The organism is Persicobacter diffluens, from assembly GCF_036244895.1.
Taxonomy (GTDB): Bacteria; Bacteroidota; Bacteroidia; order Cytophagales; family Cyclobacteriaceae; genus Persicobacter; species Persicobacter diffluens.
In genome coordinates this window covers 288,356-346,026 of sequence record NZ_BQKE01000004.1, presented here as the reverse complement: position 1 = coordinate 346,026, position 57,671 = coordinate 288,356, and the positions used below count along the sequence as shown (strand labels likewise).

Below are 57,671 nucleotides of genomic sequence, written 5' to 3'. Positions count from 1 at the left end.
CACCACCAATATCAAAACAGCAAAGGTGACCTGGGAAACCATCTTCACCTTTTCCAAAAATGTCAACAGTATTGAATCTATCTACGGGCAGTCAGAAGAAGTTGATATAGGAAACGGCTGGTTCATCGGACAACCGATAGATGTCCATTACAATTATCAGTTTGATGGGGTATGGCATGCCCATGAAAAAGACCAGGCAGAATCCTATAATCAAACTGAAGGAGAAGCACGGGTAAAAGATATCAATAATGATGGGGCAATTTCTCCTGACGATGACCGGGTATTCCTGGGAAGCTCTAATCCGGACTGGACTGGCGGTATCATCTCACGATTAAATGTAGGCAATTGGGATATGGGTCTTACGATTTCCACCCAGCAGGGCGTATTGGCCTATAGCCCCTTTCATGAGAATTTTAATAATGTAAGAGACCGTGGTCGTCAAAAACTTGATTGGGGAGAATGGTACGTACCAGAAAACAATGTGGGTGTTCGGGCACAAAACTCCAATGTTTTGCCTCAGCCACGAAACGAAGGTACTTATTGGAGAAACGATGGTGTAGGGTATTATCATGATGCTTCTTTCGTAAAAATCAATAACATTTCCATTGGTTACACCTTCCCGGCAAGTACTTTAGAAAAAGTAAAACTTTCCAATCTCAGAGTTTACGCCAATGTATTAAATCCCTTCGTATTCTCGGCTTACGATGGTTGGGATCCGGAATGGGCAGAAGCTGATTTGGGGGTGGGCCGCGTAAGTACGGTTGTTTATCAAATGGGCCTAAATGTTAAATTCTAGAAATCATGAAAAAAAATCTGATATATCTATTTATTGTTTTATTTAGTTTTTCCGCTTGTGAAAACTTTTTAGAAGAGGAAATAAAATCCAATGTAGTAGCGGAAGACTATTATGCCACTTCTGCAGGCTACCAATCCTTGGTCCATGCCACCTATTCTTCTTTAAGAGAATATTTAGGACAGCATCCCTGGTTGTTTATCTCCGGCACCGATCTCTATACGGAGGGAAGAGATCCCGCACCCATAGGCCTTTCCAGATATACTAATTTAAATTCAAACTCAGAAGGAGTTGATTTTCTATACATTAATTGCTACAAAAGTATACAATTGGCCAATAATGCGGTCTACTATGGCGATATTACCGAACAAACAGCAGATGTAGATCGATTAGTGGGCGAGGCAAAATTTATCCGCGCACTCTCCTATTTTTATCTGGTGCAAACTTATGGCGGAGTTAGCTTAATCGATATGCCGGTAACAGAGGCCATCACGAAAATAGACAGAAACACTGAGGAAGAAATATATGCTTTTATCATTCAGGATCTGGAAGACGCCAGAAACCGGGTGAAAAATGGCGCCTTTGAGGGAATGGTTACCCGCAGAGCTGTGGTAGACCTTTTGGCCAAAGTGCATTTAACCAGAGGATATCAAAGCTATGGCGCATCTGATGATTTTCAAAAGGCAGCACAGTACGCCGATGAGGCAATTGAAGGGCAAGGATTAAACTTATCCTTTGCCGAGCTCTGGACGCCTGGTAATGAGATGAATGAGGAAGTACTATTTTCTGTACAGTTTTCTCAAGCCTCCATTAGTACTAACCCTTCTGAATTAGGAAATCGGATGCAAAACTTCTTTGGCCCCTACCTTGGGGGTTCTGAAGTAGCGGGAGACAACCCTTATAAAATGGCCTCTACCTCGCCTTCTCTATATGCGATGGAATTATTCGAAGAAGGAGATAGTCGTTATGAAGTCACCTTTATGACTAAGATTTATGATCGCTATTATGACTTTTATGATGTAGATGTAGCGGATCACCCTACACTTGATGTTAGCCATTTTTATGCACCAAAGTGGTTTACACCTGCTGATAGTACCGCCTTTAGAGCTGCACATCCGGAGGCCTTCTACCATAGCTTTTATGATTCCAACCCGGATACGGGAGACTCCAATCTGGATTTCTCCACTATTTCCATTAAAAAGTTTGATGATCCAAAATCACTCTATGCGGCAGGAAATAGCCGAACCAGTAGTCGAGACGTAATAATATCCCGCCTGGCGGAAACTTATTTAATTGCTGCGGAAGCCTATTTACAGGCAGGACAGGCCCAAACGGGTTTAGACCGATTGAATACTGTCAGGAAGCGGGCAGGAGCAGTCGAAGCTAGCTTGGCCGAATTTGATATTAATTACATACTGGATGAAAGAGGTCGTGAATTATTGGGAGAATACAAACGGTGGTTCGATTTAAAAAGAACTGGAACCCTCGTGAAAAGGGCTTCCCAATACAACCGATTAGTGGAGGAAAGTAATTTTGTTGGAAACGGTGGGGAATTAAAAATATTAAGACCCATCCCACAAGCAGCACTTGACTTAAACCAAAGTGATCAATTTAAACAAAATCCTGCTTATCAGTAGGATGCATTAATAAACAGTAAATTTGAAAGAGGCTAGCTCAATAACATTATGGAGTGGCCTCTTTTTTTTTAAAGCTGAATTATTAACTGTTAGATTTATAGAAACAAGTCAAAGCGCTTAATTGCATTACAGGCATATGCTTTGATAATTAATAGCCCCAATGTGGGTTTTGCCTGCTTTCTCCTCAATCATCCGCTTTGTTGGAAAAAACTAGAGATAGGAAGCGATTCCTTCATTTTCCCTACCTTCTGAATAAAAGAAGATTTAAGCATGAATCATCCGGTTTAATAAGCCGAATATACGGTCGGATGATATGAAAAATTTTGAGACGTCAAGCTTCTCATTTACATGCTATAAAAATATACAAGTACAAAATATAATTTATTTACCCATACCACCCTATCCTTATCTTGAGTATTTGCATTACTTTTGTGTTATACTCTAAATTATTAGTGATATTTTAATTATTGAACTGACATAAATTTTACTCACTCCCATTTTAAAAGTCAAACGCAAATGGGAAGTGCGTTCCTGATTGAACAATATAAAATATGAAAGAGAAAATCATTGGAATACTTTCCATTGCTAATCTTAGCTTCTTCTTGTATACCATTTATACCTACCTACCCTATGATCAACCACTCTTGAAAAAGGAATCTATAACTTTTGAGATTTTCACAAAAGAGTCTTATCTGTTTGAAGAATATGGATTTACGAGTTATATATTTGCAATATTATTATGTGCACTTTCCCTGGTTTTTATGCCTAGAACCAAAAAGGTATTATGGGCTCTTATTTCGCTGCTTCCAATAGTTTTTTTGGCGGTAATTCTCAAATTAGTTTAGTCACAGGAGCATACGGAATAACAGGTTCCCAAAACAAAAATCAACTTGAAAAAAAATTAAAGCACAACCAATCCAAAAGAAAAACCAAAATTCAAAAAAAAATTGACCATCCTGATTTACAGGCCAATAAAAAAGAAACCACTTCTAATAATCGCCACAGCCATTTTTACACCAATTAGTCGACAGGAACTAGTTGTACCGGATCAAAAAAGGTTGAATTATAATGCTTTTGATTGATTATGCATTTAGAGGGAGGGTCATTGGAAACCTTAAAACAAATGCTTCACCACTTACCTGGTTTTACGCTAATCCCGGAATTAGCCTATAAAGCCGAGCAAGATCAATCCAATACCAGAAGATTTAACCAGCCAGAGCCCTCCAGAGAAATCAGCCTCGTAACGCACAAAAATTTTACGAAGGAGTTAATATTGGATGAGTTAAGAAAAAGTATTTTAGCGCATATTCCCAGTCATTTCAAGAAAAATGAACGCTTTTTTCGGGTACAGTGGCGTTAAACCAAAAAAATCCCCGGACAAAATTATTTCGCCGGGGATGAAATACCACTTGCTAATAGTAGACCCTATTTACCCTAAAATACGCTATCCAAAAGTCAATTATTTAGTATTATAATATTGTTGCAATTGATAAAATGCCTTTTTCTTTTGTCCCTTTTCGGAAATCAGGCCCTTTCTATTCCAACCGTCCTGCACCTCAGGCAATTGCCTTAATGGTGATTTAAAATCCACTAATATCCAGGGAGTCATGCCCACCAAACCATCAATTTGATCAAACATTTCAATGCTCTCCTTATACAGATACTCCTGAAATTCTTCGCTCCATCGCGTCAGGCTATCCCCATGAAAACCCTGCATGGCACCCCCTCCAAATTCACTGACAATAACCGGTTTTTCCTTCCCCATTTTAAAAGTTTTTTTTCGGCACTCTTCGGGAAGCCCTCCATACCAACCCAAATATTCATTAAGGCTGATAATATCCAATTTGTCCATAATCGGATCATTATACGTGTAGACGGCATCAGGATGCCCATCCAGTTCCTGATCTTTTTTACAGGCTGCAGAAATCAGACGACTGTCATCTACCGACCGGATATAATCGGCCAATTCTGACAAGAATTGATTACGAGCAGGAATGGGGGCCGTTTCATTGGCAATAGACCAGATAATCGTACTGGCACGATTATAATCCCGGTTAATCAGTTCGGTATATTGTTGCTTGGCCTTTTCTAGCACCTGAGGATTGTCCCATTGGATACCCCAATAAAGCGGTAATTCCTCCCATAGCAGGATGCCCCGCTGATCAGCCATTCTCACCAACTTTTCCTGATGCGGATAATGGGCAAGCCGTATAAAATTACAACCCAATTCCTGTGCCCAATTCAAAACTAAAGCTGCATCTTCCTCCACATTAGCCCGATCTTCCCGTAAGGGGTTTTCATCATGTAAACAAATGCCTTTTAAGAAAACAGGTTTTCCGTTAAGTAAGATTTCTTTTCCTTTGGTCTCTACCGTTCTAAAACCTATTAGGTCTTCCATCCTATCCTTTCCGGCTTCCAGAATTACCTTATACAACTTTGGATTTTCCGGAGACCATAATTTCAAATTTTTTACATCAAAAGAAAATGCTACCTCTTTATTATTATTCAGTTTGATTTTATAATCCATATTTAATTCAGGAATACTGATATGAGCAAATTCCGGCAATTCGCTGCCAGACAGCTGAAGCTTTCCTTGAATCTGTTTTCTTTTCAAGCCGAGGGAAGATTTCTCCAATTTCAGAAAATAATTATTGATAAAAGTCTCTGGCACCTCTAAAACTTTTACCTCTCTGATAATACCCCCATGATTGAACCAATCTGTTACTTTGGAGGGAATATTATCATCGGCCCGGCTATTATTAACGCCAACAATTAACTGATTATCTTTTTCCTTCAGATGAGAAGTTAACTCAAAACAAATGGGGGTAAATCCACCTTCATGCTGGCCAATTTCTTTCCCATTAATAGAGACCGTGGTTTTATAATTAGCCGCGCCCAAATATATAAAATAACGTTTATCCTCCTTCATTTGGGACATGTCAAAAGACCTTCTATACCAAAGGCTGCCCTCATAATAGGTCAATTCCGGATGCTGCATATTCCAACTGCCCGGTACCCAAAGGGTTTTCCCGCTGGCAAAACCGTATTCCACCCGATCGGACTTGTCTTTGGGAATATAATTTTCAATTATAGCACGACCTCCCATCCCACCGGTTTCATATGGATCCAGGATATAATTCCACTTACCGTTTAGGCTTTGATAATTACGATTCATCGTATTGGATATGGAAATCCCTTGCCCGTAAACAACTGAGGCAGAAAGGAAAAAAATACCGAAGAAATAAAATAAAATTTTTTTTGATATCATTATTCACTAATTAAAAAAGTAGAATTTTTTATTTAAAAATAAATATTAGGCAGAGTGGGTCTATTTGAAAACCAAAAAAATATTTCGTTAATCAACGCCGCCACCACCTGATAGACCTTAATCTGCAGGCTGCAATAAAGTGAGTTCCTCCGAATAGAAGAACCCACTTTTTACTGATATGCTAAGCCTAATAATGTAAGGCAAGATTCAACAACTCCAGCCAAGCAACTCATTTTCGGCTTATAGTAAAAGATACTATTGTATTACTAATTTTCGATGGAAAGATGCAGCTTTAGTCTGTAAAATTAGCGTATAAACCCCCGGCTTGGCATTAGGATTAATGGTCATATTCTCCTGATAGGCAAATTGATCCTGATATACTACCTTACCATCTGTCGCAACCAATTTCATGCTGACTGGCGCCCCCATGTCCACAGTATTGCCCAAACTCAAATGGAACTGCCCACGTGCCGGATTTGGCCATATCAAAATTCCTTCCTGCCCCATTGAATCCTCAGACAACTCATCATCAACTTCCTGTACCACCTGGCTACGCGTATTGGAGGAATGCATCACCATACCGAACATTTGATTGGTATTTCCGGCCAAACAAGGCCACTGAATGATATTGGCCCCGTCTTCCTGAGCAGCATCCAAAACATCCAAACACTGACCACTATTTTTATTGATCAAACGCCAGCGACCACTACCTGCATTTTGTATTTTAAACAATTGTCCGTCACCAGCCCAGTATTCCCAAATTTGAATATTGGCACCTGCAGTAGTAGAGATTTCATTTACATCTAAAGACTTATCCTGCGCAATATAAGGAGTAATTCTGTGCCAATCATTATATTCATTGGTAACAATAAATTTCTGCGCATCGCCACCCCAATAAGACCACTGGGCAATATTGGTACCATTGGCCGTGCCGAAATTATAGACATCCATTGCTTTGCCACTATGTGCGGCGGTGAAAGAATAGGTGCCATTGAAGTGTCCCAAATTATCCGTTGCCCCGGCCACAGGCCAGCCATTGGAATAGCCCATGGTGGTGACCATCAACTTGGCCGCGCCATTATCATTCCCATCGTAGTAATGGTAAGTCAACCGACCGTAGCTGTAGCCAACATGGCCAGGACCAATAATATTTCCATTTTTATTAGGTAAGAAAACACGTTCATCCGTGTACGGACCCGTAACACTCGTTGATCTGGCCACTACGTTGTAATAAGAGCTATTCACGCCATTACAGCAAAGTCCACGCTGATAGAACAAATAATAATAACCATCCCGTTTCAAAATAGAAGGACCTTCAACTTCTCCACTTACCAGATGATACGTATTGCCATCCGCTCGATAACCGGTATTGGGATCCAATCGCAGGATATCAATCCCACTTTGCCAGTTCCCCCAGGTCATCCATACACTGCCATCATCATCCTGCAAAATGGCCGGATCAATAGCATTATTACCTGCTACAATCAACCCTCTGTCTGTCCAGGGGCCACTTAAGTCGGACGCTGTGGCAAATCCAATAGCGGCAGGAGCACCTGTACCCGCACAAGAATAATATAGATAATACTGTCCATTTCTCTTAAACACTTCCGGCGCCCAAAAGAATCCCCCAAAATCCTGTACATAATTATCAATCCAGGAAGGGTATGTTCCAATAGGAAAAACCGTATTTTCTACACGCCAATCCGTGAAATCGGGATTAGAAGAAGACATCGCCCAGATGCCATCCCCGGTGGTAAAAATCCAGTAGCGGCCATCATTATTCCGAATCATGGTGGAGGGATCATGGCTGGGAGCCTGAGCCCTTGCATTCAGAAATGCCAGGGAAAATAATCCCCATAACACCAAAAATGAGTGACTGCGCAACTTAAAAAAATTAAATAACGTCATGTGGTTAAAATTTAAATGAAAAATAATATAAATAGAGGCTATTGAGCCTCAGAAAAAACTAAAACAGGAAGCAGCCTGTCAAACCCTTTGCCAAACACAAAGGGCCACTCCCGCGCAAAAAAATGATCATAATCTCCTCAGCCATTTTCGGATTTTTATTATAAAATTGACCAAGCAAATCTATTGCTCAACTTCCTACTCCCTCTGCCCCGCCACTGGTCAAAAAAATAATCCACTATTCTACTCCCTTCCTGCACACAGCCCCGATAAAATATCTAACAAGGCTACTATCGAAAACAAAAAAAGCCACTGACAAATTGCAGTGGCCACTTTTAGTAATTAGCATATAATAAATGAAGAAACTTCAATTGCATACTAAGTCGCAAAATCGCTAGATAATGCCGAATCAGTTAATCTTTTAAATATTCACTTTAATGTAAATTAAACTTCCCTCTCCCACCCCATTATTTATTTGATCTGATTAACTTAATCGGCAATTTGCCCTCCCATTTATACCTCATCTCCCATTACAAAAAACTTACTATTTAAATGTCAGCTCTTTGCGCGTGGTAAGTATCAGGTTAATGCTTTCCCATCGTTACACTTTATAGTAGTTAAACGATGGGAAAAGCATGAAAAATGGAAATGAATTCCTATAAAACAATTTTGCGTTTATGCAAAACCTAACGGCTTTGTACATTAACGGACTGCAAATCCAATTTGAAGATCGATAAAGATTGTGCGGGCAAATGCAAGGTCATTTTCTTGCTGGAAGCCTCAATCGTTTTATGCTGTGGCGCTATATGCTCCGGAGCGCTAAAACCATTCTCCGCTTTCAAATCTTTGCTCTGCAAAATAATTTGCTCAGCTTTTGTATTAATTTTAATATCTGAACCCAACTTGATGAGTTTATCCTGATCCTTATCAGAAGCATTTACCACCTTCAAAATCAACTGATTATTGGCCTCATCCAAAACCGCAGAAGCGTATAATTGATCTGCACCAGTGGCTGGCTGTTTACCATACTTCAAATCCAACACTTTATTACCAGCATGATTGGAAAACAATTGCTGCACATAATAATTAGGAGTAGCATAAGACTCCAGATTATTGAACCAAATCATGTCAGGCGTCCATTGCCATGCTTCTGCATGTGCTAAAAGCGGTGCATAGGAGGTCATGTGTACGATATCCGCATTACGCTCAAGACCGGTCATAAAAGCGGCCTCGGATAAAGCACATTGCCAGTTGTTTTTATTGTCCGGACTCGCAATGGCCACACTTTGAGCAGCATACTCTCCCGCAAAAATCTTCGGTCCATTTCGGTCATAAGCATCATATCGATTAGCATTACTTAAAAACCACTCCGGGGTGTTATAGTAGTGTTCATCCACTAATTCAGCATTTAATTTCTTCAATTCCTTAGCAGCATAATCGAAATCCTCACCATCAGGGAATGGACCCGTTCCTGAGACAATAATCATATCCGGATATTTTGCCTTAATCGCTTTTTCAAAAACAATATAACGCTCAATATACTGTGGTCCCCACTGCTCATTACCCACACCGATATACTTCAAATTAAATGGCTCAGGATGCCCCATATCAGCTCTAAGCTTACCCCAGGCCGTAGTAGTGGCACCATTGGCAAATTCAATCAGGTCCAAAGCATCCTGCACATAAGGATCTAAATGATCCATTGGCACTAATTCTCCAGTATTAAACTGGCAAGCAATACCACAACTTAAAATAGGCAATGCCTCAGCCCCCAAATCTTCCGACAAAAGGAAATATTCATAAAAACCTAAACCAAATGTCTGGAAATAATCCGGCGTAAGTCGATGGTCAAATTCTGTATTCCAACGATTAACCAATCCAGTGCGCTGATCAATGGCACCTACGGTTTTTTTCCACTGATAACGTTCCGCCAATACGCGGCCTTCCACTATACAACCACCAGGAAAACGAAGGAAGCCGGGTTGTAAAGCCTCCAGTTTTTCTACGATATCTTTACGTAATCCACCAGGACGCTGCTTCCAGGTATCCTGAGGAAAGAGCGAAATCATGTCCATATCCAATTCCCCCTCCCCTTCAAAAGTAAGACGCAATTTGGCTTTTTCTTCTGTTGCTTTGGCCGTAAAAGAAGCCTTCATCGTGCTCCAGGCAGTATTTTCCACCATCAATTCGGCTGCTCCAATTTCCTCATTGGCAGCATTGACCAATGCGATTTTCATGCGCATCGGCGCTGCTCCTTTTTGTAATTTCGTTTGAATGGAAAAATTATACAAATCCCCATTCTTTACCCCCATTCCACGAAAACCTTCATTGAGCAAAGTATAGTTTCCTTTTAATTTCAATCTGGCGAAACGCGGATTTTCAGGTTTAAGGTCCTCTAAATTAATAATCACTAATTCAGAAGGATTACTTTCCTCATTGGCTTCCTGCCAGGACATCATCGGCGTATCAAACTCGAAACTTCGGTTCTTCACCATTTCGGCATACAAGCCACCATCAGCAGCAAAATTGATATCTTCAAAAAAGATGCCCCACATGGTAGGCTGGATATCAATGGCAGATTTCAGATTTTTCAACTGAAATTGTTCACCACTTTGTGCCTGAAGGTTTGAAGAGAAAGCCAACATAACCAACAACACCACCCAAGATATATTTCTTTTCATTTGTAAGCAGTTTAATAATTATAAAGAATGGAATAATAATCGACCGAAGACATGGAAATGACCTACCTTCACTGGCAAAACATGCAAAGCGAATATCAGTCAATGAAAGAAAGAAATAGAGGATCATTCACCTCTATTTCTTTAGCGTGTTTTGAAGCGCGCTGCCTCCGACTGCAAATTAGGTAAATGGAAGCGATTCTAGATAATTCTCAACAATAGGGAGGCTATTCTCTCAATTTAATCGGCTATCGCTTCTACAAGAATCAAATTTTTGTCACGAATTTTAGCCTCAACACACTCTATACCAAATATTTATTTGCTCTGTGTATTATTTCTTTTTCAACCAAATTGCCAATCCACCACCGTTGAATCCGGTCATTACAATAGTAGAGGCTACTTTATTTTCCCAGTCTCTCTCTCTGGACACGATGAAAGAATCAACAAATTCTCCTCCCCACACTAACTCTAAATTGGGCGCATCATAGGTCCAGGTATTGTTAGGATCTCCGTTAATGGTACCATCAGCATGAAGCACCGTTTCAAAGGAATAGTAGATATTTGGATTGGCCTGTTCGTCGGCATAGCCCGGAACGGTTTCATAAACATGCAATACCTGATCATAGGTACCAATCAATTCATCAGCCGTAATAGGCGTTTGTTCCACATTGGCGTAGCGCTCCGGAGAAATCATGGGCCAACCATTCTCTGACCAGAACAACCTGCGCAGGTGCATATTCATGAAAAACCGATCAATTGCCGGACGCGCCTGCGTCATGATATAATAATGACCATCTGTAGCCTTGAAAACAGAGGGGTGAGATACGCCCTGATATCCATAATGATCACCAAAAGCATAAGGGCCCATCAGCATCGGCGGATAATCATCATTTGGATTTGCCGCATCCACTCCATTCCAATCCAAAAAAGGACCTGTTGGAGCATCTGAACGATACACACGTACATTGTATTTGGTATCAATCCAATCCCATGCTACGAATAAATAATATTTCTGCTCCTCTTCATTATAAATAATCTCCGGACCTTCCAAGTTACCATTATAGATACCATTAGTCATTCCTCGTTTAACGATCAGTGTACCTCTATCGCCAGGACTCATGGCCAAACCAGTTGCTGGATCTAACTGAACGATGAATAATCCGTCCCAGGCCGAGCCGTAATACATATAATGTTCCCCTGAAGGCGTCACGACTACTGTGGGATCAATGGCATTGGTGCCGGGACCATTTTCAACAGAACTAACTGCCAGGCCTGCTTCCGTCCAAGGCCCTTCCGGAGAATTTGAAGTCAATAAACCAATGGTACTAATTCTAAAACCATCTGAGGCTAATGAATAATAAAGGCGGTACTGACTCCCCACCTTCATGATATAAGGTGCCCAAATACCGTCATTAGGATTAGCACCCTGTCCTTCAATATAGCTCACGGCCTCAGCTGGTAAACCATCCAGGGCCCAACCCACGTATTCCCAATCTACCAAATCACGGGATCTACGCACCATAATACCCGCCCGAAGGGTCTGCCCATAGGCCACATCAGTGCTATAGCAATAGTACCAACCATCACCTGTATCAATTACTGATGGATCATGCAAATTATAAGGCCCCCACAGGTGGGAATTTTCATAAGCTGCAATATCCGCATAAGTATCGGAGATGTTATCCAAATCTGTAGGTCCCTGAGGGCTCTCCTCTTCTTCCTCCTCCGGATATTCGGTCTCCGTAAAGACCTCATCAAAGGTTTGAATACAGGAAGATACCAAAAACGCACTGAATATGAATGCGATATATGAAAGTAAAAAAGTCTTTTTCATGGAAAAAATCATTTAATCCGGGTGGGCTAAATGCCACCCGGATAGTATTGGATCTTATTAATTACCTGAAGCGCGATTGGCATCATTAGGCGAAAGGTTCGGGTTATTATCCAATTCTGTTCTAGGAATTGGTAGATATTCCCGTCCTGGTACCCAGGTTTCGAAATCATCATCGCGGGCTTTTAATTCCTCTAACATGGAGGAATCATATAACCAACCCCATCGGATAATATCAAAAATACGCTGTCCTTCAATCGCAAACTCCAAGGCACGCTCATGATAAAGCTGCTCACGCATCTGATCCTGACTTAAGCCTGGCATGGTGGTCGCCAGGTCAGCAAGTCCTGCACGGGTTCTCACTCGTTGAATATAAGGGTAGGCGTCAGCGGTTTGTCCCAATTCATTCAGGGTTTCTGCATAAAGCAATAAGATATCGGCAAAACGCAAAACACGGTAATTAATTCCACCGGAAATATCCAGTGTCCAGTCATCCGAATAACCTATCCGGTTACCGGTCCACTTGCTACAGTAAACGGCATCCTGATCATGAAACCATGGATTGCCATAGGCCAGGTTCCAATCATCTTCTCCTTCAGCTTCATAAGATGCTAAAGTTATTTTTAATCGTGGATCAAGCTTTCCATCGGCAGTACGCTCCTTTTTATATTCCTGATGAATCCAAGTAGTAGGAGTATAATCGGACCAACCACGATCCGGCATAGCATAGCTCACCGCTAAACCTGAAAGCGCCTTCCAGTTGGCATTCGGATCTCCTGCCCAGTTATGGTCGGTACCGCCCACTGTAGTAAACTGCACTTCAAAAAGTGATTCTACATTATTTTCATGTGCCTCATCAAAATTGTGCGCATATTCAGGAGCCAAATCATAGATATCCTTGTAGGCGCCGGTAAAGAATTTTTCAAACTGTCCCTTTGCCTCCGTCCACATTTGGCGGTAAACATATACTTTACCTAACAAGCCTGCTGCTGCGCCAGCCGTTGCACGTCCAATATGTCCGTTGTCCGGTCCGCTGACGCTTAAATAATCCAGCGGCAAAAGAGATTCCGCCATTTGCAGGTCACTGATAATCTGTGCCCAGATCTCATCCTGTGTCGCTGTCTCCGGATAATAATCTGCCTCCGTCTGAGGCAAAGCCGTGATTAAAGGCACCACCTGAAAATTATTAGCCAAATTAAAATAAGCCAAAGCACGCATAAAGTAAGCCTGCCCCAAAATCCTATTTTTCTGTGCTGGCTCCAATATCCGCTGCTCTCCTTCTGCAGACATTCCTTCTACATAGGTCAACACCTGATTGGCACGGAAATTCAGGATGTACATATCTCTCCAGATCCAGGACAACATGTCCTGATCTGACTGGGCAATAAATTTTCCAATCTGCACAATACGAACATCCGGGCTATCCCCTTTAAAATCATCTCCGCGACTATCAGCCGCTCCGACTAAAGTTCTCATATAAGCCCCATCAGTGATAAGCGCATTATATAAGGCAGTAGCACCCGCAAAAGCTTGATCAGCATTATTCCAATGGTCATCAACTGTAGGTAAGTTTGGATTGACCTGATCCAGTAAATGATCGCAGGAAAAAAGTATACTTGCTGATAGAAACAGTATAAATATATTTAACTTTTTCATATCATTTCATTAAAAAAAATTAAAAACCTAATTCAATACCTAACATGAAAGTTCTTGGCTTTGGATAAGAACCTCCATCAAATCCCGGACTCCATACATTGGAAGTGAAATCTGGATTATATCCTTCATAACCGGTGAAAGTATATAGGTTCTGTGCTGTCGCATATACTCTGGCATGGCGCATTCCCTTTACCAAATCTTTCGGCAGTGTATACCCAAAAGAAACCGTGTTAATTCTTAAATAAGTACCATTTTGCAACCAGCCCGGACGATCAGAATCTCGACCATTTTGGTTAGGATCTTCCCACACCAAACGAGGAATATTGGTTGAGGTATTGGTGGGCGTCCAGCGGTCTACCATGTCCAGGTGATAGTTATTATCGCCACCGGAATGCATTAAATTTCTATATAGAGAATTATTAATCAGATAACCTCCCGCCCCATTGGCAAAGATAGTAAAATCAAAATTCTTATAAGAAGCAGAGAAGGTTAAGCCATAGTTATACTTCGGCATGGCGCTTCCCAGATCCACACGATCGTGCTCATCGATGACACCATCCGGTACACCATCAGGACCACTTACATCGCGGAAGCGAATATCTCCGGCAGCAGTACCGGCCGATTGGAAGGCGTGATCATCCACTTCTTGTTGGCTCTGAAAAATACCATCATAAACATAGCCATAGTGGCGCCCAATCTCATGTCCCACACGGGTAATGGATCCTGCTCCCAGGATTTCATCATTATTGGTTCCCAGGTTAATAACTTTATTGTGATTGGTAGAGAAGTTGGCCGTAAGGTCGAAGTTAAAATCTCCGGTGGACTTACGATAAGTCGCCTGAAATTCCAAACCGCGGTTTCTTAAAGTACCGGCATTCACCATGGGGCTGGCATTGATAGAACCGACCGACAACGGAATAGGTACATTTACCAAAATGTCTTCACTTAAACTGTTATAGTATTCTGCAGAGAACAAAATTTTACTGTGGAAAAAGTCAAAATCAAATCCAACATTGGAGGTTGTTTTTTCTTCCCATTTCAAATTAGGGTATACCACACTGGTTTGTGCGGCACCAGTAGTACGCACCACATTACCATTGGCATCGGTAAAACTATATACAATATTCGGATTAATGGCAGCCGAATAGGCATAGTTTCCAATATTCTCATTTCCCAGGCGACCCCAGCTGGCTCTGAATTTTAAGTCAGAAAGCAAGTCCTTGGAAACCGGGAACCAATCTTCATTGGTCAATCTCCAACCTAAAGCCACCGATGGGAACACCCCGAAGCGATACTTAGGCGAGAATTTTGAAGAGCCATCACGACGCACAGTAGCGGTTATCAAATAACGATCATCGTAATTATAATTTGCTCTTCCCAGATAAGAGGCCAACACACTCTTGTCGTGATAGGCGGCAGAACTTTTGGTTTCTCCATTAGACAGCGTAGGGTAATACGGCATGCTGAAACCAGTGGCTCCGGCATAACGATTATCTGTTTCATAGGACTGGAACATCTGTCCGGCCAAAAGATTAACCGAATGCTTACCGGTTTTGAAATCGTAAGTCAATGTGTTTTCCACTAGCGTGGAAGTATATTCCCGCGTATCGTCATTAAGTCTGGCGATATTGTTGGTGAAGAAATAACCGAGATTAAACTCCGGGGTAAATCTCCAGTCCCGGGCGATTACTTTATCATAACTGGTATTAAGCTTATATCTTAATTTATGCTTTTCCTTATCAATAAAAGTTAACTGTCCGTACCAACTTCCAAAAACCCTGTTCACAAAGGTCTTACCCTCCATTAAACTGTTGGCTCCGATTCCATTCAAAGAGATCGCATCCTCTCTGTCCTGAAGCGTACCACCGAAACCACCCAAATTATTAGGATCATATACCCGCATGGTTGGAATCGCCAAAACCAAATCATTGATTAGTGGTGGACGTCCACCCGCTAAAGTACCATCGGTCGCCAAAAGGTGATCCTCATTGGAATTTGCATAAAACAGGGAGGTTCCCATTTTTAAGATACCGCGCTCAGTCATATTATTCACACGTGCGGTATACCGTTCATAATTAGGACCATTTCCTACATAGGTTCCCTGGCTGCTAAAATAATCCAGAGATACATTATACGTAGAATATTTACTACCACCCGAAAGATTAATGTTATGGTTCTGACGAGAACCATTTTTTAATCCTTCATTTTGCCAATCCGTATCCACATCGGTAATATAAGCGTCGTCAAAAGGATTATTCGCAGGAGCAAGCGCCTTTCCGGAATTAATTCTGGCCTCATTATTCAGCGTTTGGTAATTTCTGCGACTGGTTACCGGCATGCGCTGCCAAACATAATCCACGCCATAATATCCTTTATAGTCCAATGAAAGGGGGGATTCTTTCTTACCCTGCTTGGTGGTAATGATGATTACCCCGTTGGCTGCACGAGAACCATAAATAGCACCGGCAGAGGCATCCTTAAGAATCTGCATGCTTTCGATATCATTGGGGTTGAAATCCCTGGGTACCCCATTAATCGGTACTCCGTCAATCACATACAAGGGATCGGCATTATTAAAAGTACCCACCCCGCGAATCCGTACCTGTGGCAAGGCTCCAGGTTGTCCATCACTGTTCACCTGAACCCCCGGAGTACGTCCCTGCAGCATTTCTCCCAAATCACTGGCAGACTGCGTCTTCATATCCTCCACATTCATGACTGCAACTGCTCCGGTGATATCCGCTTTACGCTGAACACCGTAACCAACCACCACCACTTCTTCCAGCTCCTGTACATTGAGCTGCAAAACAACATCAACCGTGGTGCGGCCGCCAACGGCAACTTCTTCGGAAGTGTAACCAATAGCGGAGAAAACCAATATGGCATTCGCCTCATCAATTTCTAGATCATAGTTTCCCTCAAAGTCCGTGATCGTACCACGACTGGTGCCTTTGATGGCCACATTCACTCCAGGCAAACCGCTGCTGTCATCACTGCCGGCAACTTTACCTTTAATTTTTATTTTATCCTGGTTCTCCTGATTCAAACTGGTCAATGCTAAATCAGAAGCGGTAGCATGGGAAACGGCCAAAAACGGATGTGTTATGGTTAAAAAACACAAAATGGCCATCAACTTAAAAAATTTACACCCACGTACTCTTTGTATAAATACATGCATAGTACAATAATTTATTACGGGTTTAAAAAATTATTTAATATAAACAGGTACCTGTAAACGTTAGTCTATATTGTTAATTAAAAAGACTCAAAAGTTATTCACCAAAAAATGGAGGTACCCCCGTACTGTTACTGCCAAAGGTAACCATTTATTGATTAAGGTTATACAAAAAAATAAAGCAAAAGCCGTATTTTTTCGTCAGACAGCGGCCTATTGCAGCCAGCCGTTCAAATTTGGAGTGTCCTGTTGCACCATTCTGCAATCATACAGACCACCCGCTATGCCATTGTTCAATGCCTGAAACTTCACTTTTACCGAATCTCCGATAATGATAGCAGGAGGAATGGCATAGAGTTCATAAAAATATTCGCCCGGCTTTTCCGCCTGCAAGGCTTTGGTATGGATAATTTGATCATTCACCAAAATCTGGAATTCGCGATTTCCGCTATCTCCTCCCCAGTACTGGCACATAAGGGCAAGTCCTTCGTTTTTTCCTGCGGTGGCCAGATCAAAACTGAACCATCCGCCATCTCGTGCATGTCGCCATTTGTTGGCCAGACCACCTGCTTCGGTTTGGTGTCCCTCAAAGTGATGGTCTCGCTCCGGCTGCATTTCTCCTAATCGAATCTGATCTATAGTGGCTTCTTCCATCGCGATTAATCGGGCGCGCTCGGCGGCTTTTTCAGTCTGATAACTATCCCATTCCGAATCGGATAAGATGGGATTGTAAATCGCATAATTTTCATCGTTCAGCGCGTAATAGGGGCTAAATGTCCAATCGGAACCGTTTTGTACTACTTCAAATGCAAGCGAGTCCGCGGCTTTCCTTGAGAAAATACTGATATCATCTGCTGTACCCATTCTGAAAACAGGCAAGTCGAAGGAAGAAATTTCCTGCGTCCCAAAATTAGCCGCCAGCAGTGTCGGGCCATAAAATACCGCCTTCAAATTATCATCTCCTGCTAATGCTTCATAACGCAGTTCCATGGGGAAATAAAGTTGGACTTTATCGCCATTTTCCCAGGTTCTGGAAATTTCCAAAAAGCCGTCTTTATCTATGTGTTGTACAATTTTTTGTCCATTGATTTTCACCTCCGGTTGGGTGGGATACCAGGTTGGAATTCGGATTTTCATAGTAAAATCCTGACGAATAGCTGACGAATACTGGAGTTCTACCCCACCCTTTTCCGGGTAGGAAGTTAGCATTTTCAAGCGAGCATTTTTAGCCTCCCAGTGCAACTCACTGGCTATAAACAAATTCACATATAACGTTTCGGATCTATGATAATATATACCAGCTCCATATTTCATATGATTCTCTAAACCAGAACCTACACAACACCAAAAATCATTGTCCAAACTGGAAAAGTGTTTATGCTCCCCGGCCTTATGCGTCATATAATAACATACCATGCCGGTTTCTGAATTTTGGGAGGCCAGAATATGATTGTACAAAGCCCGCTCATAATAATCTCCTAAAGCAGCAGAGGGTTCCCACTGAAACATCATATCGGTCAACTTCAACATGTTGTAGGTATTACAAGTCTCAGAACTATAAGGAGAAAGCTGTCCTTTCAAAGTGCCCGCCGGACCAAAATGCTCATGATCACTATTCCCACCATTGGCATAAGAATGCTGGTGAACCACCGCATCCCAGAAGAAGGTGGCTCCTTTTTTATATTTTTCTTCACCAGTAATATCATATTGCTTGGCAAGGCCCAACACCTTTGGAATTTGTGTATTGGCATGAAGTCCCAATAACTGGTCGTGCTCCTGCATCATAGGCTCCAACACCCGGTGATGGTTGAATTTCAATGATAAATCTAAAAATCTTTCATCCTGAGTAATTTCGTAAAGGAAAGCCATTTCCTCATTCATCCCACCATACTCACAATCCAGCATTTTCTGAAAATCCTCTTCACTCAAATGCCCCACTGTATTATAGCACCAGTCCGCCAAACGCAACAAGACTGCTTTAGCTTGCTCATTGCCCGTATACTCATAGGCATGGCGCAAGCCGGCAAATAACTTATGCATGGTATACCAAGGCACCCATGCGCCATTCAGATCAAAACCTCCGGAATAAATATTTCCGGCTTTGATTTCTGAAAATAATTTATCCTGATCCGGAATTCCTCCCACATAGCCATCACCGTAAGCCTGTTGGCAAGCGGCCAACTCCGTCACAATATATTGGCTTCTCTTTAAGAATTCCTCTTCTCCGCTAGCGGCATAACCCATAGACAGCGCGGACAAATAATGCCCTAAAGTATGTCCGGAAATACCGCGACTTTCCCAGCCACCATAAACTTCTGCTTTAGGCGCTAAACCTGCATACAGCCGGAATCGATGCAGTAATCTATCTGGAGACAGTGCAAAAAGCCACTGCTGGTCTTTTTCGAAAGCATTTAAAAAAGGCGACTCCAAAAGCTGAACATCCTGCAATCCAAAGGCTTCAACACGCCCCTCTGACATAGCATCAAGCTCGGTAACGGGCTTATTACAAGAAAGGAGAGCCAAGAAAATTAAAGAAAAGGTAAAAATTCTCATGCGAAAAAAATAAATAGCTGGAAAGTAGATTTGCTTTCTATAATAAAAGAGACCACAGGTAGACAAATGCCCTCACCATATCAGAAAAAAAATTCAAAAAAAGTGGTGAATTATCAGGGCAATTTTAAACCAAGAATAGAAAACGTGCTTTTCTTTAACAAATAAGAAATTTGCACCCCTTTACGCTAAAATATTCAAACTACATCCACCTAATTTTTTCCATAATTTCAATTCTCCTTATTTCATTAACATCAGGAAAGAAACGTTTTTAAAAAAAATAAAAAACGATATAAAAAAAAGCCCTCAAAGATGGAGGGCTTTTTCTGAAATAGAAACTCGTTTCCTTGATACTAAGCTGAATTAGGCCTATTTAAAGCGCAGCTTCCTTTGCTTCTACCTTAAGCACAAATCCACCATAGGGCAAAACTTTGACCTGCTGTGCCGCTGAGCAATTTATCACTTCCTGCACAAAGCTGCGGTTATGCTCGCCATCGATAATAAGCTGTCCTTTTTCCGCTACCTCAAAAGGCAAACTAATGGACATGGTTTTCTCTTGATTTTCTCCATTTATGCCGGCAATGAACCAGTCATTTCCCTTTCTTCGGGCCAGGACCACCTCCAGCCCCGGTGTTCCACTGATATAGCGGGTTTCATCCCAAATCACCGGTACTTCCTGCATAAACGCCTTCACATAATCCGGCACAGCAGCCATGCCTTCGGGAATTTCCGCCCAATGCTGAATTCCGGACTGAAATAATACCGTAAGCGCCAGCTCGTAAGCGTTGGAGGTTTTTCTTTCGATGTCCGGAATTTCAGAGAATGCGGTGGGAGTGAAGTCCATCGGATCAAAAACATTTCGGGTAAAAGGAATAACGGTACAATGATCCATCACCAAATCCGCCCCTTCCTGATTAAAGGTGGTAAACTCCATTCCCTTGATCGCCTCTGCTGTCATTAAATGCGGGTAAGTGCGGTGCCAACCACGTGGGAGTGTACAACCGTGGAAGTTAACCAACAATTTAGCGGCGGCGGCATCCTCCAGAATATCGATATAATAATTGATGACCGACTGGCCGTCGCCCCCAAAAAAGTCCACCTTTACGCCTTTCACCCCAATAGCGGCAATTTCACTAAACACCGCTTTCCGCTGCTCCTGTGTTAGCAAGGCGCCTTTTGGCGTCATGTCGGTAGTGTTCCAGTCCCCGGAAGAATTATACCAAAGAAGAATCCCCACTCCCTTTTGGGCACCATATTCCACCAATTCTTTAATACGCTCCAGGCCTATTTGAGTATCCCAACCGGAATCAATCAGACAATATTCCCATTTCATTTCCGCAGCATAGTCAATGAATTGCTTCTGCACATCATAAACGGTATAATCATCTTTCAGCAAAACCCAGCTCCAGGAAGAACGGCCGGGCTTGATCCAGCTGACATCCTCTATGGTACTTTTGGCCGCCACGTCCGTCACCAAAGTACTTTCCACTATAGTGGCCAAATCACCAACTGCCATTACACGCCATGGGGTTTGGTAAGGAGTGGTAAAGACCGGAACAATGCCTCCACTGAAAATCTGCTCCTCCGGCTGGGGAAATGCCAATTGAAAATTATTAGCTTCCTGACTGTTGTTCAGTTTCGTAGCGCAATACCGGCGATCCAAAGCCGATTCGCTGATCAATACCCACTGATCATTGGTTTTAAAAAGGGCAGGATAAACCCAGCCCTGATGGTAAGGACTTAAGCCCTCTGCCTCTTGAAGGGAAACGTCCATCAGATAATTTTCTTCATAGGAAGGATTGGTATCCCCAAAGGAAGTTTTGGCTGTGGCGATTGGCTGTATCCAGGCCCGGGTATTGTCCCCAAAGCGGAAACTGGACAACTCATTTTCTACCCGAATTTCTTGCTCGGAAACATTGGGGAAATGATAAGCATAGGCCAAACCATCATTGGACAGTTGAAAAATCACTGCCATTGGCATTTCATTTTCGCTTTGCACCCTCACCTCCTGACGGTTCGCTGTATAACGGTAGTCCCTTTTCTTTCCCTGTACCAATTGGTACTGATCCTCCACCGGCATTACCGGCGTTGTTCCAAACCATTTCAGGTTTTGGGAGAAATCTCCGGCGCTGGTCACCAGCCCTAAGTCCGATGGCTTTAAAACCTCCACTCCATTGCGGTATAGTTGATATTTAAGGCTTCCATCGGCCTCCGCCAACCATACCTTCAGTTCCAATTCCCCATTAGGGCTTTGCATTTCTGTTATCCTCTCCCCCGAATCATGACCACAACTCCAGGCGAATATCGCCAGGACAAATAAATTAACGATCCTGTTCATTTTAAAAAAAATTAGATTTACATACTGTTAGGTGCTTTTTTGCCGTTGATGTTGCTCTTGATAGGCCTTGGGAGAAGCACCCATAAATTTGCGGAAACATCTGCTATAATACTTAGGGTCACTATAACCGACCATGGCCGCTACTGCGCTGACCATCATTTCGGGCTGCAACAGCAACTCACAAGATTTCCGAACCCGGATTTTATTCACAAAATCACTAGGCGTATTCCCGGAAATGGCCTTAATCTTTTTATACAATAAGCTTTTGCAAATGCCCATTTCCCGTGCAAAAAAGTCCTGGTTAAAGGTCTCCTGATCCAGATAAGTCAACACCACGTCCTCGGCCTTTTGTAAAAATTCCCGGTCCAGGTCCTGAGGTAAGTCTGCTTTAATTTCAACTACCTCCTTTTGCTGAAAAGTACGTTGCAGCCTTTCCCGCTGGGCAATAAGATTGCTCACCCGGGCCTGCAATAATTCCGGTACAAAGGGCTTGGTCACAAAATCGTCCACTCCAATTTTCATGGCTTCCAGCTGGGTAATATCGGAAGACTTGGCCGTGAGCAAAATCACCGGAATATGGCAGGTTTCAATCTTCTCTTTCAACTCACGCGCCATTTCAATCCCGTCTTTTACCGGCATCATAATGTCAGAGATGATCAGATCCGGCACAAAATTAATCGCTCGCTCTAATCCGGAGGCCCCATCAGCCGCCTCCAGCACCTGATATTCATCCGAGAGAATACCCACAATATATTTGCGAACTTCCGCATTATCTTCTACTACCAGCACCGTTTTTTGGCTTTTTGCCTGCTCAGCAAAAGGAACACTTGCTTCCGTAGTGGAATGGGATGTTGGCAATACGGGTAAGTGCTTTTTTACAAAAGAAAAGGCTTCCAAAACCGCTCCGCTGGCTGCTTTTTTAGGAAGTTCCACCACGAAAGAGGTGCCCTCGTGCTCACGGCTGTTTACATAGATTTCTCCCTGGTGCAGCTCTACAATTTTCTTGGATAGATTTAATCCAATGCCGGCTCCGTAACCTTTGCCCGTCTTCCTATTCCCATAATCCTTGGTGTAATAGCGGGTAAAAACATGTGGCAACTGCGTTGGGGCAATCCCCGGTCCATCATCGGAAAAGGTGAATTTAATACGGTCTTCTTCCTCCATCACCACCAATTCCACCTTCTTTTTTGCAAAACGAAAAGCATTGGAAAGCAGATTGTAGACCACTTTTTCGAAGTATCCCGGATCCAGCTGCACCTGATCCTGCTGCTTAAATCCGAAATACTCCACCTTGAAAGTCAATCCTTTCTCCCGGGTGAGGGCATGAAAACCTCCTACCAGGCTTTCCAGGTATTCCTTCAGGGAGAGTTGACTATAATGCAATTTAAATTTACCCTTTTCGAATTTTCGGAAATCCAGAATCTGATCCGTCAGATGGAGCAAATAATTACTATTTTTTTCTAATATGCCTATCCGCTCACTGATTTCCGGATGCTGGTGACTCCTTTTGGAAAGCTCCGCTATAGGCCCCAAAATAAGCGTCAGTGGTGTTCGAAATTCATGGGCAATGTCCATAAAGAAATCGATTTTACCTTCATGCACTTCTTTCAGATCATTATTCAGCTGGATGAGCTGATCACGCTGCTCCTCAATTTGTATTTTCTGTTTTTCAATATACTGGGTGCGCTCGGAAATGATTTTCTCCAGCTGTTTTCGTTTGTTTTTTTCCTGCTGCATCCGCACATAAAAATACAAATACACCAACAAGCCCACCAAAAACAGCATACTGATCCAAAACCAATAAGTCTGATAATAAGCCGGAAGAACCTGAATCACTAACTCCTTCGCCTCGCTGAATTGCTGGCCGCCCTCAATACCGGCCTCCACCCGCATGCGGTAAGTCCCGGGGGAAAGTTTGGTGTAAGTATAGGTTCGGCCGTCCGGATTGGCTTCATACCACTGATCATCGACGCCCTGTAACTGATAGCGAAAGACCGTCTTTTGAGGCCGGCTAAAATTCAGGCCGGTAAACTGGAGAAAGAAGGTATTTTCCTGCGGCTTGAGTTGCACCTCCTGCTCATACTGCAATCGCTTTTGGTGCATGGGGATGCTGTAGATGGAATCATTGTAAATGACCAGATCCGAAATGTAAAGAGGAAATTTATGATGATCCAGCTCTACCTGCTCAGTATCAAAAGTGACCAGTCCTTCCGTGGTACCAAAATAGATTTGCTGATCATGAAGATAGCAGGCATTCCAGTAAAACTGATTGGAAGGCAATCCGTCAGATTTATCCAAAAAATACTGGATCCCTGCATCAGGCATATAGGCATTCAGTCCATAGTCGGTGCCAATCCAGATCCGCCCCAAATGATCGCTTTGCATTAAGTAAATGGCATTGCTACTAAGCCCATTTTTATCATCCAGAATGATTTCCCACTCATTCAAAAGGCTCACCTTCCCTACTCCTTTATCGATGGTACCGAAGTAAATGCCATTGCCTTCTTTGGCCGTGACCAGCGAGGAAATATATTCGGAATTCACCTGAATGAGTTGCTGTTTATGACTATTCCAGCGAAACAAACCGCTGGTGGTGCCCACCCAAAGGTTATTCTGCGCATCTTCCATTACTATCCCGACATTTTTTATGGTAGCCGTCGGTGGGTAAATGCGAATTTGCCCTCCCTGTGAGGACGGCCGTTCCAGCTCAAAAATTCCCACCGGAGAGGATAAAAGAATCTTCCCATCCGCACAGCGATTCAGATAAGAAATATAAGGAGAAGCCTTTTCAAAACCGGCAATGGCCTTAAACCGGCCGCTTTTGGTATTGTAAATCCAGGCACCCAGTCCCCAGGTACCAATGAGGAAATCCCCATTCCCCAGGTTCAATAAGGAGGAAATAAAGTTACCTATAGGGGAATTTACCGCATCCAAAATAGCGATCAGGTGGTGATTCTGGGCGTTAAAAACATGTAAACCACCACCGGAAGTCCCCACTAATATATGATCACCATCCTCGCAAATCGCATTGACCAGCCCATTATTTAAACTTCCCGGACCCGCCTTTATCGTCTGAATAGCCGAAGGGCTCAGGTTGGCAAAATCTGCCCCGGCCTGATCAAAACCTATCCACAACATTTCGGAATCACTGATACATAAAGTACTGACAAAATCAGAGGCCAGCCGATTAGAACTTTGGCTCATTTGGGCGGTATTCGAAAAAGTCTGATGACTCACATCAAAATAAGAAAGGCCGCCCAGGGTCCCAATCCAAATATTTTGATTTTTATCAAACTTTAAATCTTTAACGATATTATGCGGCAGGCTATTGGGTTCCCCAATAACACTATACCAACGCTGCAATAATTTCCCCTCCTCATTTAGCAGATATAAACCATAAAGGGAGGAGATAAAAATTTGCCCCTGATCATTAGAAAGAATGGCGGTAATACTGGTTTCGGCAAAAATTTCAGAAGCCGGCGCCAGATGCTCAAAATTATTCCTCCCGACTTTTCTGACATAAGCCCCTGAAGTGGTGCCTACCCATAAATTGCCCTTATGATCGAGATTCAGGGCGGTAATTTCATTATTATTCAGGCCACTATTGTCCCGATGGAAGTGCTTAATGGAAGAAAGGCTACTGTTTCTAAGGAAACTAATCTGATAAAGCCCTTCATTGGTGCCCACCCATAGGCTTCGGGCATCTGCCCCTACACTGATGACATTTATTTGTCCTTTGATCTGGGGAATAATAGGTTCAATCTCGTGGGTAAGCTTATCCAGAATGTGAAGCCCTCCGGATCGCGTTCCCACATAGATCATATTATTCTCGGGATCTTCTTTCAGGCAATTAATAACATCATCCTTAAGGCCGGAATTTTGGGTACTAAAAGTTTTAATGCGCCGACTGTCAAACTGCGCAATGCCATTCCAGGTGGCCAGCCAAATATAGCCTTCCTGGTCCTCAATGATTTGGCGAACGGTATTACTGGGAAGACCAGATTCAATATTGAGGTGTTTAAAATTGTATTGTCCCCAGGCTTGGCTGAAGAGAAAAATAAACGTGAGCAGACAAAAAATATTCTTCATTATCATTCCGTAAAAAATGGCAGGCTACGATTGCAGCTGTTTAACTCCTAAGCGATGATCAATCCTAAAGAAAATGAAAAAATGAGCGGACTATCAAAGGCAGGTTAAAAAGCCCTCTTTCCACTGCCCCCATCAGCATTAAAATCCTTCACCAGCTTAAAAAATCTGTTTTGTAATTTAGAACAATTACAGATTACATCCTAAGAGGAAAGTCAGCATCTGAAGCCTCAAAGATCAAAAAATGGCGATTTTTGAATTAAATAAGCGGTTTTTGCCGGTCCCAACCTGAACCAGAACAAAAAATCAGCTTTATATACGGGGACATTGAAATAAAATGATGGGGAAACATCTTTGCCTAAACGGAAAAGAAACGAAACATTATGTTAAATATAAATATACCCTAAAGCGATCCTTTTTGATATTTCCCCCAAAAAAGTCCAATAATAGCGTTTTTAAAAGCCAAAATTCGCAGCGCAAATTTGAAGTATTGCAGAAGCGATAGCCGATTATTTGGAGCGCATTGTAGCGCTATTGTTAATCCATTATCCAAAATCGCTTCCACTAATTCCAATTTACAGCCCGGATGACGGGCTTTTAAACATACTCTAAGCCGAATTATTTAGCGCTAAATTCATTAACAAAGCGCAAATAATTTATTTTCAGTTCATTACCCCTTTGATTTATAATAGCTCAAATTCGGGCAAGCTTGCTTGCTCCTCATCTATCTGATTCGTTGGAAAAAACTCGAAATAGAAAATTATTCCTTCATTTTTTCCGCCTAACAGCTAAACGAGTATTTAGGCATGAAAAATCCGGACTAAAGGAAAGCGCCTTGCCGGCCGTGAAAGTACCGACAAAGCTAGCTTTTAAACTTAATATTCTTTTCTGATCTTATAGTAAAGATCATTGTTTCTCAATTCCTCTTTGAACTTACGGATGTTCGTGTTTTCATCTATTACCGCGATTTCGATATCGAACATTTCCGCGAAATCCTCCATATAGTCAGTACCAATAGCCTGGCTAAAGATGGTATGGTGAGCGCCACCTGCCAAAATCCAGGCCTGCAGACCATGTTCCATATTCGGTTTCGTTCTCCAGAAAGTACGCGCTACCGGAAGTTTTGGAAGATCAGCTGGTGCTTCCACCACTTCTACTTCATTGACCAAAAGACGGAAACGATCACCCAAAGTAATCAGGGAAGCATTGATTCCCTCCCCGGCAGGCGTATTGAACACCAAACGAGCCGGATCTTCCTTACCTCCTATACCCAATGGGTGCACTTCACAACGAGGCTTACCATCTGCAATAGAAGGACAAATTTCCAACATGTGTGAACCTAGTACCAATTCATTTCCTGGCTCAAAGTGGTAAGTATAATCTTCCATAAAAGACGTTCCGCCTTTAAGTCCTTGGGCCATCACTTTGGAAGCTCTTAGGAAAGCCATGGTTTTCCAGTCCCCTTCCCCACCAAAACCGTAACCGTCCGCCATCAAGCGCTGAGTGGCGATACCCGGCAACTGCTTCAATGCGCCCAGATCCTCAAAAGTATCCGTAAATCCTTTGAAATTTCCTTCCGTCAAGAAGTTACGTAAACCCACCTCTATCTGAGCGGCATCTACCAAAGACTGACGTTGCGCACCGCCGGCCATCAAATCTTCTTTCATGATATAAGAGGCCTCGTACTCTTCGATCAGGGCTTTTACATCACTATCAGAAGCGGCTTTTACATATTCCGCCACCTCGTTGATGCCATAAGTATTCACTTCAAAACCAAATTTGATTTCTGCAGATACTTTGTCACCATCCGTTACGGCAACATAACGCATATTGTCACCAATGCGGGCAAATCTCGCCCCCTGCAAATCGGCCTTGGCAGTCGCTACACGTGCCCAAACATCAATTTGCTTCATCACCGACGGGCTCTGCCAGTGACCTACCACCACTTTACGGTTCAGTCGCATACGGGTGTTGATAAAACCAAATTCACGGTCACCATGTGCCGACTGGTTCAGGTTCATGAAGTCCATATCAATTTCATTGAAAGGAATATCACGATTGTACTGCGTATGCAGGTGCAGCATTGGTTTATTCAGGGTTTTTAAACCCGAGATCCACATCTTTGCAGGAGAGAAAGTGTGCATCCAGGTGATGATCCCCACACATTTATCCGAAGCATTAGCAGCCTTACAGAAAGCATAGATTTCATCAGAGGTTTTTAGTACAGGCTTAAAAACGATTTTTGCGCCTATTTTGCCCGCTTCATTGAAACCGTTCACAATTTGCTCAGAATGATAAGCCACCTGGCGAAGGGTTTCTTCTCCATACAAATGCTGACTTCCTGTTGCGAACCAAATTTCTATATCTTGAATTTTCATGACGATTGTGTTAAAATTTTAAAAAATGTTAAGAAAAAGAAGGACTTAGAAAAACTCTCCCAATGCGTTGAAAGCGACATCGAGCCGGAGCAAAAATTCCCTCGGCTCCTGTCAGCAAAAGCCAATCGGAAAAGTCTCTTCTAAGGCCTTCTAAAAAATATGACCAAACTACTGTCCGTAGTAAGCATTTTTACCATGCTTTCTGTAGTAGTGTTTTTCTTTCAAAGTTTGTTTTAAAGTCGGTGTTTCCGGATTAATATTCAGCGTCAGCTGCGCCATATGGCCAACTGCCTCCAAAACGGCACTATTATAAACGGCTTTCTCGGCGCTTTTCCCCCAGGTAAATGGGCCATGGTTTTTCACCAAAGCCATCTCCACCTCTTCCGGATCCAGGCCTTCGGTCAGGAAGGTATCCACAATCAAGCGACCGGTTTCATGTTCATAATCTCCCTGGATGGCCGCATCAGACAATTCGGGTAAACAAGGAATGTCGGCCGTCAGGTGATCCGCATGCGTGGTGCCCATAATCGGAATATCTTTGCCTGCCTGCGCCCAGGCTACCGCATAGGTAGAATGCGTATGACAAACCCCTCCGATATGCGGAAAGTGCTTGTACAAATAAGCATGCGTTTTGGTATCGGAAGAAGGACGCATCGTTCCTTCCACCACATTATTGTCAAAGTCAACAATCACGATATCTTCCACCTTCAGCTTTTCATAAGGCACACCGCTAGGCTTAATGGCGAAAACCCCATTCTCCCGATCTACCGCACTCACATTACCAAAAGTAAAAATTACCAGTCCTAATTCAGGAAGCTGCATGTTGGCCTCATAGCACTCCTGCTTCAACGCTTGATACTTGCTCATTTTCAGTTTTTATGGAAGATTCTACAAATTGACCTAAGGCGTAATAACGCTCGTATTGCTGCTGATAAAATTCAACATTGGAAGGAATCGGCTGATAAACCTTATCAAAGCCGCTGGACATATGCTCCATCGCCTCCCCAACGGAAGCATAAACGCCACCCACGACTGCTGCATACATGGCCGCACCCAATGCCGGGGCCTGATGCGAAGTCACGACCTGAATGGGCTTATTCAGGATATCTGCAAGGGTTTGCATCACAAAACGGGACTTCTTGGCTACGCCTCCCATTCCCACAACCGCATTTACCGGTACGCCTTCGGACTCAAAACGGTCCACAATGGCTTTGGAACCAAAACAAATCGCCTCCACCATTGCCTTGAACAGGCGCGGCGCATCCGTTCCCATGCTCAATCCCTGAATCGCACCTTTCAGCAACTGGTTTGCATCCGGAGTACGGCGGCCGTTCACCCAGTCCAATGCCACCACTTGTCCATCTTCCACTGCCAATTTTTCTGCTGCTGCGGTCAAATTTGGGATAATCGCATCAATATCTGCTTCAGAGGCTCCGCTTTGACGCATAGGCCAGGCCAATACATTCTTGAACCAGGCCAATACATCCCCAAAACCGGATTGTCCGGCCTCAAGTCCCACCATTCCTGGTAGGATAGAACCATCTACCTGACCACAAATACCGCGTACACATTTATCCCCTACTTCCTCATAACTTCCCACTACCATATCACAGGTGGAAGTGCCCATTACCTTCACCAAAGTATTAGCGGTAATTGCGCCACCAACAGCTCCGGAGTGCGCATCAAAGGTGCCTACTCCAATTTTAACATCGGTAGAAAGTCCTAATTTCTCGGCCCACTCGGGACAAAGGCTACCGGCCACATCATCTGCTGTGTAGGTTGCTTCAAAAAGACGATCACGCAGCTCGGCCAATCTTACATCCAACTGGCTGAGGAAAGCTTTTTCAGGCAGCCCATTCCAGTCCGGATGCCACATGGCTTTATGTCCGGCCGCACAACGGCTTCTCTTAAAATCAGCCAAAGTACTCGCTCCGGTTAATACATAAGGAATCCAGTCACAGTGCTCCAACCAGGAGTGCGCTGCTTGAGCCACTTCCTGATCTTCACGAATTACGTGTAGAATTTTTGACCAAAACCACTCTGAGGAATAAGTTCCTCCTTCGTATTTTGTAAAGTCTACTCCACCCCAGGTTTTGGCCAAATGGTTAATCTCATCGGCTTCCTGCACCGCGGTATGATCTTTCCAAAGCAAAAACATCGCATTTGGATTTTCCTCAAAGCCAGGCACCAAGGCAAGAGGAATTCCCTGCTCATTCACCGCTACGGGAGTAGAACCGGTGGTATCTACGGAAATCGCCTCAACAGACTGAGGATCCACATTTGGCGCCTGCGCCAAAACTTCCTTTATGGTTTTTTCCAGCCCTTCCAGATAGTCTAGCGGATGCTGACGAAACTGGTTGGCGCTGGCATTACAATATTTACCTTCTTTCCAACGCTGGTAATAATGAACGGAAGTGGCTACTTCTTCGCCGTTGGAAGTGTCCACCAACAATGCTCTACATGAATCGGAACCGTAGTCCATTCCGATCACATACTTTTTTTGATTTGCGCTCATGCTGTGGTTATTAATGATTAAAAAATGAAAGAATGTTGGCTGCTACCTTCTCAGGGGTAAATCCGAATTTATCATCCAAGACCCCGGCAGGTGCAGAATATCCAAAATGGTCGAGTCCAAATACTTTTCCTTTATTGACCAATCCCTGTAGGGTTACCGGTAAGCCGGCTGTCAATCCAATTTTGAACATATCCGACGGTAAAACTTCTTCCTGATAAGCCTCGGACTGATCACGGAATAACCCTTCGGAAATCACCGATACAATGCGACATTTCACACGATCTCCCAGTAAATCCGAAGCCGCTACCAGTGTGCTTACCTCTGAGCCATTGGCAATAAGACATACATCCGCATTAGCCTCTTCCTTTACTACATAGGCCCCTTGCTGTACGCCGGCAGTCAATGCTTCCGCACGAACAGGTAAGTCCTTTATATTTTGTCTGGAAAGAATCAAACCTACCGGACGATCCGTAGTGGCAAGGGCCAATAACCAGGCCTGGGTAGTCTCCGCTGCATCTGCCGGTCTTAATGCCAGGAAGCTGCGCTGATCGTGGTGATTCTTCAAATGTTCCATCAAACGCAACTGCGCTTCCTGCTCAATGGGCTGGTGCGTCGGGCCATCCTCTCCAACACGGAAGGAATCATGCGTCCAGACGAATTTCACCGGCACCTGCATTAAAGCGGCCATACGGATGACTGGTTTCATATAGTCAGAGAAAACGAAGAAGGTGGCACATACTGGCACTACTCCTCCGTGCAAGCCCATTCCAACGGCAACAGCGGCCATGGTCAACTCTGCCACACCGGCCTGTAAAAACTGACCTGTAAAATCTCCTTTTTTGAAAGCGGTGGTCTGCTTTAAGAAGGCCTCGGTTTTATCCGAATCGGCCAAATCCGCAGAGGCCACAATCATATTTTCTATTTGCTCGCCCATGGCTTTAAACACCTGAGCGGAAGCCGCACGGGTCGCAATGTTATTTCCCTGTTGGATAGCTTGCTGGTCAAAGTCCACCTTACCGGAGAAGAATTGCTCCATTTTAGCCGCCAATTCCGGATTTTCCGTAGCCCAGGCTTTTTCTACCTCATAGCATTTTGCTGCTGCGGCCGCTTTTTGAACATTTACAGTCTCATAATAGGCTTTTACTTCCTCAAATACCTGAAAGGGATTTTCCGGATCGCCACCCAAACCGCTAATAGTATCTGCAAAAGAAGCCCCCGCATTGGTCAATGGCTGTCCGTGAGTAGAACATTTACCTTCATAGCTACCACCATCAGCGTCCACAGCTCCTTTACCCATAATCGTTTTACCAATTATTAAAGTAGGGCGGTAAGTTTCCGCATTAGCGGTGGTAAGGGCCTGGCGGATTTGATCTACATCATGACCGTCGATGGTTAAAACATTCCATCCCCATGCCTTGTACTTGGCCGCAGTATCTTCCATCGTCACTTCCGCTACGGTAGTGGAAAGCTGGATATCATTGGCATCATAGAACATGATCAGGTTGTGCAGCCCCAAAAATCCGGCAATACGACCTACCCCCTGGGAGATTTCTTCCTGAACCCCTCCATCAGAAATATACACATAGGTTTTGTGCGCCATCCACTCGCCAAAACGCGCTACCAAAAAGCGCTCAGCAATAGCGGCACCCAAACCGAAGGCATGTCCCTGCCCGAGTGGGCCGGAGGTATTCTCCACCATACGGGCAATCTCTACTTCCGGATGGCCGGAGGTAGGGCTCCCCCACTGTCTGAAATTGGAAAGCTCCTCCATGGAGTATTTTCCCAAAAGCCCCAATTGTGCATACAACATAGGAGACATATGTCCCGGATCCATAAAAAAGCGATCACGGTGTTTCCAGTGTGGATTGGCAGGATCAAAACGTAAAAATTCTGAGAATAGTACGTTGATATAATCAGCACCACCCATGGCACCACCAGGGTGTCCGGATTTGGCCTGTTCTACCATAGCGGCAGCCAATACGCGAATGTTATCGGCGCCTTTTGTTAAAATATCTTGATCAAATGAAGTTAATGCTTCAACACTCATCTTTGAAAAATTTTCAGATGCTTAAAATAAAAATGGAGCGCATGCTAAGCGGATCATTTCTCCCACTCCTACGGAGAAGAAATTAGAGGTTGGCCAGAAAGCGGCAATGTCGTATCCAATGACTTATTGTCGCCTATTGATAAGCTTCCGGCCTTTCTTACTTCCACTCAAAAATAAAAATGACCATTAGCACACGCTTCCCCCCTGTTTTTCCTAGCCCTGGGCTGCTGCTAATTGAGCTTCTTCCGCCTTGGCGTGATCCTGAAGGAATTTCTCCAATCCGGAATCCGTTAAAGGATGATTTTTCAAGGCAGTATACACGGATAATGGACTAGTAGCTACATCGGCACCAATCTTTGCGCAATCCAACAAATGGGTCATATTGCGAATAGAAGCACAAAGAATCTCAGTACCATATTCGTAATTGTCAAAAATGGTCTTGATCTCCTTGATCAGTGCTGTACCCGTAGAACCGATATCGTCCAGACGACCCAAAAATGGAGAAACATAAGTTGCTCCCGCTTTAGCAGCCAACAAAGCTTGGCCTGCAGAGAAAATCAACGTACAGTTGGTACGGATTCCTTTGCTGGATAAGTATTTGATCAATTTAACCCCATCGGCAATCATGGGCACTTTCACCACGATTTTCGGATCAATCGCAGCCAAAGCTTCTGCCTCTATTACCATTTCGTCATAGTTGGTGGAAATCACCTCTGCACTCACTTTATCCTCAACTATATCACAAATCGCTTTATAGTGGGCTTTTACTTCCTCCTCTCCTGCAATGCCTTCTTTGGCCATCAAACTAGGGTTAGTGGTCACCCCATCAAGGATGCCCATATCCTGTGCCTGTTGAATCTCTGAAAGATTTGCGGTATCAATAAAAAATTTCATGATGCTAAAAATATCAGGTTAAATAATTATGATTTCTTATATAATTTCAGCGCCCTTTTTCCCCCAAACCGCTAGCCCTTTGCTATTAAGTCCGGTGAAAATAATGGTCGGCTGATTGTTCTCCCAGTCCCATGCCCGGTCAACGATTAACTCCAGGCTTTCCTCCCCCAATTTCATGATCAGGCGGTCGCCATTGAGTTGCCATTGGCCGCCTTCTTGCAGCTGGTGATTAGCCGACAGGGTGATTTTCGTACTGGTATGAATTTCTTCCTCACGAAGATTTCCCTCTCCCCAAAGGACCTGTCCCTGCCAAAGCGCTCGTCCGGAATCTTCTTTGTCCATACAGATCAATTCCCAGCTTCCCACAACTTCAGATTCTACTACCGGAGTCTCATCAGATCCTGCGTAACGTTCCGGGGACACGACAGGCCAGCCATCTGAAGTCCAGTAAATTTTACGACAATGCAATACCATTTGCATATTATCAGGCTGAAGGCGGCCCTGGTGCATCAGGTAAAAACCATCCTCACCTCTGGTAACGCCACAGTGGGCGGTACCCGCCCAGCCCGGGTGATTATCAAAACGATAGGCTCCGGTTAGTCTCGGATAATTATTTTCCGCTTCTGCCATATCATTTCCAAAAAAGTCCAGATAGGGACCGTCAGGATATTTGGACCTTCCTACACGGATGTTGTAAGTCACCATTAAAGGCTCGTAAGACACAAATAGGTAATAGTATTGCGTTTCCGGATTGTACATAACTTCCGGCGCTTCAATAATGCGGTCCTTCCCTTGTGCTCGGCGGGCCACACATTTACCCTGATCCCCTTCCACAAAAGCTAAACCATTTTCAGGCTGCAATTCCATGCAATACAGTCCATCGAAATAGGAGCCATATATCATATATTGTTGACCAGTAGTATAATTCGTAGAAATGGTTGGGTCGATCGCATTCATTTTGCTTTCAAGAGTGGTTTTTACCACACACCCTTTATCAACCCAACCCGAGGCAGGATCTGAACTCACTGCCATGCCAATGTAAGAGGAGTTTTTTCCAAAGGCACTAACGGAATAATATAATCTCAACTCATCATTATATTCAATAATATAAGGGGCCCACATATTCTCGGCGCCCTCACCCCCGGTCTGCGCGTGAATATGCTGTACTGCAGCTGCTGGAATTTGTTCAAAAACCCAGCCCACATATTCCCACTGTACCAAGTCTTTAGAACGGCGGATTTGTATATAGCCTTCCGGAACCAATGCACCGTTGGCATCTCTTACTTTCTCTCCCTGCTTGCGCTGGCCATCCTGATAGTAGGCGTCGGTAGTATACATATAGTACCAATCGCCAATTTTCAGACAGGAAGGATCGTGTACATTATAAACGCCCCAGGCCTTATAATTGGCAAGGCTCGCCAATGCCTCATAATTGTCGCTGATTTCGGGATTCGGAATACCTCCCCCATCCTTTTTCGCTTGTTTCGGTTTATGGCATCCAAAAAGTGCCAACACTAATAGAATAAAATATCCCGATCTCATAAATTTAATCGCTATAGGATAATGAAAAAAAAATGTCCTTTTTAAGACGATTTAAAGGTCAAGGATAAAAATGGAAATAGAGTGGACTAAGTTTTATTTGACGTGGATTATTTTCCAAATACACAATAATCCACCTTGTAAGGAATAGTCTACCTGCTCAATTAGCATAAATAATCTATTTTTTCTCCGTCCACCTGAACTCAAATAACAGCCCCTATCCCCTTATTCTCCAGTAAATTAACCACTCCTCTTAGGTGGAGTACTCCTGAAATAATTTATAATCCACCTGAAATACAAAATATTCTACCCCCCTCCGCAGCTTTTTCTTGAATTTCAACAAAGCAGAACGCTAGATTTTTTACTCTTCAATAAAGAGAAAGACTTTTTAAAATCACATTATGAAAAATCTGAACCCTTATTATAGGCGTGCCGGCAAACTACTTTCCGGCATTACAATGATCCTTACGCTGACAGTAATCCATACTGGCTGCCAACAAAAACAACAAAGTCAAACAGCTGAAGGAACAGCGACTGTTAGCCAGGAAGAATGGGGACAATTACCCAGTGGTGAAGCTATTATTAAATACCGCCTGGAAAGTACCGCTGGAATAGCGGTGGAGATCATGAACTATGGAGGGATCATTACCCGCCTGGAGACTCCTGATAAAGATGGAAAGATAGAAAACATCGTTTTAGGCTTTGATCGATTCGAAGACTACCTGCAGGAGGTACCGTTTTTTGGAGCGCTAATCGGAAGGTATGGGAATAGAATCGGAGAGGGGAAGTTTTCGCTTAACGGTAAGGATTATCAATTAACCACCAACGACCATGGTAATCATCTCCATGGAGGTTTTAAAGGATTTGATAAAGTCATCTGGGAAACTAAGGCCACCGCAGATCAACAAAATGCCATCCTGGATTTACACTATTTAAGTAAAGATGGACAAGAGGGGTATCCGGGGAACGCGAACATTCATGTCCGGTATATTTTGAAAGGTCAGCAGCTAGCGATCCAGTACGAGGCAACAGTAGATCAGCCCTGCCCGATTAACCTTACCAACCACGCGTATTTTAACCTCGAAGGTTCCGGAGATATTTTGGGGCATGAACTTACCCTTTATGCTTCGCATTACACGCCGGTGAATGATTTACTGATCCCAACCGGTGAAATTGCAACCGTAAAGGAAACCGCCTTCGATTTTCAACAAGCACAAGCCATTGGCGCTCGCATTCAGGATATAAACGGTGGATATGACCACAATTATGTTCTAAATGGGGAGGCCCATAACATGAAACATGCCGCCAGCCTATTGGCGCCCAACAGCCGCAGACTGATGCATATTTACACGGAAGAACCGGGCATTCAATTCTACTCCGGAAATTTTCTGGATGGAAGCCTGAAAAATAACCAAAATATTTTCCACCAATACAGTGGGCTGTGCCTGGAAACCCAACATTTCCCGGACTCCCCAAATCACGAAAATTTCCCAAACACTATCGTAAATCCGGGGGAAACCTATCGTACACAAACGATACTAGAATTTGGAATTGACAACAACGAAATTCTTTAGTTTTATATTTTTTTAAATACTTTTTTTGTATGAAGAAGATTAATTTATTATTCATTGCTTTACTGTTTCCGCTTTTTGCATCGCAGGCTCAAAACCGCATGATTTTGCATGTAGATGAGGCGGAAGAGACCATTAATCGGGAGATTTACGGCCACTTCGCCGAGCACCTGGGACGTTGTATTTACGATGGACTATATGTAGGAGAAGACAGTGAGATTGAAAACATAAAGGGATATCGTAAAGATATTATTGAGGCATTAAAAGAAATGCAGATTCCTTTATTACGTTGGCCAGGTGGTTGTTTTGCCGACACCTACCATTGGAAAGATGGTATTGGGCCAAGAGCGAGTCGTCCTTCTATCGTCAATATCCACTGGGGAGGTGTAACAGAGGACAACAGTTTTGGTACACATGAATTCTTAGAATTTTGTGAATTAATTAATGCGGAACCATATGTCAATCTAAACGTTGGATCAGGTACCGTACAGGAAGCTTCTGAGTGGGTAGAATACATCACTTCCAGCAACCAAAGCCCAATGACGGATTTGCGTAAGCAAAATGGCAGAAATGAGCCCTGGAAAGTAAAATACTTCGGTATTGGAAATGAAAACTGGGGATGTGGTGGCAATATGACGCCGGAGTACTATGCCGATCTTTACCGTCGATTTGCCTCTTATTGTGGTGGAGCAGAATTCAAAATTGCCGGTGGTCCGAATGTTGATGACTACAACTGGACGGAAGTGATGATGCGTAAATTGCAAAACCATATGTTCCTGATGCAAGGCCTTTCTTTGCACTACTATACCATCCCTCAGGACTGGCCTCCACGCTTTTCTGCAACTGATTTCGACAAGGCAGACTGGCAGGAGACGATGTTCCAGGTACACCGCATGGAAGAATTGATCGAAAAGCATTCTACCATCATGGACAAATACGATCCTGACAAAAACGTAGGATTGATGGTCGACGAATGGGGAACCTGGTTTGCACCTATGGAGGGTACTAATCCTGGCTTCTTGCATCAGCAAAACACGCTTCGCGACGCATTGGTGGCAGGTATTGGGCTCAATATCTTCAATAACCATGCGGACCGCGTAAAAATGGCAAACATTGCGCAAATGGTGAACGTGCTTCAGGCGGTTATTTTGACTAAAGGACAGGAATTGGTACTAACGCCAACCTACCACGTCTTCAAAATGTATGCTGCTCACCAGGATGCCAAACTGGTTCCTTTCCACCTGTCTGCAGAAGATTATACCATTAACAACCAAACGCTTCCTTCCATTTCCACTTCTGCGAGTGTGAAAGACGGCGTGTTGAATGTTACCATGTGTAACTCGAACCCTGATAAGGATATTGAAATTGAATATGACGTGAGAGGCGCTAGTTTTAGTCAGGCAAAAGGAGAAATTCTTACGGCAAAAAGCATTACGGACTACAATGACTTTGGTGGGAAAAATACCGTTTACACCACTGACTTTAAAGTAAATAAGCCTAAAAATGGCAAAGTAAAAATTAAGATCCCTGCGAAATCTGTTGTTTTAGTACAATTGAGCAACTCAAAGGGAGCCTAAAAATAGTGAGTTTCTCCAACGTCAAAATTAAGGTCAAAAGAGATCGATATTTAAGGTAAAGATACATACCGTAACTCTTTCATTAAGTTCTCTCAAAACCTAATATATCAATTTATTGGCGAAGGAATCATCACAAAGTAAAAAAAAAGGACTGGACCGGGGGATCATTGCCCCCGGCATCCAGTACGCTAATAAGTAAGCATAAAAAAGAAATTTTTATACGACCATAAAATTACTTTTGCCAACCATTTTTTAAAAATATTCATTAATAGTATCCAAATCATAAGTAGCCAAAACTTTTGGATCGCATATTTTTTTTAAATCAAACAGCCATGCAAGCCAAACAAAATCATCACTTAAGCTATATGACCACTCCAAAACATAAGGATATTTACGATAGTGAAATCGAACTGTGGCTATTATACAGATCAGGTGATAAAAATGCCCTGGCTACTCTTTATTCCTCATATTTTGATGTATTATATCAATATGGAAAAAAAATATCATCGGATAAGGAATTAGTAATGGATACCATACAGGATCTTTTCAATACACTTATCCAGAAAAGAGAGCAGGTATGTGTACCTACATCCGTAAAGGCATATCTCATTACCTCATTCAAAAGAAAGTTAATACGAAGTAAAAGCAAGATCCACAATACGCAATCGTTAGAAGATAAAAATATATTTGTGGAAAAAATCATTAACACCAAATTCCTACAGGAAGAAAGTATAGAATTGTACTTCCCATACGAAAATATGATCAAGAATGCCTGCGAAGGCCTTACCCAAAATCAACAGAAAGCTATACAACTCTACTTTTTTGAGAACAAATCTTATCAGGAAATCGCACAGCTTATGCAGATGCAAAATGTGAAATCTGCGAGAACGATTGTATATCGGGCACTTAAGAACCTCAATCAGCGCCTTAAGCCCTTTGAAGAATTCATCATTTAAGCTCAAAGCCAATTAGTAATCAGCCATAAAACCATTTACCACTACCACAGAACTAAGGGGTTTTATTTGACTGTATTGCTTATATAATGAAGCTATAAAAATTAAATTTATTTTATACATCACAGTAATACTAACAACATAAACATATAGCCCAATAAAATCAATGCATTTAAACGGGTGGATTTTTATCAAATATTTAAAACACTTTTTATTTAAATTTTATATTATGGAATTTTTAGATTGGTTTGTTTTAGGAACCTTCTTTATCCTCCTCATCGGAATCGTGATCTGGGTGGTCATGCAGAAGGATGAAACCTCGGAGGATTACTTCCTGGCGGGAAGAAATGCGGGATGGATTGCCATTGGTACCTCAATTTTTGCATCTAACATTGGGTCGGAGCATTTGGTAGGATTAGCAGGAGCAGGAGCAGCAAATGGCATGGCCATGGCGCACTGGGAAATGCAGGGCTGGATTATTTTAGTATTAGGATGGGTATTTGTGCCATTTTACGACAGGATTAAGATCCTCACCATGCCGGAATATTTAGAAAAACGATTCAGCACCTCTTCAAGGACTTTCCTTTCTGTAATATCATTGGTGAGTTATGTCTTAACAAAAGTGGCGGTAACCGTTTACGCAGGGGGTGTCGTTTTTAAGGAAGTTTTCGGAATTGAATCTTTCTTAGGTATTGACTTCTTTTGGATTGGAGCAATTGGTCTGGTAGTCATCACGGGACTTTTTACAGTTTTTGGTGGGATGAAAGCAGTTTTATATACCTCTGTATTACAAACGCCCATCCTATTAATCGGTAGTTTGGCCATTTTATTTATTGGTTTGGACCAATTAGGAGGCTGGGGAGAATTGATGCGTATATGCTCCGAACACACTACTCCCTATGGAGATCCCATGACCTCTTTAATGCGTTCTTCTTCAGACCCGGATTTCCCCTGGACTGGGGTTATTTTAGGTTCTGCCATTATTGGTTTCTGGTATTGGTGTACTGACCAGTACATCGTACAACGTGTATTATCCGGAAAAGACGTTAAAAATGCAAGACGCGGTACGATCTTCGGTGCCTACTTAAAACTATTGCCAATTTTCATCTTCCTTATTCCGGGTATGATTGCTTTTGCATTACACCAAAAAGGATTATTGAACCTTACCTCCGCGGATGCTGCCTTCTCTATTATGGTATCCAATATCCTACCAGTAGGATTGAAAGGAGTAGTAGTAGGTGGAATTATTGCTGCACTCATGTCTTCTCTGGCCTCTTTATTCAACTCCTCTGCTATGCTTTTCACAGTGGATTTTTATCAGAAAATCAAACCTGATGCACCTGAAAAAGAGTTGGTAACCATCGGACGTATAGCTACGGTAGTAATTGTAATTTTAGGAGTTTTGTGGATTCCGGTAATGAAAAGTATAGGTAGTGTACTATACGCTTACCTGCAGGATGTACAATCCCTTTTGGCGCCTGGAATCGCAGCGGTGTTCTTATTAGGAGTATTGTGGAGAAAAACTACAGCACAGGCAAGTATTACCGGATTGGTCACCGGTTTCGTGATTGGAATGAGCCGCCTTGGACTCAAAGTTTTTGCAGATGCTTTGGATCAAAATGGTATTGTATATCAAGTCATGGTGGCGCCGAACTGGTTACACTTTGAAATTGCACTTTTCTTTTTAATTCTGGCCGTAATGATCATTGTTACCTTCGCTACCCATGGAGATAATTATTCCCTAGAAACCGAAGAGGAAGAATATCTGGAACAAGGAGAGGGACAAGTGGTGCTAAGCTCCCCTGCAGGCACTAAACAAAAATTGAAACCAGGACGCGGCCTAACGGTATGGGATAGCAGCCCTGAACAAAAAGAGGAAAATAGAAAGACTTGGGACAAATGGGATGTGGTACACTCTATTGTTATCGTAGCCATTACCCTTTTCATCTATATCTATTTCTTTTAACATTCATTTTCACCCAAAATAATTTTATAAGAGGAGTTTAATCAATGCAAAATTTTCCACATCGAATTGCGCCATTGGGAAAATTCATCGATTAGCCTCTCATTCCTTTAAAAGTTTAATAGGAAATGAATATGAAAACGCCTCACTGATCTATGGATCTTTGAGGCGTTTTTTTTAACCGATTATTCCTTAACCCGGATTAATCATGCTTAAATTACGAAGGAATAATTCCTTATTTCTAGTTTCATCCAACAAAGCAGAGGAAAGAAGAGCAAACAAGCTTGCCCAAATTTGGGCTTATTTAAATCACGACACAAACACGGTTACAAACTGACTTTAACCAGTCAGAGTGGAGCTTGGAAAGCTATCCATGAACTATTTTAGGGAAGGACATTTCCACCACCCTTTAACTATAAGACCATAAAACAGGGGAATAAAACTTCAACCCTAATGTAAAAAGTCGGGTACAGCTAGCTATTTGCTTCCAACAGGGGTTTATGGCAAAACAGCCCTCTAACCAGCCCGAGGGGGTGACACTTATTAGCGGCGGGGGGCAAGCCATCGTTCGGGAATTTGCTCCCAAACTAAACCTGAAGGCTTGAGGTGGAAAGAACCAATTTTAAAATGTGGATATTAATCGATATACAATTTTAGTGAAACCCTTTCAGGGGTTATATTTCCGTGGGTGATTTACCGATGGATTTTCACCCATCACTTTTTAGTTTAATCCCTTCAGGATTGATTTTTACAAAAAAAAACCGTTCTTGTTCGGGTCAGCCATTGATCGAATTTTTATCGCACAAGAGAATAATCCCTGCCTTCCTCCGGCAGGGCGCTGATTTACAAAACAACCAACATCCACCCTCCCCAAAAAAATGCTTATATTGCAGTCAATAAACCTAAACCGCAGCATGAAAGAGTTAGCCATCGGCACATCGGATTTTCGTAAGATCCGTCTTGAAGACAGTTATTACATTGATAAATCTTTATTCATTGAGGAGTTGATGAAAGGACATGGCCAAGCCTTACTGTTTCCACGTCCACGCCGATTTGGCAAAACCCTCAACATGAGCATGCTGAAATATTTCTTTGACATTGACCATGCCGAAGAAAACAGGCCACTTTTCAAGGGTTTGGCGATTGAAAACGCTCCCGCATGGGCGCATCAGGGGAAATATCCGGTAATATTTTTGACGTTTAAGGAGTTGAAGTGTCCCTCAATGGAGGGGTTTCGAGAGAAGTTCTTGGATTATCTCGTCGCTATTATTGAAACCAATTACCCTTATATTGAAGAGGTACAAGGTTTAGTTCGTAGCGAAAAACGATATCTAGATCGCCTTTTTGATTATAATTCAAGCCAAGCAGAATTAGAAAAGACATTAAAAACCCTTGGGGCAATTTTAAAAAAACACCATGGCATCGCCCCAATCCTGCTCATCGACGAATACGACGCCCCTATTCACGCTGCCCATACCCATGGCTACCTGCCCCAGATGCTCGATTTCATGCGCAACTTCCTGTCGGCGGGCTTCAAGGATAACGAACATTTGACCAAAGGCGTCATTACGGGCATATTGCGTGTGGCGAAGGAGAATATTTTTTCGGGCTTGAATAATATTACCACCTATTCGATTCTAAATCATCAATTTTCCGATAAATTCGGCTTAACCCAAGCGGAAGTGGATCAACTACTGACCGATGCAGATTGTACCGAAGATCGTGAAAAAGTCGCCAGTTGGTACAATGGTTATGCTTTTGGTGGGAACACTCAGATCTACAACCCTTGGTCTATTTTGAATTATGTGGGTAATATTGCTGATGGTTTAAGGGCCTACTGGGTCAACACTTCCTCCAATGAGCTGATCAAAGAAATATTACCAAAAGCCGACAAAAGTACCCAAGATATCCTTTTTGATCTGTTGAAGGAAGAGAAGGTAGTCGCTCGCATTGACGAATTTACCGTCTTTGATCATTTGTTTACAGGAAGGAATGAGACCGTTTTGGGCTTGTTGCTTTTTAGTGGCTACTTGACAGCCGAGCAACGAATGGACATCAACACCTATGAACTCCGTATTCCGAACAAGGAGATTTTGAGCATGTTCCGCATCATGCTGGAAGACCATGTCAGCGCAGGAACAGCGCAAGCCGGGGACACTGAATTGATGCGCTCGCTTTTGGAACAGCGAGGGGCCATTTTTGAGGATGAATTGAGAAAATACGTCCAGACGGCTTTCAGCTATTTTGATATCGGACAAGAAGGTAATCCGGAAAAAGTATACCATGCTTTTATGCTGGGACTGTTAGCGCATTTGGATAAGGATTATCATATCCGATCGAACAGAGAAGTGGGCTACGGGCGAGCTGACCTCTACTTTTACCCAAAAGACCCGTCCAATCCCAAAGCTTGGATTTTAGAATTCAAAAAGAAGCAGGTAGATGACGAGGGCGATTTGCAATCCTTAGCCGAGGAGGCACTTCAGCAAATCCACAGCCGTAATTATGAAACGGAAATTCTTGCGCACGGACATACGAACATCATGCGGATCGGGATTGCCTTTAAAGGGAAAGAGGTGGTTTGCGCTTTTTAAAAATTTTCTGTTTTTATAAATCAACAATAATCTACACGTAAATGATCACTCCCCAAGGCCAAACTGGTTATATCAACGGCATCCATTATAAAGATGGAAGTCTGGATTTCCTGCAGACCGCTGAAGGAAAGTTGGATATGACTGATCATGCCTATTATTACAATGTAATGGACCATTTGGGCAATGTGCGCCTGCTGGTAGATAAGGATGGTGCTGTTGAGCAGAGCACAGATTATTACCCTTTTGGATTGATCGCACGCGGGGGATCAACCGCCGCTAATAAATACCTCTATAATAATAAGGAGCTCCAGGAAGAAATCGGCTGGTATGACTATGGCGCAAGAATGTATGATCCTGCGATTGGGAGGTTTATGGTTCATGACCCTCTGGCTGAAGCATATTATTCACTTTCTCCTTATGGCTACGTAGCAGGCAACCCAATTGCAGCTAAAGATGAGAATGGAGAATGGATTAATTTTGTCGTTGGTGCAGCAATGGGTGCTGCAACAGATTATGCATTTCAAGTAGGGGTAAATCTTGTTGACGGTAAAGGATGGGATTCACTTACTGATATTGACGGAGTATCCATTGTTACATCTGCTGCTGCTGGTGCACTGGGTGTTGGAATAGGAAATACGATTAATAAAGGAGTTAAAGCAATGAAAGCTGCTAAAGTTATAACTAACAAAACTGGTCAAAAAGTCACTGAGCATGTTTTACAAGCTGCTAGCGATGCTACTATTAGCGTTGTAGGTAATATTGTTCAAGTAAATGAAATCACTGTAGAAGGTACTTTTATTGATGTTGGTACAGGACAACTAGGAAAAGGAATTGGCGATAAAGTCAAGAATAAAGCTCAAAATTCACCTACAGGTACGAATAAACGATTAAGAGCAGAACGTGCTCAAAAAAACCTTAAAAGAAAGCCTAATAACTCATCTAAACAAGCTGAAGCATCCTCTTCTCAGAAGTCATTTGATACTCATGGAGATAATAGATCAATAGCAGCAGGTTCTGTAGGATCTAATGCGCCTTCTAAAGTAGTAAAGGCAATAAAAGAAGAAAAGAAAAAATTGAGCAATGATGAAAGATAGAGTATTAATGTTTCTGGCAAAGTATATTATTCTAGTCATATGTATTATTGCACTTTTCATTCTTGAAGGAGGAATATATACTAAGATGGCTATTGGGGTAATGATAGGTTTAATGTGTCCCATTTACTGTGCTCAAATTGCGATTTCGGGACCTGATTTAAAATCAAATGCCAAAGTGATTACGTATTGTATTATCTCGACAGCAGTATCGCTACTATTTCTATTAAATTATGCGGGGAGAGTAATAATTGGGGTATGGATTGGCTTGTTGTTTATTATAAGCATACTAGCTATTATAGTTAGACGACTCATGAACAAATAAGTGCCAATACGAATCCCGTCAACCACCAAAGATCGGGCAATGTAAACTGAACGCTGCCCCCTCTGGTCCAAGCTAGGCTGTCTAAAATCGTGTTTCTCAAATAAATACAACCCTGTTCTGAGTGCGACAGAGGTGTTTCTTCTTTTAGAATCACCAGTTTGATCAGCATTTTCGACACGCTAGGTCCAAGCATCTCGCTTTGACCAAGTGTGCCTTCTAGCTTGATGAAACAAATAATCAAAAAAGGATTCCCCACCACGGAATCCTTTTTCTTTTACCTGAGCACCATCATCCACCCTCTCATTTCCCTGCATACGCCTGCTTGGCTATTGGCAGAAGCCAGCAGATGAACATTGGCGTAGCGGGTACAATGCTTGTTTTCCTCCGGCAGGGCGTTGATTTGCAAAACAACAAACATCCACCCTCCCCAAAAAAATGCTTATATTGCAGTCAATAAACCTAAACCGCAGCATGAAAGAGTTAGCCATCGGCACATCGGATTTTCGTAAGATCCGTCTTGAGGACAGTTATTACATTGATAAGTCTTTATTCATTGAGGAGTTGATGAAAGGACATGGCCAAGCCTTACTGTTTCCACGTCCACGCCGATTTGGCAAAACCCTCAACATGAGCATGCTGAAATATTTCTTTGACATTGACCATGCCGAAGAAAACAGACCACTTTTCAAGGGTTTGGCGATTGAAAACGCTCCCGCTTGGGCGCATCAGGGGAAATATCCGGTAATCTTTTTGACGTTTAAGGAGTTGAAGTGTCCCTCAATGGAGGGGTTTATCGCTAAATTTTTAGAGTATATAGCAGATTATGTTGAGGGTAGCTTTTCCTATTTGGAGGAATCGGATGGCTTATTGCGTAGTGAAAAAAGATTTATAGAGACCCTATTAGACCAGAAATCTGATCAAAAGGATTTAGAAAACGCATTGAAAAAAATAGGGCGTATGCTCAAGAAACACCATGGCATCGCCCCAATTCTGCTCATCGACGAATACGACGCCCCTATTCACGCTGCCCATACCCATGGCTACCTGCCCCAGATGCTCGATTTCATGCGCAACTTCCTGTCAGCGGGCTTCAAGGATAACGAACATTTGACCAAAGGCGTCATTACCGGCATCTTACGTGTGGCGAAGGAAAATATTTTTTCGGGCCTGAATAATATTACCACCTATTCGATGCTAAATCATCAATTTTCAGATAAATTCGGCTTGACCCAAGCGGAAGTGGATCAACTGCTGACAGATGCAGATTGTAGCGAAGATCGCGAAAAAGTGGCTAGTTGGTACAATGGTTATACTTTTGGTGGAAAGACTCAGATCTACAACCCTTGGTCCATTTTGAATTATGTAGGTAATATTGCTGATGGCTTAAGGGCCTACTGGGTCAACACTTCCTCCAATGAGCTCATCAAAGAAATATTACCAAAAGCCGACAAAAGCACACAAGATATCCTTTTTGATCTGTTGAGGGAAGAGAAGGTAGTCGCCCGCATTGACGAATTTACCATCTTTGATCATTTGTTTACAGGAAGGAATGAGACCGTTTTGGGTTTGTTGCTATTTAGTGGCTACCTGACGGCCGAGCAACGAATGGACATCAACACCTATGAACTCCGTATTCCAAACAAGGAGATTTTGAGCATGTTCCGCATCATGCTGGAAGACCATGTCAGTGCAGGAACGGCACAAGCCGGGGACACTGAATTGATGCGCTCCCTTTTGGAACAGCGAGGGGCCATTTTTGAGGATGAATTGAGAAAATACGTCCAAACGGCTTTCAGTTACTTTGACATCGGACAAGAAGGTAATCCGGAAAAAGTATACCATGCTTTTATGCTGGGACTCTTAGCGCATTTGGATAAAGATTATCATATCCGATCGAACAGAGAAGTGGGCTACGGGCGGGCGGACCTCTACTTTTACCCAAAAAACCCGTCCAATCCCAAAGCCTGGATTTTAGAATTCAAAAAGAAGCAGATAGATGACGAGGGCGATTTGCAATCTTTAGCCGAGGAGGCACTTCAGCAAATCCACAGCCGTAATTATGAAGCGGAAATTCTTGCGCACGGACATACGAACATCATGCGGATTGGAATTGCCTTTAAGGGGAAAGAGGTGGTGTGTGCTTTTTAGAAATTTGCTGTTTTTATAAATCAACCATAACCTACTCCAAATGATCAGTCCTCAAGGCCAAACAGATGATGTCGCCGGCATCCATTATCAAGATGGAAGCCTGGATTTCCTGCAGACCGCTGAAGGAAAAGTGGATATGGATGATCATGCCTATTATTATAATATCATGGACCATTTGGGTAATGTACGCCTGCTAGTGGATAAAGATGGTGGCGTTAAGCAGAGCACTAATTATAATTCATTTGGTTTGGTGGCTCGTAGGAGATCAAGTGGGGACAATAAGTACGGCTATAATAAAAAGGAGCTACAGGAAGAAACGGACTGGTATGACTATAGCGCAAGGATGTATGATCCCGCGATTGGGAGGTGGCATGTGGTGGATCCGCACTCAGAGAATTATTTGGAGATATCTCCATATCATTATGCTTTAAATAATCCCATAAATGCTATTGATCCAGATGGAAGGGATGGAATATTAATAATAGATGGGAATAAGTTAACTGTCAATATTACAATACATTATTCCAATGAGTCTATGAGTGGATTTCGTAATGGGGAATATACCGAAGAAGATTTTAGCGGTGATTTTGCAAAGTATTTCACCAATAGACCTGTTGAAATTGATGGAAAAGAATATGATGTTTCTTTTAATTTAAACATGGTTTCCTATGATAAAGATTCTGATTTGGCTAATTCGAAAATCCCTCAAGGCGAAATGACTTTATTGTTTGATTCAGATAAATCATCTAACAGTTATTCTGATATAAAACAAAGTATTAGAATGTCAAATCCAAGATATTCTGGCGGAATAGGGGAAACAGGAGGGTCTTTTAGCCATGAAATTCTTCATGGAATAGGAATGGAACACCCCTCAGAAAATGATGGAAGTTTAGGTTCTTACTCAATGGATAGGAAACTCAAAAATAAGGAAATATCAGATTCTCTTTCTCCAGTTTTAAAACAATCTAACGGTGAAAATGGTAGGTTTCTTATTCCGGGAAAAAACACTAGAATTAAAAGAGATGAAAATGGAAATAAGATTAAACAACCCAGAAGAAATCCGAAAAAGCTATAGGAAATTAATTTATATATTTTTATTTTCTTTAATATCTTGTGAATATAAAAATACTCATATAGTTAAATTAAATGGTAAGATCATAATAACATGCGTAAATCAAGACAAATCTTCATTTTGTGTAAATAGTGTTAAATATTACAATGAATTTAACGATGAATTTTATTTAAATGGTAATATTTGGGATAATTCAACTTACGCTTCACCTAGTATGGAAATTACAAATAGAGGGTCGCTGGAAAATTCTATTCATTGCCAAGATAAATTAAGAAATAGAGCATATTTCACGGGTGGGGATACCTATAAAATAGATGACACTAATATTTTCTTTATTGCCTTTCGTATAAAAGGAGATGGTTTTTGGGTTGATGTTTCTAAAAATAAGGATTACGTCCAAGAAATAAATAAAGTAGATATTGAAGACTTAAGTTATGAAAATCAATGCCCTGAAAATATTATATCAGAATCATATATAGTTCTATTAAAGGGATTTGAGACAGAAACATTATCAAAAAGTGATGTTGATTCCTTACAGTTTAAAAGAGTATATTTTGATAGGCTTATCAGATTAGAATAATTTCTGCAGTACTTAATGGCTAAATTCTCCCCCATCGGATCCTAGCATCCCGCTTTGACCTAGGCAGCCTTTCTGCCGGATAAAACAAAAATTCAAAATATTCAAAAGGATTCCCTCAAGCCGGAATCCTTTTTCTTTTACCTGAGTACCGCCATCCACCCCCTCATTTCCCTGCATACGCCTGCCGGGTATTGGCAGAAGCCAGCAGATTATCAATGGCATAGAGAATGCAATGTTTGTCCTCCTCCGGCAGGGCGCTGATTTACAAAACAACCAACATCCACCCTCCCAAAAAATGCTTATATTGCCGTCAATAAACCTAAACCGCAGCATGAAAGAGTTAGCCATCGGCACATCGGATTTTCGTAAGATCCGTCTTGAGGACAGTTATTACATTGATAAGTCTTTATTCATTGAGGAGTTGATGAAAGGACATGGCCAAGCCTTACTGTTTCCACGTCCCCGCCGATTTGGTAAAACCCTCAACATGAGCATGCTGAAATATTTCTTTGACATCGACCATGCCGAAGAAAACAGACCACTCTTCAAGGGCTTGGCGATTGAAAACGCTCCCGCCTGGGCGCATCAGGGGAAATATCCGGTGATCTTTTTGACGTTTAAGGAGTTGAAGTGTGCCTCAATGGAGGAGTTTATCGCTAAATTTTTAGAGTATATAGCAGATTATGTTGAGGGTAGCTTTTCCTATTTGGAGGAATCGGATGGCTTATTGCGTAGTGAAAAAAGATTTATAGAGACCCTATTAGACCAGAAATCTGATCAAAAGGATTTAGAAAACGCATTGAAAAAAATAGGGCGTATGCTCAAGAAACACCATGGCATCGCCCCAATTCTGCTCATCGACGAATACGACGCCCCTATTCACGCTGCCCATACCCATGGCTACCTGCCCCAGATGCTCGATTTCATGCGCAACTTCCTGTCGGCGGGCTTCAAGGATAACGAACATTTGACCAAAGGCGTCATTACCGGCATCTTACGTGTGGCGAAGGAAAATATTTTTTCGGGCCTGAATAATATTACCACCTACTCAATCCTGGACGAAGACTTTGCAGACAAGTTCGGCATTACAGCGCCTGAAGTCGATCAATTATTGCTGGATGCGGGATTGGCCTCAAGCAGGGAAGCAGTAAGAGAATGGTACAATGGATATCGGTTTGGCGATACAGAGCAAATTTATAATCCGTGGTCGATTCTAAGCTTTGTTAATAAAAAAGGCAAATTGATTCCCTACTGGGTCAACACTTCCTCCAATGAGCTGATTAAAGAAATTTTACCAAAAGCAGATAAAAGGACTCAGGATGTGCTGTTTGATTTATTGAAGGAGGAAAAGGTAGTCGCCCGCATTGACGAATTTACCGTCTTTGATCATTTGTTTACAGGAAGGAATGAGACCGTTTTGGGTTTGTTGCTTTTTAGTGGCTACCTGACGGCCGAGCAACGAATAGACATCAACACCTATGAACTCCGTATTCCAAACAAGGAGATTTTGAGCATGTTCCGCATCATGCTGGAGGATCATGTCAGTGCAGGAACGGCACAAGCCGGGGACACTGAATTGATGCGCTCCCTTTTGGAACAGCGAGGGGCCATTTTTGAGGATGAATTGAGAAAATACGTCCAAACGGCTTTCAGTTACTTTGACATCGGACAAGAAGGTAATCCGGAAAAAGTATACCATGCTTTTATGCTGGGACTCTTAGCGCATTTGGATAAAGATTATCATATCCGATCGAACAGAGAAGTGGGCTACGGGCGGGCGGACCTCTACTTTTACCCAAAAGACCCGTCCAATCCAAAAGCCTGGATTTTAGAATTCAAAAAGAAGCAGATAGATGACGAGGGCGATTTGCAATCTTTAGCCGAGGAGGCACTTCAGCAAATCCACAGCCGTAATTATGAAGCGGAAATTCTTGCGCACGGACATACGAACATCATGCGGATTGGAATTGCCTTTAAAGGAAAAGAGGTGGTTTGTGCTTTTTAGAAATTTGCTGTTTTTAGAAATCAACCATAACCTACTCGAAAATGATCAGTCCTCAAGGCCAAACAGATGTTTTCGCTGGCATTACTTGTCAAGAGGGAAGCCTGGATTTCCTGCAGACCGCTGAAGGAAAAGTGGATATGGATGATCATGCCTATTATTACAATGTAATGGACCATTTGGGCAATGTTCTCCTGTTGGTAGATAAAGATGGTGGCGTTAAGCAGAGCACGAATTATAATTCATTTGGTTTGGTGGCTAGTGGGGGATCGAGTGGGGACAATAAGTACCTCTACAATAATAAGGAGCTACAGGAAGAAACCGGCTGGTATGACTATGGCGCAAGGATGTATGATCCCGCGATAGGTAGATTTCATACGCAAGATAGGTTTGCGGAGAAATATTTAGACTTTACTCCTTATCAATATGGAGCAAATAATCCTATCAGATTTATTGATGTGAATGGGGATAGTTTAATGCTATTCAAAAATGGGGAATATATAACTACTATTGACGATGGAAAAGAAGAAATAACAGGCTTCAATCAAACTTCTGTTACAACCAACGGGAAGGAGGAGTTTACTGGTGGGCAGAGATTTTCTTTTAATGATATTCAAGATGATAAGGGTAAATTAGAAAGAGGAGATATGTTCTTAAATTTTGTAGATCAAGACCAACTTGATAATTTTGTATCCAAGAGTGGGGCTTTAGAACAAGGTGTTTTTACAAGATGGTACTATGCAGCGACTCAAAGCAATGCCATGGAAGGAGAAGGGAAAATGGACGGCTCTGATCAATTTCCGTGGCAAGGTTTAAGTATTATCAATGGAGTTGGATATAATGCTGCTGATGCTGGTAATTATCTTTGGGGTTATACAATGCGCAAAATGGGATATACAAGTGTGATGTCTAGAACTGCTGCACATATAAATGCTTGGTGGTCCGCAAAAGAAAGTAATGGTAGAGGAAGTTCTAACCCTAACAAGTTTATAAGGTTTTTTGAAAATAGATCGTGGGGAGGTGATTCCGCAGGTGATCAACGAGCTATACAGAATGGAATAAACGATGCAGGAAGTTATTGGGAGTATAAAAAAAGGTCATTTAAAAAATTTTAGATATGTCTCCGTATAAATTTATAATATATTTTAGTATAATCATATTGACTAACTGCCAAACAAGTAAGACTATTGATTGCGATACAGTATCTGAGAATTTCTATTTTTTAAATAGAAATAAAAAATTTAATGCCTTGTATTCCATAGCTGTTGCTTCATATCGTACAAAGGCGATATATAATGAAGAAACAAAAAAAATAGATTTACAAGTTGAACGTATTGATATTTTAGACTCTGTTGAAAATTCATCTTATATTATCCCAATTTTTAAGTTTAGCGCAGATAGTATTGAAAAAAGACAGGCATACTCACGCCTAAACAAGTCCTCGAAGTTATTCTTTGAAAGAATTAAAGGAGATCCCTTCAATTCTTATGTTGAGTACGTTAATGCTTTTCATATTGAATATAATGATATAGAAATCCCAGAATCAGTAGGTTATTCGAACATAAGTATAGAAGGGAATTTAAAAAATGGAAGGAGAATAATATTTCACCTGACGGAGAGATGTAAATTGTATTATATAAATGAACCCGATAAACTAAATATATATTGGAGAAAAAAAATTAACAAATGCAAAAAGTTAGACACGAATTGGTATTATGATCATGAAGGCTCCTCTCTTTGAAAAGGTCACCTTTCCGCCGGATAAAACAAATAATTCAAAATACCAAAAAAGGATTCCCCAGCACGGAATCCTTTTTCTTTTACCTGAGCATGATCATCCACCCTCTCACTTCCCTGTATACGCCTGCCGGGTATTGGCAGAAGCCAGCAGATTATCAATGGTATAGAGAATGCAATGTTTGTCCTCCTCCGGCAGGGCGTTAATTTGCTGCAGGCGTTTATGAGAGAACATCACTCCAATACCCCCAAGGGCGGGCACTATTAATGCGTGTTTAAAGGCCCACCATCCGGCGGCAAATTCGAATTATTGGAAGCGATTTTGGATAATTTCTCAACAATAGCGATGCTATTCTCTCAAAATAATCGGGTATCGCTTCTGCAATAAGCAAATTTTCGCTGCGAATTTTGGCCTTTAAACATGCTCTAAAAGGTGGAATCACCTATACTCTTTCAATATCAGGAAATGTTTCACTACTAAAACTGCTCCAAATAATCACTAAAAGTAGAGATAGGAATAAGCATATTATCCGTAATATTACTTTCTGAGGTGTTTTTATAGGCATAGCGAATACCCACAATATCCGAATCCGGCTTATTCAACACCACCATATTTTTCACAATTTTTGCCTCCGCCTGCAACCACTCCCCTTCATTCGTTAATAATTCGAACAATGAGTTTTTAGATTGATGAAACTGTAAATCCCCCTGAATATTAGAAAAATATACATTTATTTTTCCCTTACTCACTTCAAAATGGTCATACTGAGGGCCGTTCATATTTTTGACGGTTCGACCATAATCATTTTGAAAGGCCAGATGGGCAAATCTGCGGCCTACATCTACTTTATTTCTTGGGTGAATATCTGTTAGATTTCCAATATCAGAAATCATGACCATGCCGGTATGACCCACCCTATCCAATACCAGACGCTGCTGATCACGAATAATAGCGCCATTGACATTATCCTCCCCGTAGCCGTTGTATGGGGCTATTTGAGCAAAATAAAAAGGAAAATCCGATCCCCAGGCACTTCTCCAGGCATTAATCAATCCGGCAAATGCTCTGGAATAGGTAGCGGCATTTTCCACATTGGATTCTCCCTGATACCAGATCGCCCCTTTAATTTTAAAGGGAATAATGGGATGTATCATGGCATTAAATACCCGACCCGGCTCTATCGGGCACCAAGGCATGGCGGGTAAAAGCTGAGCAGCTTCCCGCAGCGCGCGATCATTGTTGACACTGGCCTCCGGCATCCAAACCTCTATAGGCGTACCACCCCAGGAGGCATTTATCAAACCCACGGGAGCCGACAGCTCCTGATGCAAATCTCTACCGAAAAAATAAAGCACCGCACTGAAATCCCGCATAGTTGCAGGAGTGCACTTCACCCATCGGCCGGCATGCATTTGCTGTGGTGTGAGGGCCACACTGGTGGGCATGGTAAAAAAGCGAATGTCCTCAAAATTTGCCTGAGCCGCCTCTTTTTCTCCATCTTCTATCCCCAAATTCACCGACCATTCCATATTGGACTGCCCACTTCCCAACCAGACCTCACCAATAAGGATATCTTTAATTGCAATGCTATTCCATCCTTCAATCAACATTTCATATGGCCCTCCGGCTGCGGGCGTTTGCACCTCCAGTTCCCAATAAGACTGACTGGTGACCTGTACGGAATCTATATGATCCGGCGCCCAGGTGGTAGAGATTTTAACCATCTCATAAGGTTTTCCCCAGCCCCATATTTTCACCCTGGCCTGTTGTTGCAGTACCATATGATCACTAAAAATACCCGGCAAGCTAACATGTGCCCAGCTAAACTCTGCGAATCCCACAAGCAGGAGCACGGCTAAAAAAAATCTTTTAATCAATTGAAGCATCATCGTTATATTAATTTAAATAAAGCACCCATGAAAATCATCCATGAGTGCTTGAACATGGTTTATTCTATCAGAATTTTCTTCACTACCTGCCGCTGTCCCTGGCTGATTTTCAACAAATAAAATTGCTGATGACCATTAAAGGGCAAGCTGATCAAATTTCGATATGCATTTAATTTTTGAGTCAATATTTCCTGACCATTAATGGTATAAATAGTTAATTCTCCTAAAGCATTCAGTTGGTCATCCAGTACAATATGTAATTGACTTCCCTTAACAGGATTAGGATAAACGGTAATTTCCATTTCTCTTTCGATCAGTTGTCGCTGGTTACTCTCCTGACAGGGATATCCCTCCGTAGCGGCACAATAGATACTATAGGCACCACTTTGGGCAGTGAGCACTAAGTTTTCACCGTCAAGTCCAATCCAATAGGCCCCATCCATTCCCGCTACGCCACTACCACTGAATGTCACCTCAGGAGCTGCTGTATTAAAGGCGTAAGTCATATTTTCCCTAAGATCCTTATACCAGGCCGGATTACCGTTATTGGTTTGAATGGAAAATTGCCATAAACCGTTTAAATTTAAATCCCAATTAATTGTCACACCGGTAAAATTCGAAAGATCAGGCCCTTCACCAATTACATAAATATAATTATAAGTTTTATTTAATGAAGGAAGTGCCGTTGTCATAGGCAAATTAAAATCACAATCACCTCCACCGGTATTTTCTTCTTCCACCGAAATAATGAGAGCAGTAGTGCCAAACCCTCCTTCATTATCGGTTACCGACAAAATAACCTCAAAATCTCCTGCCTCCGTAAAGGTGTAAGTAACCACACTTCCGGTCTGCGCTTCCCCATTACCAAAGCTCCACTCGTAAGCTACTATTTCTCCATCTGGATCATAGCTTTGGCTACCATCAAAATTAACAGTGAGGGGCGCTAACCCTTCGGCAATATCCACTTCAAATGCCGCGATGGGTAATTGGTTTTCACCTTCGGCGATCACCGTGATATTGAGGCTGTCAGTAGCAGTCCATTCCCCATCGGAGACCGTTAACACCACCAAATAATTGCCCACCAATTCAAATTCATGTGTAGGCGACATTTCACTGCTGCCAATGCCATCTCCAAAATCCCAGGTATAGGATAAACCTGCCCCTTCGGGATCCCTGCTTTCTTCACCACTAAACTGTACCAATAATGGGGCCTGTCCGGTGCTTACATCCGAGGAAGCCACGGCTACCGGCGGCTGGTTTACTGCCGGATCGTTTACAGTAATCACTATAGATTTACTGGCGGACAAACTACCATCAGAAACCGTCAGACTGGCGGCAAATTGCCCTGCGGTAGCATACGCATGACTAGCCGTAAGGCCGGAAGCAGTTTCCCCATCTCCGAAATTCCAGAGATAAGAAAGGGCGTCTCCGTCCGGATCATAACTGGCAGAAGCATCAAAATCAACAGTTAAGGGAAGTTCCCCCTCCGTAACAGAAGTAGTGAAAAGTGCTATTGGTGCATTATTGGAGGCTTCATCTGTCGCCTCTCCATAGACAATTCCTCTACCGGCCGTACTCATATAAACCCGGCCAAAAACATTGGCGTCTCCGACAATAAACTCTCCATTGGCCAGGCCACCATATTCATGTTCATCATCATTCACCCTTAGCCAGGATTGCCCCTGATCCGTGGAGCGAAATACCCCCGTTACGCCACCAACCGTTCCGTAAATAAAAATAGTTGGATAGGCTCCGGCCGATATTTCCTTCCCAAAGCCGACCGCCTCGCAAGAGCTCACTCCCTCCACATTTGAAAAAGAAGCGCCCATATCGGTGGTAACGGCTAAACCTCCATTTGGCGCCAGCGGCACATAGACGTGTCCCTCATAAGCCGGCACAGCACGTGCCGCCATAAAACTACTGGTACCGGCATAGCCTGCCTGCTGAAAGGAAGCCCCTTTATCCTGACTCACATACAAATATCCATTATCCTTATTATAGGCATAAAACACATTCTCATTTTGCGTATCCGCTGCTGGCCTACAATAAAATTCAATACCTTCAGATTTACTCCAGGAAGAATTTTGATAATAAAACAATTCAGGATGACCCATATTGGTCGTCTGACTGGGATCCCATGGAGCCGGCTGGTTACTGAAGGGCGCCCAAACGACTACCGCGCCATCTGCTGACATGGCCAGCTTTCCTTTGCTGAGTTTACCACTGGTGGGAATCACACTTACCGGACTAGGTTCGGCATAAATCTGGTTCCAGCTAAGCCCACCATCAGAAGAGAGGGTGACGGCGCAAATCTCCACCTCATTACCATTGACATTGGCGGAGGTACCAGCAGATTTCGCCATATTATTTGGACTATTATAGGCAAAGGCTAAACCGGTGGTGGAGCCCATTGCCACGGATTGCCCCTGGATGATGGTTTGGTGTCTGCCCGTAGGTGCGGCCTGGGTAATGTCTTCATGTACGAAGCCATCATAATCCAAAATCGCCGATACCAATGGCCCGCCCGGAATGCTTACTACTTCTTCGGGAACGGTCTCTTCAATGCCGTGGGCTACAAATTTCCAGTTGCTTTTTCCGATATAGGTATACACCTGCTCATTATTCACCCACTCTCCTACCGAATCCATCTCCGATAAGTTTTCGGTGGCAAAAACTCCATTCCCGGAGGTCACAAATGCTCTTTCGGAATTGTAAGGATCAATCACAGCCGCCCCATTCCAGTGTATGGTATTACCTACTATCCAGGGAATTCCATTTTCACTGAGCATCTCATAATCCGGACTAAAGCCGCCCTCTGTCCAATAAAAGCGGAACATCTCGCGCCAGCTTTCCCCTCCATCTTCGGTAAGAAAAATATTAT

Annotated in this window: 33 protein-coding genes (2 of these 33 running past the window's edge); 15 read left to right on the top strand and 18 right to left on the bottom strand. The window is 42.6% G+C overall.

The window, feature by feature from the left end; all coding sequences use genetic code 11:
• From AAA970_RS23340 to AAA970_RS23330, 3 genes are all read left to right on the top strand, one after another.
• On the top strand, positions 1-796 hold the 3' portion of the coding sequence (locus AAA970_RS23340; RefSeq protein ID WP_338239304.1) for a SusC/RagA family TonB-linked outer membrane protein. 2,342 nt of this gene lie to the left of the window's left edge; the window shows 796 of its 3,138 coding nt (coding positions 2,343-3,138); its start codon lies beyond the left edge, outside the window; its stop codon occupies positions 794-796.
• Between the two features lie 5 nt (positions 797-801).
• On the top strand, positions 802-2,430 hold the full coding sequence (locus tag AAA970_RS23335) for a RagB/SusD family nutrient uptake outer membrane protein (RefSeq protein ID WP_338239303.1): 1,629 nt from the start codon (positions 802-804) through the stop codon (positions 2,428-2,430).
• Positions 2,431-3,553: 1,123 nt separating this feature from the next.
• A complete protein-coding gene (locus AAA970_RS23330) occupies positions 3,554-3,790 on the top strand; it encodes a type 2 periplasmic-binding domain-containing protein (RefSeq protein WP_338239302.1) in 237 nt (78 codons plus the stop codon).
• A 99-nt stretch (positions 3,791-3,889) separates the two neighbouring features.
• On the opposite strand, the gene AAA970_RS23325 is transcribed toward AAA970_RS23330, so the two are convergent.
• The 15 genes from AAA970_RS23325 to AAA970_RS23255 all read right to left on the bottom strand — a co-directional run bounded on the left by AAA970_RS23325 (position 3,890) and on the right by AAA970_RS23255 (position 35,293).
• The gene (locus AAA970_RS23325) at positions 3,890-5,698 is read right to left on the bottom strand and encodes a glycoside hydrolase family 2 protein (RefSeq protein WP_338239301.1); all 1,809 of its coding nucleotides are present in this window, start codon (positions 5,696-5,698) and stop codon (positions 3,890-3,892) included.
• 255 nt (positions 5,699-5,953) lie between these two features.
• Positions 5,954-7,606: a family 43 glycosylhydrolase gene (locus AAA970_RS23320; protein ID WP_338239300.1), complete on the bottom strand. Its 1,653-nt coding sequence runs from the start codon at positions 7,604-7,606 to the stop codon at positions 5,954-5,956.
• Positions 7,607-8,289: 683 nt separating this feature from the next.
• Positions 8,290-10,284: an alpha-L-arabinofuranosidase C-terminal domain-containing protein gene (locus tag AAA970_RS23315; protein ID WP_338239299.1), complete on the bottom strand. Its 1,995-nt coding sequence runs from the start codon at positions 10,282-10,284 to the stop codon at positions 8,290-8,292.
• Between the two features lie 328 nt (positions 10,285-10,612).
• Entirely contained in the window at positions 10,613-12,115 is a 1,503-nt protein-coding gene (locus AAA970_RS23310; protein WP_338239298.1) for an arabinan endo-1,5-alpha-L-arabinosidase, read from the bottom strand.
• 57 nt (positions 12,116-12,172) lie between these two features.
• A complete protein-coding gene (locus AAA970_RS23305; RefSeq protein WP_338239297.1) occupies positions 12,173-13,768 on the bottom strand; it encodes a RagB/SusD family nutrient uptake outer membrane protein in 1,596 nt (531 codons plus the stop codon).
• Between the two features lie 19 nt (positions 13,769-13,787).
• Entirely contained in the window at positions 13,788-16,946 is a 3,159-nt protein-coding gene (locus AAA970_RS23300; RefSeq protein WP_338239296.1) for a SusC/RagA family TonB-linked outer membrane protein, read from the bottom strand.
• Between the two features lie 210 nt (positions 16,947-17,156).
• Positions 17,157-19,496, bottom strand: coding sequence for a beta-L-arabinofuranosidase domain-containing protein (locus tag AAA970_RS23295; RefSeq protein WP_338239295.1), 2,340 nt, complete (start codon positions 19,494-19,496; stop codon positions 17,157-17,159).
• Between the two features lie 370 nt (positions 19,497-19,866).
• The gene (locus AAA970_RS23290) at positions 19,867-21,831 is read right to left on the bottom strand and encodes a glycoside hydrolase family 97 protein (protein WP_338239294.1); all 1,965 of its coding nucleotides are present in this window, start codon (positions 21,829-21,831) and stop codon (positions 19,867-19,869) included.
• A 27-nt stretch (positions 21,832-21,858) separates the two neighbouring features.
• A complete protein-coding gene (locus AAA970_RS23285) occupies positions 21,859-25,920 on the bottom strand; it encodes a hybrid sensor histidine kinase/response regulator transcription factor (RefSeq protein ID WP_338239293.1) in 4,062 nt (1,353 codons plus the stop codon).
• 872 nt (positions 25,921-26,792) lie between these two features.
• Positions 26,793-28,295 carry an L-arabinose isomerase gene (gene araA / locus AAA970_RS23280; RefSeq protein ID WP_338239292.1) on the bottom strand — a complete coding sequence of 501 codons (1,503 nt, stop codon included), beginning with the start codon at positions 28,293-28,295 and terminating at the stop codon, positions 26,793-26,795.
• Positions 28,296-28,463: 168 nt separating this feature from the next.
• A complete protein-coding gene (locus AAA970_RS23275) occupies positions 28,464-29,162 on the bottom strand; it encodes an L-ribulose-5-phosphate 4-epimerase (RefSeq protein ID WP_338239291.1) in 699 nt (232 codons plus the stop codon).
• A complete protein-coding gene (locus AAA970_RS23270) occupies positions 29,125-30,810 on the bottom strand; it encodes a ribulokinase (RefSeq protein WP_338239290.1) in 1,686 nt (561 codons plus the stop codon). Before AAA970_RS23270 ends, AAA970_RS23275 begins: the two co-directional genes overlap by 38 nt.
• 10 nt (positions 30,811-30,820) lie before the next feature.
• Positions 30,821-32,857, bottom strand: a complete 2,037-nt coding sequence (locus AAA970_RS23265; protein WP_338239288.1) for a transketolase family protein — start codon at positions 32,855-32,857, stop codon at positions 30,821-30,823.
• Between the two features lie 213 nt (positions 32,858-33,070).
• Complete coding sequence (gene fsa, locus AAA970_RS23260; protein WP_338239287.1) at positions 33,071-33,751, bottom strand: fructose-6-phosphate aldolase; 681 nt, start codon at positions 33,749-33,751, stop codon at positions 33,071-33,073.
• A gap of 36 nt (positions 33,752-33,787) precedes the next feature.
• A complete protein-coding gene (locus AAA970_RS23255; protein ID WP_338239285.1) occupies positions 33,788-35,293 on the bottom strand; it encodes an arabinan endo-1,5-alpha-L-arabinosidase in 1,506 nt (501 codons plus the stop codon).
• A 398-nt stretch (positions 35,294-35,691) separates the two neighbouring features.
• Between AAA970_RS23255 and AAA970_RS23250 the strand changes: the two genes are divergently transcribed.
• The 12 genes from AAA970_RS23250 (at position 35,692) to AAA970_RS23195 (ending at position 52,904) form a co-directional block, all read left to right on the top strand.
• The gene (locus AAA970_RS23250; RefSeq protein ID WP_338239284.1) at positions 35,692-36,864 is read left to right on the top strand and encodes an aldose epimerase family protein; all 1,173 of its coding nucleotides are present in this window, start codon (positions 35,692-35,694) and stop codon (positions 36,862-36,864) included.
• Positions 36,865-36,893: 29 nt separating this feature from the next.
• Positions 36,894-38,438: an alpha-N-arabinofuranosidase gene (locus AAA970_RS23245; protein WP_338239283.1), complete on the top strand. Its 1,545-nt coding sequence runs from the start codon at positions 36,894-36,896 to the stop codon at positions 38,436-38,438.
• Between the two features lie 332 nt (positions 38,439-38,770).
• A complete protein-coding gene (locus AAA970_RS23240) occupies positions 38,771-39,394 on the top strand; it encodes an RNA polymerase sigma factor (RefSeq protein ID WP_338239282.1) in 624 nt (207 codons plus the stop codon).
• A 226-nt stretch (positions 39,395-39,620) separates the two neighbouring features.
• Positions 39,621-41,357: a sodium:solute symporter gene (locus AAA970_RS23235; protein ID WP_338239281.1), complete on the top strand. Its 1,737-nt coding sequence runs from the start codon at positions 39,621-39,623 to the stop codon at positions 41,355-41,357.
• A 911-nt stretch (positions 41,358-42,268) separates the two neighbouring features.
• A complete protein-coding gene (locus tag AAA970_RS23230) occupies positions 42,269-43,945 on the top strand; it encodes an AAA family ATPase (RefSeq protein WP_338239280.1) in 1,677 nt (558 codons plus the stop codon).
• A 41-nt stretch (positions 43,946-43,986) separates the two neighbouring features.
• Positions 43,987-45,039 carry an RHS repeat domain-containing protein gene (locus AAA970_RS23225; protein ID WP_338239279.1) on the top strand — a complete coding sequence of 351 codons (1,053 nt, stop codon included), beginning with the start codon at positions 43,987-43,989 and terminating at the stop codon, positions 45,037-45,039.
• Positions 45,040-45,832: 793 nt separating this feature from the next.
• On the top strand, positions 45,833-47,509 hold the full coding sequence (locus AAA970_RS23220; RefSeq protein WP_338239278.1) for an AAA family ATPase: 1,677 nt from the start codon (positions 45,833-45,835) through the stop codon (positions 47,507-47,509).
• A gap of 40 nt (positions 47,510-47,549) precedes the next feature.
• On the top strand, positions 47,550-48,584 hold the full coding sequence (locus AAA970_RS23215) for an RHS repeat domain-containing protein (RefSeq protein ID WP_338239277.1): 1,035 nt from the start codon (positions 47,550-47,552) through the stop codon (positions 48,582-48,584).
• Positions 48,538-49,161: a hypothetical protein gene (locus tag AAA970_RS23210; protein WP_338239276.1), complete on the top strand. Its 624-nt coding sequence runs from the start codon at positions 48,538-48,540 to the stop codon at positions 49,159-49,161. Before AAA970_RS23215 ends, AAA970_RS23210 begins: the two co-directional genes overlap by 47 nt.
• Positions 49,162-49,492: 331 nt before the next feature.
• Positions 49,493-51,166 carry an AAA family ATPase gene (locus AAA970_RS23205; protein ID WP_338239275.1) on the top strand — a complete coding sequence of 558 codons (1,674 nt, stop codon included), beginning with the start codon at positions 49,493-49,495 and terminating at the stop codon, positions 51,164-51,166.
• A gap of 41 nt (positions 51,167-51,207) precedes the next feature.
• A complete protein-coding gene (locus AAA970_RS23200; RefSeq protein ID WP_338239274.1) occupies positions 51,208-52,278 on the top strand; it encodes an RHS repeat domain-containing protein in 1,071 nt (356 codons plus the stop codon).
• A 2-nt stretch (positions 52,279-52,280) separates the two neighbouring features.
• A complete protein-coding gene (locus AAA970_RS23195) occupies positions 52,281-52,904 on the top strand; it encodes a hypothetical protein (protein ID WP_338239273.1) in 624 nt (207 codons plus the stop codon).
• A 105-nt stretch (positions 52,905-53,009) separates the two neighbouring features.
• On the opposite strand, the gene AAA970_RS23190 is transcribed toward AAA970_RS23195, so the two are convergent.
• The 3 genes from AAA970_RS23190 to AAA970_RS23180 form a co-directional block, all read right to left on the bottom strand.
• Positions 53,010-53,162 carry a hypothetical protein gene (locus AAA970_RS23190; protein WP_338239272.1) on the bottom strand — a complete coding sequence of 51 codons (153 nt, stop codon included), beginning with the start codon at positions 53,160-53,162 and terminating at the stop codon, positions 53,010-53,012.
• A gap of 215 nt (positions 53,163-53,377) precedes the next feature.
• Complete coding sequence (locus tag AAA970_RS23185) at positions 53,378-54,790, bottom strand: sialate O-acetylesterase (protein WP_338239271.1); 1,413 nt, start codon at positions 54,788-54,790, stop codon at positions 53,378-53,380.
• A gap of 59 nt (positions 54,791-54,849) precedes the next feature.
• A protein-coding gene (locus tag AAA970_RS23180; RefSeq protein ID WP_338239270.1) for a PKD domain-containing protein crosses the window boundary here: on the bottom strand, positions 54,850-57,671 show its 3' portion. 1,090 nt of this gene lie beyond the right edge of the window; the window shows 2,822 of its 3,912 coding nt (coding positions 1,091-3,912); the start codon falls outside the window, past its right edge; it ends in the stop codon at positions 54,850-54,852.

Coding starts and splice junctions, on each gene's coding strand:
- AAA970_RS23325 (WP_338239301.1), bottom strand. CDS start 5,698: ATGATATCAAAAAAAATTTTATTTTATTTCTTCGGTATTTTTTTCCTT.
- AAA970_RS23255 (WP_338239285.1), bottom strand. CDS start 35,293: ATGAGATCGGGATATTTTATTCTATTAGTGTTGGCACTTTTTGGATGC.
- AAA970_RS23320 (WP_338239300.1), bottom strand. CDS start 7,606: ATGACGTTATTTAATTTTTTTAAGTTGCGCAGTCACTCATTTTTGGTG.
- AAA970_RS23315 (WP_338239299.1), bottom strand. CDS start 10,284: ATGAAAAGAAATATATCTTGGGTGGTGTTGTTGGTTATGTTGGCTTTC.
- fsa (WP_338239287.1), bottom strand. CDS start 33,751: ATGAAATTTTTTATTGATACCGCAAATCTTTCAGAGATTCAACAGGCA.
- AAA970_RS23285 (WP_338239293.1), bottom strand. CDS start 25,920: ATGAAGAATATTTTTTGTCTGCTCACGTTTATTTTTCTCTTCAGCCAA.
- AAA970_RS23210 (WP_338239276.1), top strand. CDS start 48,538: ATGGAAATAAGATTAAACAACCCAGAAGAAATCCGAAAAAGCTATAGG.
- araA (WP_338239292.1), bottom strand. CDS start 28,295: ATGAAAATTCAAGATATAGAAATTTGGTTCGCAACAGGAAGTCAGCAT.
- AAA970_RS23215 (WP_338239277.1), top strand. CDS start 47,550: ATGATCAGTCCTCAAGGCCAAACAGATGATGTCGCCGGCATCCATTAT.
- AAA970_RS23185 (WP_338239271.1), bottom strand. CDS start 54,790: ATGATGCTTCAATTGATTAAAAGATTTTTTTTAGCCGTGCTCCTGCTT.
- AAA970_RS23245 (WP_338239283.1), top strand. CDS start 36,894: ATGAAGAAGATTAATTTATTATTCATTGCTTTACTGTTTCCGCTTTTT.
- AAA970_RS23300 (WP_338239296.1), bottom strand. CDS start 16,946: ATGCATGTATTTATACAAAGAGTACGTGGGTGTAAATTTTTTAAGTTG.
- AAA970_RS23265 (WP_338239288.1), bottom strand. CDS start 32,857: ATGAGTGTTGAAGCATTAACTTCATTTGATCAAGATATTTTAACAAAA.
- AAA970_RS23230 (WP_338239280.1), top strand. CDS start 42,269: ATGAAAGAGTTAGCCATCGGCACATCGGATTTTCGTAAGATCCGTCTT.
- AAA970_RS23240 (WP_338239282.1), top strand. CDS start 38,771: ATGCAAGCCAAACAAAATCATCACTTAAGCTATATGACCACTCCAAAA.
- AAA970_RS23200 (WP_338239274.1), top strand. CDS start 51,208: ATGATCAGTCCTCAAGGCCAAACAGATGTTTTCGCTGGCATTACTTGT.
- AAA970_RS23205 (WP_338239275.1), top strand. CDS start 49,493: ATGAAAGAGTTAGCCATCGGCACATCGGATTTTCGTAAGATCCGTCTT.
- AAA970_RS23275 (WP_338239291.1), bottom strand. CDS start 29,162: ATGAGCAAGTATCAAGCGTTGAAGCAGGAGTGCTATGAGGCCAACATG.
- AAA970_RS23195 (WP_338239273.1), top strand. CDS start 52,281: ATGTCTCCGTATAAATTTATAATATATTTTAGTATAATCATATTGACT.
- AAA970_RS23235 (WP_338239281.1), top strand. CDS start 39,621: ATGGAATTTTTAGATTGGTTTGTTTTAGGAACCTTCTTTATCCTCCTC.
- AAA970_RS23335 (WP_338239303.1), top strand. CDS start 802: ATGAAAAAAAATCTGATATATCTATTTATTGTTTTATTTAGTTTTTCC.
- AAA970_RS23270 (WP_338239290.1), bottom strand. CDS start 30,810: ATGAGCGCAAATCAAAAAAAGTATGTGATCGGAATGGACTACGGTTCC.
- AAA970_RS23225 (WP_338239279.1), top strand. CDS start 43,987: ATGATCACTCCCCAAGGCCAAACTGGTTATATCAACGGCATCCATTAT.
- AAA970_RS23295 (WP_338239295.1), bottom strand. CDS start 19,496: ATGAGAATTTTTACCTTTTCTTTAATTTTCTTGGCTCTCCTTTCTTGT.
- AAA970_RS23290 (WP_338239294.1), bottom strand. CDS start 21,831: ATGAACAGGATCGTTAATTTATTTGTCCTGGCGATATTCGCCTGGAGT.
- AAA970_RS23220 (WP_338239278.1), top strand. CDS start 45,833: ATGAAAGAGTTAGCCATCGGCACATCGGATTTTCGTAAGATCCGTCTT.
- AAA970_RS23310 (WP_338239298.1), bottom strand. CDS start 12,115: ATGAAAAAGACTTTTTTACTTTCATATATCGCATTCATATTCAGTGCG.
- AAA970_RS23305 (WP_338239297.1), bottom strand. CDS start 13,768: ATGAAAAAGTTAAATATATTTATACTGTTTCTATCAGCAAGTATACTT.
- AAA970_RS23330 (WP_338239302.1), top strand. CDS start 3,554: ATGCTTCACCACTTACCTGGTTTTACGCTAATCCCGGAATTAGCCTAT.
- AAA970_RS23250 (WP_338239284.1), top strand. CDS start 35,692: ATGAAAAATCTGAACCCTTATTATAGGCGTGCCGGCAAACTACTTTCC.